The sequence below is a fragment of the Nostoc sp. genome, from assembly GCF_036917155.1.
In the GTDB taxonomy this organism is placed as follows: domain Bacteria; phylum Cyanobacteriota; class Cyanobacteriia; order Cyanobacteriales; family Nostocaceae; genus Nostoc.
Genome location: NZ_JBALDZ010000031.1, coordinates 115,343 through 160,917 on the forward strand (window position 1 = coordinate 115,343; position 45,575 = coordinate 160,917).

Annotated in this window: 45 protein-coding genes (1 of these 45 cut by a window edge); 24 read left to right on the plus strand and 21 right to left on the minus strand. The window is 41.9% G+C overall.

Annotated elements, in window-relative coordinates; genetic code table 11:
• From V7K67_RS05580 to V7K67_RS05590, 3 genes are all read right to left on the minus strand, one after another.
• Window positions 1–525 carry the 5' portion of a CHAT domain-containing protein gene (locus V7K67_RS05580; RefSeq protein WP_442943762.1) on the minus strand. The gene continues 2,130 nt to the left of window position 1, outside the view, so 525 of the gene's 2,655 nt are visible here — the first part of the coding sequence; its start codon is at window positions 523–525; the stop codon falls past the left edge of the window.
• A 159-nt stretch (window positions 526–684) separates the two neighbouring features.
• On the minus strand, window positions 685–1,446 hold the full coding sequence (locus V7K67_RS05585) for a transposase (protein WP_335165551.1): 762 nt from the start codon (window positions 1,444–1,446) through the stop codon (window positions 685–687).
• A gap of 97 nt (window positions 1,447–1,543) precedes the next feature.
• The gene (locus V7K67_RS05590; RefSeq protein ID WP_334732620.1) at window positions 1,544–2,197 is read right to left on the minus strand and encodes a sigma-70 family RNA polymerase sigma factor; all 654 of its coding nucleotides are present in this window, start codon (window positions 2,195–2,197) and stop codon (window positions 1,544–1,546) included.
• Window positions 2,198–2,840: 643 nt separating this feature from the next.
• On the opposite strand from V7K67_RS05590, the gene V7K67_RS05595 reads away from it, so the two are divergent.
• On the plus strand, window positions 2,841–4,418 hold the full coding sequence (locus V7K67_RS05595; protein WP_334732619.1) for an ArnT family glycosyltransferase: 1,578 nt from the start codon (window positions 2,841–2,843) through the stop codon (window positions 4,416–4,418).
• A 58-nt stretch (window positions 4,419–4,476) separates the two neighbouring features.
• On the opposite strand, the gene V7K67_RS05600 is transcribed toward V7K67_RS05595, so the two are convergent.
• The 4 genes from V7K67_RS05600 to V7K67_RS05615 form a co-directional block, all read right to left on the minus strand.
• Window positions 4,477–5,859, minus strand: coding sequence for a DUF2079 domain-containing protein (locus V7K67_RS05600; protein ID WP_334732618.1), 1,383 nt, complete (start codon window positions 5,857–5,859; stop codon window positions 4,477–4,479).
• Between the two features lie 41 nt (window positions 5,860–5,900).
• Entirely contained in the window at window positions 5,901–7,109 is a 1,209-nt protein-coding gene (locus tag V7K67_RS05605) for a hypothetical protein (protein ID WP_335165553.1), read from the minus strand.
• Between the two features lie 153 nt (window positions 7,110–7,262).
• Window positions 7,263–9,212, minus strand: a complete 1,950-nt coding sequence (locus V7K67_RS05610; protein WP_334732616.1) for a DMT family transporter — start codon at window positions 9,210–9,212, stop codon at window positions 7,263–7,265.
• A gap of 40 nt (window positions 9,213–9,252) precedes the next feature.
• Entirely contained in the window at window positions 9,253–10,560 is a 1,308-nt protein-coding gene (locus V7K67_RS05615) for a mannosyltransferase family protein (RefSeq protein WP_335165581.1), read from the minus strand.
• Window positions 10,561–10,975: 415 nt separating this feature from the next.
• On the opposite strand from V7K67_RS05615, the gene dxr reads away from it, so the two are divergent.
• Complete coding sequence (dxr, locus tag V7K67_RS05620) at window positions 10,976–12,172, plus strand: 1-deoxy-D-xylulose-5-phosphate reductoisomerase (protein WP_335165555.1); 1,197 nt, start codon at window positions 10,976–10,978, stop codon at window positions 12,170–12,172.
• A 396-nt stretch (window positions 12,173–12,568) separates the two neighbouring features.
• The gene (locus tag V7K67_RS05625) at window positions 12,569–12,766 is read left to right on the plus strand and encodes a hypothetical protein (RefSeq protein ID WP_334732614.1); all 198 of its coding nucleotides are present in this window, start codon (window positions 12,569–12,571) and stop codon (window positions 12,764–12,766) included.
• 4 nt (window positions 12,767–12,770) lie between these two features.
• Here the strand turns inward: V7K67_RS05625 and V7K67_RS05630 are convergent, their stop codons facing one another.
• The gene (locus tag V7K67_RS05630; protein WP_335165557.1) at window positions 12,771–13,274 is read right to left on the minus strand and encodes an acyl-CoA thioesterase; all 504 of its coding nucleotides are present in this window, start codon (window positions 13,272–13,274) and stop codon (window positions 12,771–12,773) included.
• Window positions 13,275–13,772: 498 nt separating this feature from the next.
• On the opposite strand from V7K67_RS05630, the gene V7K67_RS05635 reads away from it, so the two are divergent.
• The 5 genes from V7K67_RS05635 (at window position 13,773) to V7K67_RS05655 (ending at window position 16,248) form a co-directional block, all read left to right on the plus strand.
• A complete protein-coding gene (locus V7K67_RS05635; RefSeq protein WP_335165559.1) occupies window positions 13,773–13,970 on the plus strand; it encodes a DUF2281 domain-containing protein in 198 nt (65 codons plus the stop codon).
• On the plus strand, window positions 13,967–14,227 hold the full coding sequence (locus V7K67_RS05640) for a type II toxin-antitoxin system RelE family toxin (RefSeq protein WP_334732610.1): 261 nt from the start codon (window positions 13,967–13,969) through the stop codon (window positions 14,225–14,227). The genes V7K67_RS05635 and V7K67_RS05640 overlap by 4 nt, the downstream gene beginning before the upstream one ends.
• Before the next feature lie 361 nt (window positions 14,228–14,588).
• Window positions 14,589–14,858: a hypothetical protein gene (locus V7K67_RS05645; protein ID WP_334708902.1), complete on the plus strand. Its 270-nt coding sequence runs from the start codon at window positions 14,589–14,591 to the stop codon at window positions 14,856–14,858.
• Window positions 14,858–15,139 carry a type II toxin-antitoxin system RelE/ParE family toxin gene (locus V7K67_RS05650; protein WP_334732608.1) on the plus strand — a complete coding sequence of 94 codons (282 nt, stop codon included), beginning with the start codon at window positions 14,858–14,860 and terminating at the stop codon, window positions 15,137–15,139. Before V7K67_RS05645 ends, V7K67_RS05650 begins: the two co-directional genes overlap by 1 nt.
• 74 nt (window positions 15,140–15,213) lie before the next feature.
• Window positions 15,214–16,248: an isochorismatase gene (locus V7K67_RS05655; protein ID WP_334732607.1), complete on the plus strand. Its 1,035-nt coding sequence runs from the start codon at window positions 15,214–15,216 to the stop codon at window positions 16,246–16,248.
• Between the two features lie 98 nt (window positions 16,249–16,346).
• Here the strand turns inward: V7K67_RS05655 and V7K67_RS05660 are convergent, their stop codons facing one another.
• Window positions 16,347–17,240 (minus strand): LysM peptidoglycan-binding domain-containing M23 family metallopeptidase, encoded by an 894-nt coding sequence (locus tag V7K67_RS05660; protein ID WP_334732606.1) that lies wholly within the window; start codon window positions 17,238–17,240, stop codon window positions 16,347–16,349.
• Window positions 17,241–17,470: 230 nt separating this feature from the next.
• On the opposite strand from V7K67_RS05660, the gene V7K67_RS05665 reads away from it, so the two are divergent.
• Window positions 17,471–18,679 (plus strand): HhoA/HhoB/HtrA family serine endopeptidase, encoded by a 1,209-nt coding sequence (locus V7K67_RS05665; protein WP_335165562.1) that lies wholly within the window; start codon window positions 17,471–17,473, stop codon window positions 18,677–18,679.
• A gap of 43 nt (window positions 18,680–18,722) precedes the next feature.
• Here V7K67_RS05665 and V7K67_RS05670 read toward each other — a convergent pair whose 3' ends face one another.
• The 9 genes from V7K67_RS05670 to V7K67_RS05710 form a co-directional block, all read right to left on the minus strand.
• Window positions 18,723–19,070, minus strand: coding sequence for a DUF760 domain-containing protein (locus tag V7K67_RS05670; protein ID WP_094347414.1), 348 nt, complete (start codon window positions 19,068–19,070; stop codon window positions 18,723–18,725).
• A gap of 181 nt (window positions 19,071–19,251) precedes the next feature.
• Window positions 19,252–20,073, minus strand: a complete 822-nt coding sequence (locus V7K67_RS05675; protein ID WP_334708897.1) for a prepilin peptidase — start codon at window positions 20,071–20,073, stop codon at window positions 19,252–19,254.
• 109 nt (window positions 20,074–20,182) lie between these two features.
• Complete coding sequence (locus V7K67_RS05680; RefSeq protein WP_179065938.1) at window positions 20,183–20,443, minus strand: hypothetical protein; 261 nt, start codon at window positions 20,441–20,443, stop codon at window positions 20,183–20,185.
• A gap of 250 nt (window positions 20,444–20,693) precedes the next feature.
• Window positions 20,694–21,782 carry a 3-isopropylmalate dehydrogenase gene (leuB, locus tag V7K67_RS05685; RefSeq protein ID WP_179065939.1) on the minus strand — a complete coding sequence of 363 codons (1,089 nt, stop codon included), beginning with the start codon at window positions 21,780–21,782 and terminating at the stop codon, window positions 20,694–20,696.
• Window positions 21,783–22,073: 291 nt separating this feature from the next.
• Window positions 22,074–22,757 (minus strand): Crp/Fnr family transcriptional regulator, encoded by a 684-nt coding sequence (locus V7K67_RS05690; RefSeq protein WP_334697795.1) that lies wholly within the window; start codon window positions 22,755–22,757, stop codon window positions 22,074–22,076.
• 187 nt (window positions 22,758–22,944) lie between these two features.
• Window positions 22,945–24,195 (minus strand): pilus assembly protein PilB, encoded by a 1,251-nt coding sequence (locus V7K67_RS05695; RefSeq protein WP_335165565.1) that lies wholly within the window; start codon window positions 24,193–24,195, stop codon window positions 22,945–22,947.
• 256 nt (window positions 24,196–24,451) lie between these two features.
• On the minus strand, window positions 24,452–25,639 hold the full coding sequence (locus V7K67_RS05700; protein ID WP_334708894.1) for a HetZ-related protein 2: 1,188 nt from the start codon (window positions 25,637–25,639) through the stop codon (window positions 24,452–24,454).
• 1,217 nt (window positions 25,640–26,856) lie between these two features.
• Window positions 26,857–27,204, minus strand: coding sequence for a carbon dioxide-concentrating mechanism protein CcmK (locus V7K67_RS05705; RefSeq protein WP_179065944.1), 348 nt, complete (start codon window positions 27,202–27,204; stop codon window positions 26,857–26,859).
• Window positions 27,205–27,289: 85 nt separating this feature from the next.
• Complete coding sequence (locus V7K67_RS05710) at window positions 27,290–27,601, minus strand: BMC domain-containing protein (RefSeq protein WP_179065945.1); 312 nt, start codon at window positions 27,599–27,601, stop codon at window positions 27,290–27,292.
• Between the two features lie 284 nt (window positions 27,602–27,885).
• Here V7K67_RS05710 and V7K67_RS05715 point away from each other — a divergent pair, with 284 nt between their 5' ends.
• Window positions 27,886–28,779 carry an alpha/beta fold hydrolase gene (locus tag V7K67_RS05715; RefSeq protein ID WP_334732601.1) on the plus strand — a complete coding sequence of 298 codons (894 nt, stop codon included), beginning with the start codon at window positions 27,886–27,888 and terminating at the stop codon, window positions 28,777–28,779.
• On the opposite strand, the gene V7K67_RS05720 is transcribed toward V7K67_RS05715, so the two are convergent.
• Window positions 28,710–28,952 carry a hypothetical protein gene (locus V7K67_RS05720; RefSeq protein WP_334732600.1) on the minus strand — a complete coding sequence of 81 codons (243 nt, stop codon included), beginning with the start codon at window positions 28,950–28,952 and terminating at the stop codon, window positions 28,710–28,712. The two genes, V7K67_RS05715 and V7K67_RS05720, sit on opposite strands and share 70 nt — an antisense overlap.
• A gap of 335 nt (window positions 28,953–29,287) precedes the next feature.
• Between V7K67_RS05720 and V7K67_RS05725 the strand changes: the two genes are divergently transcribed.
• From V7K67_RS05725 to V7K67_RS05745, 5 genes are all read left to right on the plus strand, one after another.
• Window positions 29,288–29,533 (plus strand): type II toxin-antitoxin system HicB family antitoxin, encoded by a 246-nt coding sequence (locus V7K67_RS05725; protein ID WP_334708891.1) that lies wholly within the window; start codon window positions 29,288–29,290, stop codon window positions 29,531–29,533.
• Window positions 29,526–29,756, plus strand: a complete 231-nt coding sequence (locus tag V7K67_RS05730; protein WP_335165568.1) for a type II toxin-antitoxin system HicA family toxin — start codon at window positions 29,526–29,528, stop codon at window positions 29,754–29,756. The genes V7K67_RS05725 and V7K67_RS05730 overlap by 8 nt, the downstream gene beginning before the upstream one ends.
• A 71-nt stretch (window positions 29,757–29,827) precedes the next feature.
• Complete coding sequence (locus V7K67_RS05735) at window positions 29,828–30,424, plus strand: hypothetical protein (RefSeq protein ID WP_334732597.1); 597 nt, start codon at window positions 29,828–29,830, stop codon at window positions 30,422–30,424.
• A gap of 119 nt (window positions 30,425–30,543) precedes the next feature.
• Window positions 30,544–30,771 (plus strand): type II toxin-antitoxin system HicB family antitoxin, encoded by a 228-nt coding sequence (locus V7K67_RS05740; RefSeq protein WP_334732596.1) that lies wholly within the window; start codon window positions 30,544–30,546, stop codon window positions 30,769–30,771.
• Window positions 30,764–30,988: a type II toxin-antitoxin system HicA family toxin gene (locus tag V7K67_RS05745; protein ID WP_334708887.1), complete on the plus strand. Its 225-nt coding sequence runs from the start codon at window positions 30,764–30,766 to the stop codon at window positions 30,986–30,988. Before V7K67_RS05740 ends, V7K67_RS05745 begins: the two co-directional genes overlap by 8 nt.
• 149 nt (window positions 30,989–31,137) lie before the next feature.
• Here V7K67_RS05745 and hemB read toward each other — a convergent pair whose 3' ends face one another.
• Window positions 31,138–32,118 carry a porphobilinogen synthase gene (hemB, locus tag V7K67_RS05750; RefSeq protein ID WP_335165571.1) on the minus strand — a complete coding sequence of 327 codons (981 nt, stop codon included), beginning with the start codon at window positions 32,116–32,118 and terminating at the stop codon, window positions 31,138–31,140.
• 420 nt (window positions 32,119–32,538) lie between these two features.
• Window positions 32,539–32,898, minus strand: coding sequence for a DUF4870 domain-containing protein (locus tag V7K67_RS05755; protein WP_334708886.1), 360 nt, complete (start codon window positions 32,896–32,898; stop codon window positions 32,539–32,541).
• A gap of 120 nt (window positions 32,899–33,018) precedes the next feature.
• On the opposite strand from V7K67_RS05755, the gene prfC reads away from it, so the two are divergent.
• From prfC to V7K67_RS05800, 9 genes are all read left to right on the plus strand, one after another.
• Complete coding sequence (gene prfC, locus V7K67_RS05760) at window positions 33,019–34,668, plus strand: peptide chain release factor 3 (protein WP_334708885.1); 1,650 nt, start codon at window positions 33,019–33,021, stop codon at window positions 34,666–34,668.
• A 268-nt stretch (window positions 34,669–34,936) separates the two neighbouring features.
• On the plus strand, window positions 34,937–37,234 hold the full coding sequence (locus V7K67_RS05765) for a M48 family metalloprotease (RefSeq protein WP_335165573.1): 2,298 nt from the start codon (window positions 34,937–34,939) through the stop codon (window positions 37,232–37,234).
• 652 nt (window positions 37,235–37,886) lie between these two features.
• Complete coding sequence (locus V7K67_RS05770; protein ID WP_334708883.1) at window positions 37,887–38,393, plus strand: RNA recognition motif domain-containing protein; 507 nt, start codon at window positions 37,887–37,889, stop codon at window positions 38,391–38,393.
• A 470-nt stretch (window positions 38,394–38,863) separates the two neighbouring features.
• Window positions 38,864–39,304: a SufE family protein gene (locus V7K67_RS05775; RefSeq protein WP_334732594.1), complete on the plus strand. Its 441-nt coding sequence runs from the start codon at window positions 38,864–38,866 to the stop codon at window positions 39,302–39,304.
• A gap of 198 nt (window positions 39,305–39,502) precedes the next feature.
• Window positions 39,503–40,414: an alpha/beta fold hydrolase gene (locus V7K67_RS05780; protein ID WP_334732593.1), complete on the plus strand. Its 912-nt coding sequence runs from the start codon at window positions 39,503–39,505 to the stop codon at window positions 40,412–40,414.
• A 459-nt stretch (window positions 40,415–40,873) separates the two neighbouring features.
• Window positions 40,874–41,845: a CobW family GTP-binding protein gene (locus V7K67_RS05785; protein ID WP_334708880.1), complete on the plus strand. Its 972-nt coding sequence runs from the start codon at window positions 40,874–40,876 to the stop codon at window positions 41,843–41,845.
• 85 nt (window positions 41,846–41,930) lie between these two features.
• The gene (locus V7K67_RS05790) at window positions 41,931–42,992 is read left to right on the plus strand and encodes a WD40 repeat domain-containing protein (RefSeq protein ID WP_334732592.1); all 1,062 of its coding nucleotides are present in this window, start codon (window positions 41,931–41,933) and stop codon (window positions 42,990–42,992) included.
• 78 nt (window positions 42,993–43,070) lie between these two features.
• The gene (locus tag V7K67_RS05795; protein ID WP_334708878.1) at window positions 43,071–43,343 is read left to right on the plus strand and encodes a hypothetical protein; all 273 of its coding nucleotides are present in this window, start codon (window positions 43,071–43,073) and stop codon (window positions 43,341–43,343) included.
• A gap of 465 nt (window positions 43,344–43,808) precedes the next feature.
• Window positions 43,809–45,413, plus strand: a complete 1,605-nt coding sequence (locus tag V7K67_RS05800) for an NAD(P)H-quinone oxidoreductase subunit N (protein WP_335165576.1) — start codon at window positions 43,809–43,811, stop codon at window positions 45,411–45,413.
• Window positions 45,414–45,575 lie beyond the last annotated feature (162 nt).

A 45,575-nucleotide genomic window follows, 5' to 3' on the forward strand; every position in this document is an offset into this window, starting at 1 on the left:
CTCTACTTGCTTGTAAATTTCTTCCGTCTGCTGCCAAGTTGCTAAAGCTGCCTCGGACTGTCCCATTGCCAGTTGTAGACGGCCCTGAATATCTAATGATTGGGCAAATATTTGCAGATTTTGGTTTTTATTCTGTCCTTTCAGCAAATCTAAGCTCTCTGTAATTGCCTGCTGCGCTTGACTCCATGCACCGAGTTGCTGATAAGCTAAGGAAAGATTACTCAGTGTCGCTGCTAGTTTGAGATTATCCCCTTGCTGTTTATATGCTTGGACAGCTTCTTGCAATACTTCTACAGCTTTAGCAAAGTTACCAGCACTGTATAAAATTTTGCCCTGTTGTAATAAGGAAGCGGGATCGGTGGTGACAGCTAGCGATATCAGCCTGTTAATTGACAGTTGCGATGATGAATTGATTGAACTAGGAACTTTTGCTAGCACCGGTGAACCGATAATGCATAGTAAAGCGATCAGGAAGTAGAAAGGCAAAGATAAAAAGTGAGCCAGTGCAGTTTTTTTGGTTTCCAAAATGAGTGATTGGCCAACTCTGAAGGGGTAAAAAATCCTGCAACATAGGGAAAATACGCGACGCCCCAGCCCCTTTTGCCTTTTAGCTTTTACAGAATTAGCGCCAAAAATCCTAGTTGTTTTAGCCATAACCACGACAAGAGGTAGATGTTGAAATACTCACCGTCCTAAAGGAGCGGTGATTCTTGACGCTTCAATGGATTCTGCTACCAAGATAGTCTTACAATTCCTCTGCGTCCGTTTAGAGTCGTGGCGATTCCCCATCCCGACTTGTTCTATATTTTTAGCGGCATTCTCGTCTCGGTCGTTTTCAGTATTGCAACTTAAGCAAAGTATTGAACGAATAGACAGATCAAGCTTGCCCCATTTGTATCCACAATCAGAACAAATTTGGCTAGTAGGTTCCCAACAACTAATTACTTGAAAGCTTCTGCCATATTTTTCAGACTTCGCCTCGCAAAATGTTCTAAATTCACGCCATCCTTGTAAACTAATTGCCTTTGCAAGCTTGCGGTTTTTAACCAGACGTGATACGTTTAAATCTTCCAATACGATAGTTTCGTTTTCAGTAACGACTTTGGTAGATAGCTTGTGCAAGAAGTCTTTACGAGTATCAGAAATTTGGTTGTGCAGTTTAGCAATTCTTACGCGAGTTACATTTCTTCGTCTTGAATCTTTAGATTGTCGTGCTAACTTTTTTTGAAGTTTGCGAACTTTGCGGTCAAGTTTTGAATAGTCAGGACAAACAAATTTTTCACCATTGCTCATTACTGCAAATACCTTGCTTTCACGACTTATGCGTTCTAGAAAAACTTCTTTTGAGGCGCTACTAACGACCCTCTGTCTATGGAGCCTGCACTTCGCCTGTGGCACGTTTATCAAACGCCAGTCTAAGCTGGAAGGGTTATCCTCTGACGGCACGGTTGTTAACCGTTACTAATGCTGATAAGTCTAACATATTTTCTCCAATACCTACTCAAAATTGACTAGTTATGAAGAGAGATGTGTAGGAATTATGTTACAATTTCCAGCCCTCCAATTCTGCGAATTTACGCAAACGCGGTAGACATTGGCGTTGATAAAAACTGCTTAATGTTGGAATTGACAGCCCAAATTCTTCAGATAATTCTCTCCAGCTAACTTCCGGGGGTAAGCGTTTGAGAATTAACACCTGACAATTCACATCTGGACGCCCTTTAATGTAAATACCGCGCAGTTCTCCATTAGAATCTGTCTGCGCCCACATCTCCAAATCTTCCAGAATTGGAGGTGCTTGGGGACTAGCCGGGAGGTTATCTATAGGATCAATGGCTTCACTTATTCCACCTGATGTAGACTGACGAATTCTCTGAGGGACTGTTGTGGCCTGTTCCCGATTCTGGTTAAGGTAAAAGTCTTGTAGTCTCCTTCTTAGGTAGGCATTCAGCCAAGTGATGACACTGCCATAATTGGGATCGTAGATTTGACCTGTCAAACCTTCACAAACATTGCGACAGAAATATAACCAAGTTTGTTGTAGTGCATCTTGATAGTAGGGAGTAGTTTCTCTCCAGAGTCTACTTGCTGTCAAGCGAATAACTTGCGTGAGCAACTTCTGACGCTGAGGGCTTCCAGGTTTGTGTCCACAGGCTTCTGTAACTAAGCGGCGTAGCTGTTCATCGAATAGAACCATGACAATCTTGGCGAAGAAAGCAAGAATATCTTAGTATTGCGTATAACAACGCGCTAAAGAATTACCTTTCGTCAAGATGGGATATCTTTTTCAAAGGGAGTATCGCATCTTGTCTCCTAGCTGAACTGGAATGAAGAAGAATTCAGGAGTCAGAATGGGCTACGCCCCGCTGCGCTAACAGGAGTCAGAATAAAGATGCGACGCCCGAATACTCGGTATCACAGACTCGCTCTAAGCGGAGTTATACCATTCGCGTTAGCGTCTCTGAAAGAGAAGGCTTTACACTGCGCTATTTGCCACTTGTACAGAATACCCAACTGAATTCTGACGACTGGCTCCTGAATTCTGTTGCGATAAAAAGTTATCCAAAAGCTGCTGCATCCAAACAAAATTAAGGCCCTCACGCCAATTATCCAACCAAGATAACCCAATACAGTTCAGAATGAGCAACAAAACACTTGTAGAGACGGCGATTTATCGCGTCTCAAAATCCCAAAATTGTTGCCAGTAGCCCTTAACTAAACCGTATTGCAAGATAACCAAGCTGATTCAATTTTTTCCTCATACCCAGCAAAAAAGTTTTCACTGTGAGTATTTTAGATGCATAATTAGCAATATTATTTACTACGATTATTAGCCCTAAATGTATCGCACAAATATTGTAAAGCTATTCACAAAAAGAAAGATCGTATTCCGAGAACAAGAATGGTTATTTAGCCTACTGGTAATATCTCTAGTTCTCTGGCTGATATTTTTAGGAAACTCCCCTTTGCGAGATTGGGATGAAGGTACTTACGCTCTAGTTGCCAGAGAAATTTACCGTACTGGTAACTGGCTTTATCCCACTATTCAAGGAGAACCATTTTTATTAAAACCGCCTTTGATGCAATGGTTAATTGCTTGCTGCTACCACTTAGGAGGAGTACAAGAATTCACCACACGCTTACCTGGTGCAGTTTTAACTGCCTTGGGAGTGCCTTTGCTTTACTTGGTAGGGCGTTTGGCTTTTAAGCAAAGTTTACCAGCTCTATTTGCTGCTTTAGTTTACTTGACAATGTTGCCTGTGGTGCGTCATGGAAGACTAGCAATGTTAGATGGGATGACCATTTCTTTTTTCTTGCTGTTGTTATTTTGTCTTTTGAAGGCACGTCAGAACCGAAAATATGCTCTAGGTGTAGGATTTTGTCTGGGGTTAATTATTCTGACAAAAGGGATGATAGTTTTACTGTTGGGGGCGATCGCCTGTTTATTTTTGCTTGCAGATCGACAATTAGCTTTGTTAAAAAGTCCCTATCTCTGGGTGGGAATTTTGTTAGGAAATGCCCCGGCGATCGCTTGGTACATTGCTCAATGGCAACGTTATGGTAATACCTTCTTAGAAGTGCATTTTCAAGCACAAGCTTTTGACCGCCTGGTACAATCTGTTGAAGGGAATAGCGGGCCTGTTTGGTACTATTTATTAGAATTACTCAAATATGGTTTTCCCTGGCTGTTATTTTTGCCTGGAGGGCTTTATCTCGCTTGGAAAAAACGTCATAATACTTGGGGATCTCTAGTTCTTTTGGGCACAATTGTTTACTTAGGAACTATTTCTTTGATGAGAACTAAACTACCCTGGTATGTCATGCCTGTATATCCATTTTTAGCTTTGGCAATTGGTGCTAATTTGAGCGAAGTTTGGCATAATCGTCATTTTCGAGTGCGAGGTTGGACAATATTTCTAGCTATTATTTCTATTGCTGGTTTAGGAGGTTGTGTTTACTTTTATCTGAAAAAACAGCCTATTTTGATAGTCATGAGCATTATTTTGACAATAAGTATGGGTATCACAGTATGGCTAATTAAAAAGCGCGAGCGTAATTTTATTCCAGTGTTATTTACAGGGATGTATTTAGTTTTAACGCTGTTGGTAAGCTCGCAATCTTGGATTTGGGAATTAAAAGAAGCTTTTCCAGTTAAACCAGTAGCAGACTTAATTCGGGCAAATGTTTCACCAGAAGCAATAATTTATACCTCATTTCCTTATAGTCGTCCTAGTTTAAATTTTTATAGCGATCGTAAAGTAGTTTCTGCTTCTGTTGCTGTTTTAAAACAACAAATGTTATCTAATAAATCTTATTTACTGCTAGATGATGCGACTTTGAAGCAAATAAATTTATTTGAACATCAGGTTCTAGGCACTGCTGATAAATTTACTCTTATTTCACCATCAATTAAATAGCACATGATAGCGATTTCTGGGGAAAATGTCAAAGATAGTTATATTTATGAATATGATTTTAACTAATATTTTTTTCAAAAAGATATACATCGTCTTGTTGATATTCTAAGTTAAATTTAGACTGATTTTTCAAAATATTTACTAAGCTTGAAAGAGATTCTGAACTTGCAGCCCAACCTGGATGGCGGATATTGAGCAAGATATAGTGAAACTTATTCAATTCAGCAATGTCTTGAGAAGGATTATATTTAAAGCTAATCAACTGTCTATGAGTTAAATGTGGAGTAATTATATCTGTAGTCAGAACACTATCTTTAGTTTTAACTAGAGCGATCGCCTCTTTTGTGGCTGGCAAATTATCTAGATGATGGAGATATCTTGAGCTAAAGAACCCATATTTACCTAAAATCAAAAACCAAACTAAAGACCACAAAACAATTGCTCGTCTTTTTGGTAGCCATGCTTTACCTGCTGCTAGGCTGGCAATTCCGACTAAAACAAGAAATGGAATTGCTGGTAAAGAGTAATGCAAAACTAGGTTTTTTTGCGAAGGATGATCGGCAAGTAAATTTAGTGCTACACAAGGAAGTATACTTATCAAAGGTACGATATATTGTGGTCTTAAAGCCCAAATAACAGGTAATAATAAAAAACATAAATATTCTAGATTCAGAATTGAAAAAAGGTTGTTAAAAATGATTTTTGGTTGGAATAGTAAGATTTGTAGCATTTCGGAAAAGGAGTTTCCCAAATAGCTATAGCGATAAAGATGACGGTTAAGTAACGCCGCTTCACCACCAAAATGAGGGATGATAATCCAGTTAGCAATCAAAAACCATATTGTCCCACTAATAATAGCGATCGCACCATACAAACGCCGCTTTTCAAACAAGAGTAGCCAAATTCCCATAGCCACTACAGTCAGGGATAATACGGCCTTACAACCCAATACCAAAAGAATACTAACGCCAAACCAAACTAGTTTTCTGGTTCTAGCAGCCAAAACAGCCATCAAAAGTGCCGGGACTGCGATCGGATCTGGGTGAAAATCACATAGATTGCTATTGTAGACCACCGGATACATTAGATATACAGCCACCATTGCGATCGCTAAATTTTCTTTTAAACCTGCTTGCAGCGCCAGAAGATATGTAGGTAAAGCACCTAATGCTAAAGCAATAGACTGTACTGCAAACAGCCAATAAACGCTAGGGTAAATTTTGTATAGTAAAGCCAAAGGATATAAAATCCAAGCAGCATGATCGGCTAAAACATGAAAGCCAATTACAGAAGAAACTGGCACTTGTCCTTGACTAATTAGGTAAATACCTTGGTCAAAAAATGCTAAATCCCCAGAAGAATTAAATAATTCGTGTCGGAAACTGCTGGAGATAAATAAAATTAAGGTACTAATGCCGATAAATGCTCTGATCTTATTCATTTTTGGCAGTTGTTCTGTTACTAAAATCCTGCTTGCACTTACTACCAATTTTTATTGATATTTGAGGACAATTCAGCTTGTAATTTCGGATAAATTACATCAGACTTTCGCACAACAAACCAGAGGGCAAAACCTAAAGGTATTGAAAACAACTGGATAAAGATGGGAGTTCCCAAATAGCCAAAAAATGATGCCATTGGCACTATTATCCCTACCCAAAAATATCGGGGAAAATAAAAGGCAAAGATAATCGAAAGTATATCAGCAGGATAAAAATATCTTTCGTGCATTTTGGGTAGGATATATGGCATAAACAAAACTGATATGGTGGCTAAGTGTATCAGCCTATCTTGAGTAATTTCTAGTCTACTTTTATAAACAATATATGCAAATAAAAATATTGCAGATATCGTTAACGTTAAAGCTATAGGTACAACAATATTATAAAAATTGTTAGGAATCCATTGATAAAGATTAGGTGCGCCTTTAGCTAATTCCTTATATTTATTAGCTTGATTAAAATAGACTAATAGCAATTCTTGTATTGGTCTTCCCATAAACCAAGGTGGTAAAACTGTAATGATATATACCGCCGGTATTAATGGTAGATAATACCAATGAATTCTTTTTTTGAGCAAAAGAGCTAATAATAAAGGTGCTAAAAACATAGCTTGCAACTTAAAAGAAAGTGCCACACCAAAACTGAGTAAGGCTGGAATTTCTTTTTGAATAGATAAAAAGTAAAGACAGGCAATCAATCCTGTTGTATAGATAACGTCACATTGACCCCAGAGGGCACTATTATATATAACAACAGGACTCAAGATAATTGCCAAAAAAGCAAAGATGGGTTTCCTGCCCTGTGGATATTTGAGTCGGACAATTTTGTAAGTTAAAAATGCACAAAGAAAATCAACAGTCATAGCAAAAAGCTTGATTGCTAAAATTTTTGGCAATCCAGATAGCAAGGTAGCAGCAATTAAAATCCAGTAGAGATAAGAAGGTGTGTAATCGGCAAAACTATATTTGAGAGCGCTGAAACCGCCATGAGATGCAATGAAATCATACCAAGGCGCTAAAAAATATTTATAATCCACCGATTTATTTGGAACACAGGCTAATCGAATCAGCACTGCTAATATTATGCCAATAGCTACGTATCCAGGAACGGGTAATGGGAGAGAGTTTAAGAGCCTATTGAACGGAGATTTCACTAATTTTAATAATGTCTTGTCAGAAGTTTTCATCATAAATTGTATCAGTCAAGTTGGCGGTGTCCAAATAATAAATCAAGAATAATAAAACTAGCCCTGGCGACTAGAAGTCGCGGCCACACGAGACTTTAACAAGAGAGGCAGTCTTGCTGGAGAAATGCCTCCTGCCTTCTTCACAACTGCCACTTTCTAGCTACCTGTTATAGTGCTACATCCTTCGTTCGTTACTTGAACAGTGGATTGACTAGATTGGGCGAGATAGATACCTACTAGAACTACGGCAAAAGTTGCCCAGTCAAACAAACCGACTTGTTCTGAAAAAATGAACCAAGCAAAAATGGAAGCTAGAACTGGTTCTAGAAGAAGCGTGACGGCGACAACTCCTGAAGAGATTCTGCTGAGGCTATAAGCCAAAAGTCCCTGACCCAAAACTTGGCAGAAGAGAGCTTGGAAAATGATGAAAAACCAACCCGTCCAGGAATAGGGTAATAGCCTGTCTTCCAGAAATGGGAGGACGGGTAGTAGAAACATTGTTGTCACTCCACAGCGCCACAGCATGATAGTTGCAGTGCTAAATCGGGTTCGGAGTCGTTCTATCAGCAGCATACACGTGGCCATGAAAACCGCAGTTAGCAATGCTAAGGTATCACCCAATATTTGATCAGTTGCAAATTGTACCTTATTGAGTTCAAACGCGATCGCTCCCCCCAAGGCGATGACCAGACCAATCACGAATCTGTGATCGAAACGCCGACCGAATAACAGATAACCAGCCAAAGCAACAAATAAGGAGTTCAAATTAGACAGTAAAGCCACATTAGCAACACTAGTTTGACTCAGCGCCCAAGCCCACAAGAGGAGGTAGGTTCCAGCAGAGGTTCCCATTGCCAACAATAGCCACACTTCTTGTTTGGTAAAAGGTTTCTGTTCTATAGATTGGTTATCAGACTGTTGGTAACGGTAAGCCTCAAGTCCATTCCACAGACCAAAGACAAGTGTAGCAATCCAACTGCGATGAAATACTACAGCATTTGCACCAATTTCTTGTTGACACAATTTGGTCAGAGATGGTGCTAAAGATATGGGAATTAGGGCAAATAATAATGAGACAGTCCCTAATAAAGCTGGTGTTTCGGAGAATTGTTGCTTTAGTAATGACAGTTTGAGCGTCATACTTTTAACGAAAGTGTTAACTATATTTTTGACTGATTCCTGAAGCGGGTAATTAACAGTAGCTTGGCTAGATACGGCTAAGTATAAACCGATTAAAACTACGGCGAACCCTACCCAATTTGATAAAGTTAATGTTTCCGAAAATATTACAAGAGCAAAAATGCCGCTAAATACTGGCTCTAACAGATGCACCAAGGACACAACCACAGAGGAAAACTTAGCAAGGCTATAGGTCAAAAGCCCATGACCTAAAACTTGGCAGATCAGGGCTAGGGAAATCACCCAAAGCCACCCACTAACTGTAGAGGGGAAAAGTTGATCTTGAGTGAGCAAAAGTATGGGGAAGAGTACTAAAGCTGCGATCGCACAAATCCACAACTGAATTGTGGACGGAGAAAATTTGGTGCGTAATTTTTCTACGATTAGCAGGTATGCACTCAGGAAAATCGCCGAAACGATGGCAGCCAAGCCTCCTTGAACTTCATCTGTGGCTATTTGCAGTTCCTCAAATTCAATAGCGATCGCTCCCCCAAGGGCGACGACCAGCCCAATCAGGAATTGGTTTTCAAAACGCTTACGAAATAACAGCCACACCCCTAAACTAGTAAAGATGGGGGCGAGATTATGCAACACACTAGAGATTGCAACGCTAGTTTGAGTTAGTGACCAAGCCAACAAAACTAAAGTGGCAGCCCAAAGAATACCAGCACCTAGCAATAGCAATAGATCCTGACTGGTGTAGGGCTGCTGTTCTACAGGTTTGTCTACGGAAAATCGCTGTCGTATTGCCTTGTATCCATGCCAGAGTAAGAAGACCACACTAGCAAGCCAAAAGCGATTAAATACAGTGGCACTGGGGCTGAGTTCCATTTCGCTCAATTTCAGAAAAATAGAGCCAAAAGATATGGCACCTACACCTAGAAATAATGAAGCGATCGCGATCTTCGTTTGATTAAATAAATTCATTAGAAAATTTCAATGCAACTCATCTATATGGATCAACCCTCTAACCAACCCAGCGCTCTTGGGCAAATCCTACAGCTATTTTGGCTAGTAGTGTCATAAAAGCCCCCAATATTAAATATCCCTGACGAGGATGGCGAGATAACAGTACACCAATGGCTATGTTCAAAGGCACAATACCATAAGCGAGACGGCTCAAGGAGATGGTGCCTCCAGAAGCCAATAGCAAACCAATACCACAAAAGCCATAAATAACTGTAACCGGTGTCAGTTGCGTGTGTAAGTGCCACAATATATAGCCACCACCCAAGACCATGAACAAGTTGAGCAAGTTATTAATCCACTGTTCGCTTGCTAGAATCAACAAAAGTAAGGCTAAAGCATAAAAGCCATAGAATAATTTTACAGAACTAAAACGTTGACGGAAACGCCATAAAAGATAGCTACTGGCAACACTCAAGCCAAACAAGAAGAGATACCAAGGGTCTTGAATCCCGCCAGAGGGGTTTTGAACCCAACCATTGTGCCAATTTTCTCTGCCGACTACAATTTGCATGAACATATTTAACCAACCCTGCCAATCAAAGCCCAGAGTTGGTCGCCATCCTTTTTGTGCTTCGATAAAAGCTAAAGGGTTGCCAAAATAAATCGCACAATACAAACTGAATAAAAGTATGCCAATAGCGGTAGTCAAACCAGCTATATAGGCAATAGGTGGTCGGCGTTCTTTCCAGGCTGCGATCGCCAATGCTGGAATTAATGCCATACCTGTAGGACGTGTTGCTGTGGCCATCGCACCCCAAAGGGCAGTCCAGCCATACTGTTTCTGATCAAAGGCCTGCAAAGTTGCCGTACTCAAAAACAAATACAGCCCCTCTGTGTAAATCACTCCCGTAAACATAGAAGACGGATACAAAGAAACCACAGATGTTACCCAATGCGCTGCATTGATGCCATAATGCCCTTTGACCCAAAAGTATAAACAGTAAAGCGCTGCAAAAAATGCCAAGTTGTTGACTAACGTCCCTGCTAATTCAAACGGTAAGCCCAACTTCATCAAAACCCAGATGCTTAAGGGAAATAGAGGAAAGAAGGCTAGATTATGCTGTTTGCCGTCATTGGCAAATTCATAGCCAGAAGTTGCGATCGCTCGATAATGCATACTATCCCAAGCATCAAAAATCCCCCAACCAAAATGGGGCAAAAAGTCTTCTGCTGGTAATGGTAGCTTTGGCGCAATCAGCAACATAGCAGTCCAGATGAATATTCGACTGGCAAACCATATTGCCGCTGGAAACAGGAAATCATTTTTCCATAAAACTTTTTTTATAACTATCTGAACTTTGACCATAAGCTTGAGTGCTTTCACAAACTCCTTTCTGAATCCTTTTACATATAGCTGTAACACAGCAATTTATGAGTAACATCTTGCACCAACATAATTAACAAACTGGACAAATTAGCAATTAATTGAAATTATTTCCTATTTGGTTACTTTTGCCAATTATCTCGGAGTTTATCTGTAAAAAGATAGTATTTATAAATACATATTTTGTCTAGTTACATTTTTTGAGATTTATCTGTTGTAAAACTTTGAAATTAACAAATTGGGGCTGGCGCAGGGACGAGTAAAAGAGGACATAGAGACACGCGGGCACTTTCTTTCTTCCCCTCCTCCTCGGCAATGTATCGATTATGGTGATTGCTGTGATTAAAGAGTCCCCAGCAATTTATAGTGGGAGTTGTCTGTAAATCCTTAAGCAATTGTGAAAGCGATTACTCTTGTTGGTTCCACTGGTTCTATTGGTACTCAGACTTTAGATATTGTCACTCAGTACCCAGATCAATTTCAGATTGTGGGATTGGCAGCTGGGCGTAATGTGGAAATGTTGGCTGCTCAAATTCGGCAATTTCGACCGAAAATAGCAGCCATTTGCTCAGAAGAGCAATTACCAGCCCTTAAAGAAGCAATCATTGACCTCGATCCCCAACCGATTCTACTGGCGGGTGACGCCGGAGTGATAGAAGTCGCCCGTTACGGTGATGCCCAAACTGTTGTTACGGGGATTGTTGGTTGTGCTGGTTTGCTACCCACGATCGCAGCGATAGAAGCTGGTAAAGATATTGCCTTAGCGAACAAAGAAACCCTGATTGCCGGGGCACCTGTGGTTCTACCCCTAGTTGAAAAACATGGTGTCAAATTACTCCCAGCCGATTCCGAACATTCCGCAATCTTTCAATGCCTCCAAGGCGTGCCAAAGGCAGGCTTGCGGAAAATTTTGCTGACTGCCTCTGGTGGGGCTTTCCGAGACTGGGATGTAGAAAAATTAGCAGATGTAACCGTAGCTGATGCCCTCAAGCATCCGAATTGGTCGATGGGGCGGAAAATCACAGTAGACTCTGCTACTTTGATGAATAAAGGGCTAGAAGTAATTGAGGCTCACTTTCTGTTTGGGTTGGATTATGACAATATCGAAATTGTCATTCATCCCCAAAGCATCATTCACTCGCTGATTGAATTGCAAGATACTTCAGTTTTAGCCCAACTCGGTTGGCCGGATATGCGCTTACCCTTACTCTATGCCCTATCTTGGCCCGATCGCATTTACACCAACTGGGAACGACTAGATTTAGTCAAAGCTGGAAATTTAACCTTCCGGGAACCAGATCATCAGAAGTATCCTTGTATGCAGTTAGCTTATGCTGTGGGTAAAGCTGGTGGTTCCATGCCTGCTGTGTTGAATGCTGCAAATGAGCAGGCTGTGGCTTTATTTTTAGACGAAAAAATTCGCTTTTTAGATATTCCTCGGTGTATCGAATGGGTGTGCGATCGCCATCAAAATGATAACCGTACAAATCCCTCTTTAGATGACATTTTGACAGCAGATAAATGGGCAAGACAAGAAGTTTTAATAGCGACTGAAAAGTTAGAAACCCAACCGCAGATAATTTCTCTGCGATAAAAACCTTAAATCGAACCAAAAGATCCCCGACTTCTTGAAGAAGTCGGGGATCTGAGCCTCTAGGTTATTGTGTTCTATCTGTTCTCACTTCAGACTAAAGCCTCATTGCTGCCTAAAATATATTTAGTGGCTTCCTGCTCACTTATTGTTTTTATACATATCTACAAATAAATAAACAGATTTTCCGGAAGTTTGCCAAATTGCCAAATAATTTACCTGACATCCAAATTATCGTCTGATTCTCGTGTAAAATATTTTTGGAACATTTACGCAAAAAAAACAGTTTTAGTAAACACTATTAATTAGCTGTAATAGCTAGATAATTTTCCCTTTCTGAATAAACACACTCTCAGACAAGGGCAATTAATAAGGAATTATATATAAAGGAATTAATATATGATTGCGACGCTGATTGTAGCTTGGATAGTCTTCATAATATTATGGAAGTTGCTGAAAGCAACCCTAAAGAGTGCATTGACTATTGCCGCAATCCTAATCTTATTAAATATCAGTTTTGGCATTACCCCGCAAGATATCTGGTATCACGTAACGCAGTTTGCTCAAACTATCTCCCAGATACAAAGTGGCAAATAGAAAATTAAAAATTGTTATTTAATGCCGAAATCTTGGCTAATGCATCCTTAACACTCGCTGGCAACTGACGCATAATCTTGCCTCTTTCGCGATCTAAAGCTACTAAAGTCACCTTGGCGGTGACGTACAATTGTTGTCCATCAGTTGATACAATGGCATAATCCCAATTGATTCGCACACCAGTCACCTCAGCCATACGCGTTTTTACCATCACTGTTAGACCTAATTGAATTGAGTGATGATAGCGCACCGACAGTTCTACAACTGGTAAATCGCAGCCGATAGTGACTAAATCAGCAAATTCAATCCCGATAGATCGCAAGCATTCAATCCGCGCTTCTTCCATCCAAGCTATATAGGAACCGTGCCAGACAATGCCGGCATAGTCAGTGTGGTGGGGTTGCACTCTCACAGGATATTCAAACCAATTCCCAAATTCATGACTGGATGGATTGTCAAGGGCGCTGGTTGGTGGTAGTTTTGCTTGGTTGGGTTTTTCTTCTGACATCTTCAAATTTCTCAGCACCTATAAATTTTCCAAATCAATAAAAATTAATTGCGTTGCCGGACTTCTTGATTTAGTATTTACCTTCCTGGAATAGGGAGTATTTTATTATGCAGGTTAATCTTAAGTATGTTAATACTGTTGCTTTGACTCTACTTAGTTTACTAGGTTTTGGGATGGCGTACCCAGACAATAATCAGGTAAGCACAAATGCAAGGTTGAGGTACAAATCTGGAGAAAAAGCTCAAGCTTTACCCATGAATAATCGTAAGCGTTCAGGGGGTATCTGCTCTAAATGATTGACTAAGCAGAGTGCGATCGCTTTCCCATTCTCATACACGATCAACTGCGTCAGCCTTTCTCACTACCCACAGTGCGATGTCCTGCATGATGAAGTGCGTTGGCGCAGCCCGCCACAGGCATCGCAGTTTCTTACTTGAGTTAGCAAGACTTCAATAACCATCATCTTATAATAGAGTCAACCAGCATAAAGCGGAATTTATGAATGCCAAACAGAAAATAATTGAAGAGATAGAAAATGTACCAGAAGAAATTATATACGAGGTTCTGGACTTTTTACTTTTTTTGAAAGCCAAAGAAGATAAAGAGGATTTAAAAGATGCAAAAGCTGCATTAAAAGAAGCACAAGAGGTTGGTACGATTTCCTTGGGTGAACTCAAAAGGGAATTAGGTTTGTGAGTTACGAAGTAGAAATTGCTCCGGCTGCAAAAAGACAGATAAAAAAATTACCCTATGATGTTCAACAAAAAGTGGTTGCTAAATTGGAAGAACTTGCTTTTGAGCCTCGTCCTGATGGTATGAAAAAATTAGAAGGTTCTGATAATTTATATAGAGTCAGATTGGGAAAATATCGAATTATTTACGAAATACAAGATGGTTTATTATTAGTCACGGTGGTCAAAGTAAAGCATCGTAGTGATGTTTATAGATTGTGAACAACTAAAAATCGGGAGCATCCCAAATGTACAAAAACGCCTTACCTGATATCTTGCACCAGGCGACTGGAAGTCGCGGCTACACAGGCAAAACCCGCCTGCGCGGGTTGAAAACCTTGATTTTGCATTAGTCCGCGTAGGCGGACTTTATTTGTATAGCCGCGATTTCTAATCGCCAGGGCTAGGTGCAAGATATGAGCCTCCAACTAGCGGACTACGCCACTAGCAACAAATAAAAGAAACACAGTATTGGGAGCGTTAAGGTCAATAAATATTACACTCTTATTGGTGTCATGACAGTTACAACCGTGTTAACAAGTGCGATCGCTAAATCTATATAAAATAAACAAAAGAAAAGCGATTGCCCCTACCACCAGCTAAATTAGACTTATCACTAAATTCTTTGACGCTCATGCTAGAAAAAACATCTACATTTCAGAAAGCCATAGAAGCGGTAGAAGCATTAGATCCAGAAGCTCAGGCTATTCTTGTAGATATTATCCAAAAGCGCCTCAAGCAACAGCGACGGGATGACTTATTAAAGGCGGTTGCAGAAGCTCGTGAAGCTTATGCTAAAGGGGAAGTACGTAGTGGAACTGTTGCTGATTTAATGGCGGAGTTGGATGATTGATGCAGCTGCTATGGAGTGCAAGATTTATTCGAGACTTTAAGCGTTTAGCCCGTCGAAATCCCGAATTACGCTCTGTAGTTGAGCAAAGATTACAACAACTTGCTGAAGATGCGTTTTACCCTAGCTTGCGTACTCATAAACTTAAAGGGGATTTATTGGGTACATGGGCTTGTTCCATAGACTACAGCAATCGTATTCTATTTGAGTTTGTTCCTCATCCCGATTCAGGGGAATTAGTAATTTCTTTGTTGACCTTGGGTTCTCATGATGATGTTTACTAAGGTGACACTAGACTTGAGAAATATTTGGGGATTGAAATCATAGATGTTATTACAGAATAAAAGCGGCTGTAATTATGAACACCCAAACAACACCCCAACTGCCAATTCCTCCGTACTTTAACTCAGAAAAAGTCGGCGAAGTCTGGCGCGTACCTTACCAAGAACGTGCCGCCAAAGCTGAAATCTGGGCAAAACAACACGATATTAAACCAGCATCTTTAGATAAAACCCGTATTTGCCTACTGTTAATTGATGTACAAAATACCTTCTGCATTCCCGGATTTGAATTATTTGTAGGTGGAGAATCCGGGAATGCGGCGGTGGATGATAATGTCAGGTTATGTGAGTTTATCTATCGCAACTTGGGAGTAATTACAAAAATTGTACCAACTCTAGATACTCACACAGCAACGCAAATATTCCATCCAATCTTTTGGGTGAACGCTGCGGGAGAACATCCTACTCCAGCAGCGACTAGCATCACACCAGCAGATATTGAACAAGGTATTTGGAAAGTTAACCCAGCAGTTGCCGACAGCGTTACTAATGGGGATTATGAATTATTAGAAAAACACGCTTACCATTACCTTAAAAAACTCAGTCAAGACGGTAAATATCCCCTTACTGTTTGGCCTTATCATTCTATGTTGGGCGGCATCGGTCATGCTCTAGTTTCATCGGTTGAGGAAGCGGTATTTTTCCACAGCATTGCGCGTCAGAGTCAAACACAATTTGAAATCAAAGGCGAAAATCCTTTAACAGAAAACTATTCTATCTTACGTCCAGAGGTGTTAGAAGATTTTGAACAACGTCCACTTGCTCAAAAGAACACACGCCTGATTAAACAACTTTTAGAATTTGATGTTGTCATTATTGGTGGTCAAGCTAAAAGTCATTGCGTTGCCTGGACAATTGACGATTTATTAACAGAAATTAAACAGGTAGATGCCACCCTGACGAAAAAAGTTTATCTGCTAGAAGATTGCACTTCTCCTGTTGTTGTCCCTGGTGTTGTGGACTACACAGAACAGGCAGATGCAGCATTTACAAGGTTTGCAGAGGCAGGAATGCACATCCTAAAATCTAGCGAATCCATAGCATTTTTTTAACGCAAAGGATTCGCAAAGGGAAACGCAACGGAACACAGAGATTTCCTCCGCGTTCCGTTGCGTTTCCCTTTGCGTCCCTCTGCGTTTTAAAACAAGCCTCATTTCTTCAAATAACCCTTTGGATCTTCTGCTACCCAACCCAGAGATGAGCTAGAACGCACTTCAAAATGAAGATGCGGTTGAATGGAACTTGGTTTTCCAGTAGTGCCTACTGTTCCTAGTAAGTCTCCTTTTTTCACTTGCTGACCGACAGTAACTTTGATACTGTCAAGCTGGGCATAGCGGCTTTGGAGTCCGCCACTGTGGTTAATAATGACCAACTTGCCATAAGAACCTTGATCGCTGGCAAAGGCTACGGTTCCAGGGGCGATCGCTAACACATCTGTACCAACTGGTGCTAATAAGTCAACACCACTGTGGAAGAAAACTTCACCTGTCGCAGGATTAATTTGCCAGCCGTAAGCTAATCCCACAGTCGCCACTTGTGCCAAGGGATATCCAGATAGCGATGCACGATTTGGTGTACCTGCATCAGTGGGTAAAGGGGACTTAGTTACAACACCATTGGGCGACCAGTTTACCCCCGGAACAAATACGATTCTGGGGTCTGGTTGGCAGCCATTCACCTCAAAAAGGCTATCAGCACGAACTTTGTATTGTGCTGCCACTTGTCGCCAAGTTTCACCGCGAGGTACTTCGACTACAATCCCATTGTAGGGAGGAATTTGAAGCACACTACCAACGGCTGCAATCCCACCATTCTGCAAAGCTGGATTCATGCCGATAATAGTTGTAGGAATGAGATTGTAGCGCTGCGCTATGCTCTCCAAAGTTTCGCCACGAACAACTTTATGGCGTTGGAAGCGAGATAAGGCTGGAATTGGGCAACCACCTACAGCAGCGTTAGCACTGTTCGAGTATGGCAGTATGCTTACTAAGCCTAAGGCGCTAACTAAGCTACAGAGAAACAGTTGACGAAAGAGTAAAGTCATGTATAAAGGTCAAGAGCGCATTAACTTTAGATTTTAGATGGGAAGAGTGGGGAGTGGGGAGATGAGGGAGCAGGGGGATATGAGGGAGCAGGGGGAGATGAGGAAGAATAACCATGCCCAATTCCCAATGCCCAATTCCCAATTTCCCGTAAATTGATCTGTCCACTTGCCGTTAGCTTGACTACACTTAGAAATTAGCAACTGCATTGCTGTCCTTAAGTAAAAAGATTATGAAGTTATCCTTAAAGCAATTGGCGGTTTATGTGTTTTTACTGGTGATTGGCGGTGGTGCAGGTTTGTTTGGCAGTCACTATCTCTCGCCACAAAATCGCTCGTTCCAACAATTAAAAAATGTAACAATGTCTTCGCCTCCAGAATCGGTAGTTCCGAATTCTCCGAATGGAGCAACTGGGGCTACAGGAGGTAATAGTGTGAATTTTATTGCGACGGCAGTGCAAAAAGTTGGCCCGGCTGTGGTGCGAATTAATGCTACTCGCAAAGTAGCCAATCCCATCTCTGATGCTTTGAAAAATCCCCTCTTGCGACGATTTTTTGGAGAGGATGACCAACCAATTCCTCAAGAACGTATTGAGCGTGGTACAGGATCAGGATTTATTTTAAGCGAAGATGGAGAATTAATCACCAATGCTCATGTGGTAGCAGATACAGATACAGTACAAGTAACTCTCAAGGATGGTCGGAGTCTAGAGGGAAAGGTGGTAGGAGTTGACTCTGTGACAGATGTGGCGGTGGTGAAAATACAAGCGAATAATTTGCCGACGGTGAAACTGGGTAATTCGCAAAATCTGGTGCCGGGAGAATGGGCGATCGCAATTGGCAATCCTCTGGGTTTAGATAATACTGTCACTATGGGCATTATCAGTGCTACCGATCGCACCAGTACTCAAGTTGGTGTCCCAGATAAGCGAGTTAGCTTTATCCAAACTGATGCCGCGATTAACCCTGGTAATTCTGGTGGCCCCTTGTTAAACGCCCAAGGCGAAGTCATTGGTATTAATACTGCCATCCGCGCTGATGCTCAAGGACTCGGTTTCGCCATCCCCATTGAAACAGCCGCCCGTGTTGCCAATGAGCTTTTTACCAAAGGGCATGTGGAACATCCCTTTTTGGGTATTGAAATGGCAGACCTTTCTCCCATCAGAAGACAGCAGATTAATCAAGAAAATCAACTGAACATTCAGCAGGATGCGGGGATTGTCATTAAAGGCGTAACAGACGATTCCCCAGCCAAGCGTGGAGCATTGCTTCCTGGAGACGTGATTCAAAAAGTTAACGGTAAACCAGTCAAAACCTCAGCCCAAGTTCAGAGGCTAGTAGAGTCCAGCAAAGTTGGAGACATGATAGCGCTCGAAGTCAACCGCAGCGGTAAAATTCAAACCTTGAAAGTAAAATTAGGAGCTTATCCTGAAAGGAAATAATCAATAGTCAATAGTCCCAGAATGTTTGACTATTGACTATTGATTATTGACCATTAGACAAATGCTCTAACTGCATTCTTTGTTCCATCTGGCGCAGAAAATACCCTGTCATCATTGCCGACGCTAGAAGTCCAGCTAAGTTCTCCCGATCTGTTGTGATTTGCACGTTAAAATTTTCTGCCGGGAGCATTCCCACTAGCCCTTGAACATTTTGCGAGATGATTTGTTTAATTTCGGGGCTGGCAGACTGAGCAACCCTAGCTAAAACATCAGGAGACTGATGCTGTAGATACTTGAGTAACTGATTGGGGTATTCCTCAGAGTGGTCGGAAAGAAGTTGATTAGGGTGTTCCTCGGAGTTGTCATTCAAAAAGTCAGGATTAAACACCATTGGCAGTTTTATTTAGCTTAATTGCTAACTCTACTCTAAACCATAGTACAAGAGTAGCGCATTCACCACGGGTATAAGTCAATAGGAATGGGGAATTGGGCATTGGGCATTGGGCATTGAAAAGATGCAGAGGGGCAGGGTGCGGGGGGCGGAGGGGAAAATTCTTCTCCCTGCTCCCTCTTCAAGATGCTGGAAAAAATAACCGCAGGTAGCTAGACAAAATGGCTTCGCCAACAAACAGAGTAATTACAGATCCTAAAGCCAGAAAAGGCCCAAAAGGCATCTTTTGTCCTAACCTTTGTCGCGATCGCATCATAGCACCGCTACCAATTAACGCTCCTAGCACGCAGGCAATAAAACTAGCCAAGAGCAAATATTTCCAGCCTAACCAGGCTCCCATCATGGCTGCTAATTTGGCGTCACCTGCCCCCATTGCAGTTTTACCAAAGGCAATTGAACCCAATAGGGCGATCGCATCAAACAGCCATAAGCCCAATACTGCACCAAATATCGCCATCATCAGGTGATTTACCAATGCCACAAAACTAGCCTCTGGTAAAAAACCAACTACCATTTGAAACAAAATTCCTACCACCAAACCCGACTGAGTAAGTGCATTAGGTAGGGTCATTGTATCTAGGTCGATGAGCGATAGCGCCAATAACCAACTGCAAAAAGCCCAATAGCCTATTGTTAAAGTCGATACTTTAAATACCAAAAAAATCAGTAAAAAAATTATGCCCGTTACCCCTTCTACCACGGGATAACGGACAGAAATTTTGCTTTTGCAATATCGACACCGCCCTTTTAAGTATATCCAGCCGAACACTGGTACATTGTCGTAAGCTTTTAGCTGGTTTAAGCACTTAGGACAACGGGAAGGCGGCCAAAGAATTGACAACCCAGCAGGTAGCCGATAAACAATAACATTGAGAAAACTACCAATAGATGCACCTAAAGCAAAGACCATTACACTCGCCGGAATGGCGAACAAAATGTCCATACAGTCATTTGTCCTTTGTCATTTGTCCTCTGTCATTTGTCGTTTATCTTTCGTCCTTTGTCCAGAACCAATGATTAATGACCAATGACCAATGACTAATGACCAATGACTAATACATGTGCGATTCAATTTGACTCAAGGGCACAAAACATTCTTGAGGTAATAGAACTGGTTGGTTAGTAAAAATAACCTTACCTCGATGAGTCATGCGATTAATTGCTACACCGGAAGGTTGCCCAGCTATTTCGGGATGTACTTCACAGTGAGTGTAGTAAATCTGCCCAGCGGCTCTGATTACGGCGGGATCAATCAAAGGTGACTGGTTCTTTGGGGCGGTAAAAGTTGCTTGTCCTTGTCGTAATGCGTACACTATCGACTGTTATTTGATTGCTAGATTTCCCTCTAGTCTACCCGAAACTTTTAGCAAAGGTTGCCAAATTGCCCAGGTTGCACTTTAAAATTCGCAATTCGTAATTCGTAATTCCCTAACGAAGGGGGATTTAGCCATAAAACCTGAGCGCAGGAAACCTCTGTAGAAGTTCTGCGTTGAGTCAGTCGCAGTCTTGGCAAAAGTGAAAAACTTTTGCCTACTGCCTGGCATTTATCTTCACCCAACAACTTTAAGGTTGGTCGAGTACTTTAATCAACGCATCGCCCATAGCGCGGCAACCTAAAAGATTTTTTCCTGGGGAAATTATATCTCCCGTGCGATCGCCTTGTTCTAAAACTTGCAATACGGCTTGTTCGATGCTATCTGCTGCTTTTGGTTGGTCTAAACCGTAGCGTAACATCATCGCCGCACTCAACACTTGTGCTAGAGGATTTGCCTTATCAAGTCCGGCAATATCTGGGGCGGAACCATGAACTGGTTCAAATACCCCAGGTCCAGAAGCGCCTAAACTAGCTGACGGTAACATCCCAATACTACCTGTGAGCATGGCAGCAGCATCAGAAAGAATATCGCCAAACAAATTGCCTGTGACGATGGTATCGAACTGCTTGGGAGCGCGTACTAGTTGCATGGCAGCATTATCTACATATAAATGAGAGAGTTCGATATCTGGATATTCCTGAGAAAGTTGAGTGATGCGATCGCGCCACAACTGAGATACTTCTAATACGTTCGCCTTATCCACCGAACAAAGTTTTCCACCGCGTTTTTTAGCTGCCTCAAAAGCCACCCGTCCAATGCGTTCAATTTCCGATTCGGTATAAACCATTGTATTTACACCGCGTTTTTCACCAGTTTCCGTAGCAAAAATCCCTTTGGGTTTACCAAAGTAAATCCCGCCAGTGAGTTCACGCACCACCATAATATCCACGCCTTCGACAATTTCGCGTTTCAAAGTCGAGGCATCAATTAGCTGGGGCAAAATTTTCGCTGGGCGTAAATTGGCAAATAATCCTAAACCTGCACGTAGTCCTAACAAACCTGCTTCTGGGCGTAAATTAGATGGCAGTGAATCCCACTTATAACCACCAATGGCGGCGAGTAACACAGCATCACTATTACGGCAAGTTTCTAGAGTGGCAGATGGTAAGGGTTCTCCTGTGGCATCAATTGCTGCACCACCAATGAGGGCTTCTTGGAATTCAAACTGAATATCAAATTGCTTCCCTACGACTTTCAGCACATCTACCGCCACTGCCATAATTTCAGGGCCAATGCCATCGCCGGGAAGTAAAGTAATGCGGTAGTTATGTGTCATAGCTGGTTATTACTAGGTAAATGCTTGCAGATTAAATATCATACCGAGCAAGATGTACAGATGGAGTTTTTAATTTATTTAGATGTTTGTTGTCTGAATCGCCCTTTTGATGACCAGACACCTTGTGTTGGATATTCCTATGGAGTTTGAAATTAAACTGACGGCGAATAAATTCGCCTACGCCTTGCCCCCATGCTTGAAAGCACTTGCTCTCCACGGCGAGAGGTCTTTGGTGAGTAAGATGTTCTACCTAAAATTACAAAGATGAAAATGCTAGACGGGATAAAGCAATCAAACTTTGCCCGCCAAGTTCATCAACTGTTTGAAGTTCACAAGATAATTGATGTTGTTGGCACTATCAATCTTTATCCACCCTTTTTCATGCAGCTTTTCCATAATTTTGGTGGTTTCTTCAACACCGATTTCTGTCACCTCTGCTAAATCTTTAAAGGGAACGTTAAAAATTTCTCTTCCTAAATCTGATTCTTGACCATAGCTTTCGCCTAAAGTCACTAGGGTATGGGCGAGTTTGACTGCTGGTGGTGAAGACCGCATTTGTAAGCGCAGGTTAATTTGCCGCAATCGCCGCACCATCAGTTGCAACATCCGATGATGTAACTGCGGGTCTTTAAACAATATTTGAATAAAACGCTCTCTGGAGATACTAAGCAACTTCACGGGTGAAAGGGCAATGACATCGGTTGAGCGTGGAGATTCATCTAAAATTGCCATTTCTCCAAAAAAATCGCCACGACCAAAAATTGCCAGAGCGACTGAATCTTCCCCGACGGTACGCCGGACTTTGACCCAACCAGAAACCACGAAGTAAACTGCATTACCCCAGGCATCTTCCATCACAACGGCTCGCCCAGATGGATATTCATGTTCAATTGCAACGTTGAGCAGCCATTCCAAAGTCTGTGGATTGGCTGTACTCATTAAGGGGAAAAGTTCACTAAAAACCTCAGTTAGCATGAAATATTTGCAACAAATTGATTTAAGGGCGGGAAACTAACTTTGCTACTATAAGTTTTTTTAAACCGTAATCTTACTCAGAATACGATCGCAAAATTTGTATTTATTGAAGATGAATCTCTAAGCTCGATCGGTCTAGGATTCCATTACAACATAACAATTATGTATGCGATCGAAATCAGCGTTTTCACTTACAGACCGATGATTTACTGTTTGTTGCTAGATTGCTATCTAGTGCCAGTATTTTGATCTGCTGGTCTAAATTTTTCACTAACTGATTCAGGGCAACTAAAGCCTCTAATTGCTGAGAATCAAGGACGGGATTCAGCAAAAGCCGTTCTTGTAGTTCGTGTAACTTGAAGCTTAGTTGCTGAGAAATTCCTAAGGCATCGCGGCCCAGACGCGTCAACTGTTGTTGTTGATAGAATTTTAAGGCTGCTCCCCGCAATACTTGGAGTGTTGCCTCTTCGCCGTAGATTCCCGGCATGACTCGCAAGCGTAATAATAAGCGGTTTTTTTGATATACGTATTCCTTTTCTACCTGTTTTGGTTCTGCAACCGTTGTGACAGGTAGGGAAGCAAACCGCTTTAATTCATTCAGTACTCCTTGGAAAACCGAGAGCGGCAGTTGGTCTAATACAGACTGTAAAATTCCATTGTCACTCCACAGTATCCTACCTTCATACGCTTGTCTTTCTAAGTACAGCCGACCAATTCCCCCAACCAAGATTCGTCCCAGTAATTCTTCTAGTAATTTTTTGGGTGGCAGTGTTGGTAGCAACTCAATCGGACTCAGTAGTTCGGAAGCCTGTGTGGGCAAAATAGGTAAATTGTTTGGTGATGCAGCTTCGGAAGTCTCTTCCTGCTGAGTTCTGGAAATAGGAGTCGAGAACGTCGTAGTTTCAGATGATTGGTCTAGCTCTGGGATAGGAGGCAAGTCTACCCGCTGCCCAGAATGTTGACGCTTTGGTGTCTGAAATACCATCAATACTGGTTGCTGATTTGATTCTGAGGTGTCAGTGTCAGCAATGCTCGCTGGGCTATGTGTTGGAGAAGATTCTGCTGTTAGCTGATGCACAAGTTTGGCATCTAGCTGAGATGTATTCTTATGGTTGAGGTAGGCTGATAGGATTCTGCGGTGAGCGTCGGCTGCGATCGCTTCAATCACCATTGTGCAATTGATAGAAGACAAAATGCGACCAACGTAATCTAGTGCCTCGCTATCTTGTGGATAAACCATACCTAGCAAGAGGTTTTTGCCTTCTAATCCAAAGGGTAAAAGTTGGTGATAGAGGCAAGCTTCAAAGGATAAAAGACTATCAATTAGTTGGAATATTTGCTCGCGATCGCCTTTTTCTTCCCACTTCATTTGAGTGGCAGTTAGCAGTTGCCGTCCATTTGCTGCGGTATCATTTAGTTCACCCTTTGAAGACAACATAGATTTGATGCGTTGGTGTTTAATTATATTTTGCCTCGAATTTAGTAGGTAGTTAATAAAGATACTTTGTTGGATTGTTAAAATTTCAATTATATATACTTAAGTAAACGTAAGTAGAGTATGAATTTTAGATTATAGACTGGGGATAATACTGAGGGTTGGGCATTGGGCATGGGGAATTGGGCATTGTATTATCCCCCATCTCCCCCATCTCCCCCATCTCCCCCAGTCCCCAATCCCCATCTTCCACTACAGCTTACTCTTGAGTTCTTAAACCTTGGGCTGCAAGATAGATTTTTGTCCATTCGCCTAGCACTTGATGGGTTTTGAGTTTTAATTGTTCGGCTATTGCTTCTATTGAGTTACCCGCTTTCCGCAAATCTAGAATCTGCCGCCCTAGAGGGGTCAATTTTTCATCAAGTTGCTGCCATTGGTTTTGCGTTAATCCTAAGTTATGTTCTTGTAAGGAAATTGAGAGCCAACTGTCTACGAGTTCTGGTTTCCCTTTGAGGGCAAAAACACGGACAGCGTGGTAACTAATTTTTTCTCGCAGACGGTAAACTTCTTTAGTCTGCTTATTCAGTTTTTGGGCGATCTCTTCTTGGGACTTACCTTGCAGATAGAGTCGTAACCATTCCACTGCATCTGTTCCCAGATTTTCTTGTAAATAATTTTCAAATTCTTTTTGGACTGACTGGCGTAGCCCCTGTTGTTCTTCTAGTTGTTGTGCTTCTTGATATTCTGCGATCGCTTGACTATCGACTAAGTTAACTCGATTATCACTGTCGTCTGTAAGAACTTCTTCTGAAACTAGTCTAATCAAGTCACGGCCAGGCACTTGGGTTAGACCACCGCGCTGAGTGCGACGCAAGTAATTCACAAATCGGTAAGCTAATAGGGGTTGATTGCGTACTGGCCGCAGAGAATATTCTTCTAAACTGGCAAACAGCAGAGCATCCCCTAATCGTCTATCGGTTGTATATTTGGCAATATCAGCCATTTGCTGTTGCATCTGGCTATCGCTTTGGAGTAATTCTTGGAGTACTTCTTGTAACACATCGATCACACTGCGCTGGCGATCGCGGCTAAGGGAAACCCAAGTCTGAATCTTATTCCGTAATGTTATTAAACTCCCCAATCGGGTGATCAAGTTGCGATAAGCACGTTCTCGCCCCAGCCCCAAGTAGCGTTGACGTAAAATCCTCCAGCGATATTCCATCGCTTGCTTGGCGATATCGAGTTCTTTCGGGTTAAACAAATCAAACCGTTTTGAGTCAGATCCCAATAACCAAAGAATAATGCTTTGTCTAGCAGCTTCATTTTGGTCTGGACATTCCACAGCCAAACGCTTTTGCCAATCTATAGCCAGTTTTTCCACATCCATTGTCATAGTGAGATTGCATTCCTCGAAACTCAATTTTGAAGTTTGCATCACAACCCCCATTCGTCCCACTTAATTATTTAACTGGCAGCTGCCCCTGATTTCATGAGTTTCATGAAAATAGCTCAGTGATTCTACTTTTATTACGTCTTAGTTCACTGAAATTATGCAGAAATTTCTACATTGACGTTTTATTTTCAATTCACAATATCCAAGACCATTGTGTATTAAGCATTTGGGTTGATTTTGCCAATTTAAACTTTTTGTAAAGTTATATTTTTTCACTGAGAACAGAAATCTGCCTAGAGTGTTGAAGATACAACCTTTGCCTGAGATGGGTCAGGTAAATCTGACATTTTGTAACAGATACAAGGAACGAATCTAATCTAACTCAATGTCAGACGTTATTTCACCCGTATAAGTTTCAACCTTCTCCAATTCATTACGTAGTAAAATACTTAGTTAGATATCAGTATAATTAATGTTAATTGAGGTATGGACTCAGTAAATCCCCCAACCAGCCTGAGAAATTGGCTTATTCCCTTCTTTTGAAGTAAGATTGAGCCTTAACGAACTTAGGGGGTTTAGGTTTAAGTCCCCTGCTTCTATCAAGCAGCGCGTTTTGTGTTGCGGTCTAAATCCCCGTCACAAAACTTAATTACGAATTACGAATTACGAATTATTTTAACTCTGACTTTTCCTGGTATCTACGAAGATATCTCACTTACCATCACTCTTCGCGTTACCCCACCCCGGTTTTGGCTTTAGACAAAACCGCCCCTCCCCGATGCTTTGGGGTGGGGTTGAGATGGGGTAAAACACTTGTGGGGTAGGCATTTGAGCTTAAGTTGACACCTATGAGCATTGCTGTGTCCCTACAGCGTGGTCTATTTACCTGAAAATAGCTGTAAACTAGTACAACACGGCGTAAATAAACCACCCATTTAAAATAGCCAGAAAGCTTACAAAATAAGCATTCTTTCTTTTTACTTTTGCCTTCTTGTACTAGCTTTATTTACAACTACGCCTCTAATCATTGGCAAGTTATTCTTAAAACTTTTATATTCCTAAGAATGAATAGTCAACAGTCAATATTGATTTTGACTATTGACTCTGACTGTTGCTTTCCCTCTGCTTCAAAATTCAACTTATGCAAAATCTAAAAACATAAAAGTTTGCAACGCTCTAAAGTTTTGATGGTCAGAAGCCTTACAATAAACTTCTCTTTAAATTTATTTATGGGCATTCTTCGTTTTGAATTTACCCACAGGGGATTAAATCTATCGATTGTTTGATCTAACAATGGGATTTTCTACAGATTCTCGATACTGTTGGACTTGTTCTGTGTAACCAATTGGCAGAACAGCTTCAACGTTTTCATGGGGACGAGGAATAATCACCCAGGATTCTAGGGTACCGCCATAAACATTTTCTGCGGCTTCAACACCAGCAGCCATCGCGGCTTTTACTTCAGAAACATCGCCACGAATATTAACTGTAAAGCGAGCGCTACCTACTCTGATATAACCAACGAGGGTGACTCGACCAGCTTTTACCATAGCATCTGCTGCTGCTAGCACCGCAGGAAAACCTTTCGTTTCAAGTGCTCCAACTGCCTGTAATGACATTATTAATCTCCTGTATAAACAAACGATATGGTGGCTACAAGTTAATTGTACGAAGCTTCGCTACAGATTTTGATAGCAAAATTGCTTAGAACATACGGAAAGGTTCTGATTCCTCGGTGAAATGGATTGGTAATATGGTTTCCACATTTTCCGGGGGATTAGGAACAATGTAGTAGGTAATTACTGTACCAGCCTTGACTTGCTCTCCCGCGACGATTCCGGCTTCAACAGCTCTATTTACTTCCGAAACGTGTCCCCGAACGGCGACTAACAAGCGAGCGCTTTCCGCTTGACCATAATACACAATTGTGACTGCGGCAGCTTTGACCATTGCATCTGCTGCTGCTAAGACACTAGGAAAACCTAAAGTTTCAATTACGCCAACCGCCATTGGCATGGCATTAGCTCCTGGATTAAGGGATAAGCGATTTTAATTGTACGTGGCTTTTGTCCCAATTTTGACATTTTGGAAAACTTTCTTGGATCTAGAAATTTCGGGGGAGTGGGTAGAGACACGATTGATCGCGTCTGTACAGGAGTTGGGAGTTAAAATATTTTGATCGCAGGTGGTTTATGTTTTATATATTAAAAATAATACTTGAGCATATTAGTTTTTGTAATTTTGTTGTTGAACAAAATCACCTATATCTGGAAGTAAGCTAATACGATAAACTAAAATTTATGTTTCCGAATTTTCTTCCTACAGCAGTCAAGCAACTAACAGAACCTACTTCGATCGCACTAGCTCGGAGTATTCAAACCACTGCGATCGCTACTCCTTTAACTAATCAACCAGTTACTACAACGTTTGTCAAGCAAGGGTGCGGTGGAACTCCGATTTTATTAATTCACGGTTTTGACAGTTCTGTATTGGAATTTCGACGGCTTTTGCCACTACTTTCTGAAGATAATGAAACGTGGGCAGTGGATCTGTTGGGTTTTGGGTTTACAGATAGACTCTCAGGAATTGCCTATAGCCCAACTGCAATTAAAACCCATCTTTATTATTTCTGGAAAAGCCTAATTAACCAACCTGTAATTTTAGTGGGTGCTTCGATGGGGGGTGCGACAGCGATTGATTTTACGCTGACATACCCGGAAGTAGTAAAAAAGCTAGTGTTAATTGATAGTGCAGGGTTAGCGGGTGGTTCACCATTGATCAAATTCATGTTTCCCCCGTTGGACTATTTCGCAACTCAGTTTTTGAGTAATCTGAAAGTACGCGATCGCGTTTCCCGCATTGGATATAAAAATCAAAGTCTCGCCTCTGTCGATGCACTGTGTTGTGGTGCATTGCACCTACAAAGTCCGAGTTGGAATCAAGCTTTGATTGCTTTCACTAAAAGTGGTGGTTATAGTGCTTTTAGACTTGAAATCTTATCACAAATTATGCAACAAACGCTAATTTTGTGGGGTGATTCTGATAAAATTTTGGGTACTAAGGATGCCACAAAGTTTCAAAAGGCAATTCCACACAGTATTCTCACCTGGATTCAAGATTGCGGTCATCTCCCACACCTGGAACAACCACAAATCACCGCACAACATATTTTAAACTTTTGTGGTTCGGTTTGAATTGTGGCTTCTATTTGGGTCAGTGCAGCGTTAAGATTATCTCGATCGCATTCTGTAACTGCAATATTGTAAAGCGTTTCAGCTTCCTTAGTGCGATCGCCCAAGGTTTGCCACAATGCTAATTGTTGATTGTAAGTTGCGATCGCCCGTTTAACGCACGAGTAATAGCGCATAGAACTTACGCTTTGTACATCAGCACTACAGCAATTTGGATATTTCAGCCATATTTAGCAGCTAGCGATGTCTACGACGGGCTGGCTACACCTAGGCTTTCTATGGGAGTCAATCAGGGTTATAGTAAGCGTCTGAAACGACTAAATACTATAATTCACATTATGCTTAATTTGTACAGTGCGTAAGTCATAGTGAAATTTTTGGACAAGAATTCCTATTTTCTCTGTGTTCTCTGCGCCTCTGTGGTTAGATAAATTACTTTTAAACCGCAGAGGCACGAGAGATAAAAGAGATTTTACGAGTCACATTGAAAGGGCGAGTCCTAAGTTATTAAATGAGCAAAGGTAACTTTGATATGTCGTATAAAGTTAGCATCGTTATCGAAAAAGACGAACATGGATATTATGCCTATTGCCCTGAACTACCTGGTTGTCAATCTCAAGGTGATTCCCTAGAAGAAGTACAGGCGAATATTAAAGAAGCAGTTGAACTTTATATAGAAACCTTGTCAAATTCAGAAAAACAGGCACTTCATAACAAGGAAATATTCACAATAACCTTGGAGGTGAAAGTTGCCTAAACTGCCACGTATCACAGCAATAGAAGCTGAAAAGCTCTTATTAGATGCAGGCTTTATTCAAATTAGAAGCAAAGGAAGTCACAGGATTTATTTTCGAGAAGAAGTGAGAGTGGTGATTCCTTTTCATTCAGGAAAAATATTGCACCCAAAAATAGTAAAACAGGTTCTACAAGCCATTGATATTTCTGAGGATGAAACTACAGCAGAAATAAGTAGTAACTAAGGTAGATGAATAAGAATCCCACCCTGCTAAGAGGCAGTTAGTTTTGTGTCTTCCCACCAACATATACTGATATGGCATATAGTGATTTTACTTTAGAGAAAGTCAAACAAAGCTTTCAAATAAATACTATTGAGAGAACTGATATTTTTGCTAATATACCTGATATAGAATGTAGTGAGTTATTAAAAGAAGTTCTTCAATATAATTTACCTATAGCTATTGCCAGCAATAGTGAAAAAGCTCGCTCTGAGATGATTATTTCTCCAATTTTGCTAGATTTGAGACGACAATTAAATGACCAAATAAATTTGTTCTCTGGTGTTGAATTCAATGTTGATACAGCACAAGGTTTAAATGGAATCTGTGATTTTCTAATTACCCGTTCTCCAGAAAGACTAATTATCACAGCACCAGTCATTATTATTGTGGAAGCTAAAAAAGAAAACATTCCTGCTGGTTTAGGACAATGTGTAGCCGAAATGCTAGCAGCAAGAATATTTAACGAACGAGCAGGTAATGAAAATTTGATAATTTATGGAACCGTCACCACTGGAAGTATTTGGCAATTTTTAAAATTAGAAGGGCAATCTATCCAGATAGACTTAAGTGAATATTATCTTAAAGATGTCAATAAAATTTTAGGAATCTTAGCTAGTGGTATACGCTGAAAAAATTATAGTTAAGTAGCGATCGCATCCCTAAAACACCCGTTTAAAAGGCTTTTGACATATACTATCTAAAGTAACTTACTATCAAGATTGATATATCTACTGGACTAAAGACAAAAATGAAGCAAACAACACAATTCACTGCTATCATTGAGCGCGAAAAGGATGGCTATGTATCACTCTGTCCCGAACTCGATATCGCCAGCCAAGGTGACACAATTGAAGAGGCACGGAATAACCTAATTGAGGCATTAGAATTATTTTTTGAGACAGCAGATCCTTCTGAAATTAAGCAAAGGTTGCACACAGAAGTTTTTGTTACACGCCTAGAGGTAAATATTGGCTAAACTGCGCGTTCTTTCTGCTAGAGGAGTTTGCCGCATTCTGGAAGAGAACGGCTTTGTACAAGTGCGCCAGCGTGGTAGTCACATAATCATGCAGATGCAAACCGAAGACTCAACAATTACAGTTCCTATCCCCAATTACGAAGAATTACGCATCGGTACTTTGCGATCTATAATTCGTCAGTCAGGATTACCTCGTGTTTTATTTGAAGTTAATTAAACTTTAATTATTGAACTTGCGTAGGCATAGCCCAACCCAGGCATCGCAATAACTAAAATCCAAAAATCTCACGCCCAAACACTAAAATACTATTCTGCATCTTGGCGCCTCTGCGTGAGATTTCTTAAACTCTCACTCAATCGCCCACCCTACTTTAACCATCGCGCCGCATCTTTGGCATGATAAGTCAAAATCAAATCTGCACCAGCACGTTTAAAGCCAGTTAAAGTTTCCATAACCACCCGCTCTTCATCAATCCAACCATTGAGAGCCGCAGCTTTCACCATCGCATACTCACCAGAAACATTGTAGGCTGCAACTGGTAAGTTACTCGCTTCCTTCACCCGCCAAATAATATCCATATATGCCAAGGCTGGTTTAACCATCAGCATATCAGCACCTTCAGCGATATCCAATTCAATCTCTTTAATCGCTTCGCGGGCGTTACCTGGGTCCATTTGGTAAGTTCTTCTGTCCCCAAATTGCGGCGTCGAGTCTGCTGCATCCCGAAATGGGCCATAATAACCCGAAGCATACTTAGCAGCATAAGACAAAATCGGCGTATCTTGAAATCCGGCTTCATCTAAACCCTGACGAATTGCTTGCACAAACCCATCCATCATCCCCGAAGGCGCGATGATATCGGCACCAGCTTTTGCTTGAGAAACTGCTGTTTTCTTTAACAATTCCAGAGTTGGGTCATTTAAAACTCGTCCTGTTAAATCACCAACTTGCAAATAACCACAATGACCGTGGTTTGTATACTCACATAAACAAGTATCAGCAATTACAATCAAATCTGGCACTGCTGCTTTTACCGCCGTCGCCGCTTTCTGGACGATACCGCAATCATGCCAAGCGCCAGTGGCATCTACATCTTTATCAGCCGGAATCCCAAATAAAATAATCGAGGGAATTCCTAAGTCATAAACTTCTTTTGCTTCTTCAACAATTTTATCTACCGAAAGTTGGTAGACACCGGGCATGGATTTCACCTCATTAGCGATTCCTTCACCTGGTACGGCAAATAATGGGTAGATTAAATCGTTTGTTGTTAAAACAGTTTCACGAACCATCCGGCGCAGTTGGGGATGAGTACGCAGACGACGGGGGCGATGTGTAGGAAACATAAAATTTTATGAAGAAAAACAACGCAAATGGACACAAAACAAAGCGTCACAAAAGCAGGCTAAAATTTTCCTGCCGTCGGACAGACTACAAACAGTGCTTAACTGTCCTTTGCCCTACTCTTAATCAAGTTGTGGGGCAATTTTGTATTCTACAGCTTGGTTGCACCTATCCGACGGACTGGAAAAAAAACAACATCATGAAGAAATTCAAAATTTAAGACTGTTTGTTGGGAAAATTGTGGTGCATTGAGGGGTGAAATTTAAACGCATAGGCGCTTCGCCTTCCCGTAGGGTAGGGGCACAGAGGTAAACGCAGAGGCACGCAGAGAATTTGCTACTAATTTAATGAAATGTTGTACTTGGTAGCAAATAGCTGACAATTATCAATGCCCAATGCCCAATGCCCAATGATAATTTGTGTTAAAAAACCCGGAAAATATAAGGATAACGGAAGGGTATATCAGGATTGCTGAAAACTCCGATGAGTGCCCAAATTGTTAATCCCCAGTGCAATAGGTATCCTAGACCGGCTAGCGGCCCCAGCAATAATAGAGGTAAGACTAACCAACCGAATAGAAAAAACAACGCTCCTAGAATCCCTCCATAAAGCCAGACATTAAAGTGGAAATTGATGGATTCTCTGGCATTTTCTTTAACAACAGGATCATCAGATACGAGCAGTATGGCAATAGGTATACTTACTGATACCAAAGTTGTACTGAAAAAAATCGCTCCATGAGACAAGGCAGATAGAAGCTTTCGCTTGTCTGTGTCGTACATCGGTTTCTCCTATTTAGTCAGATTGTTAATTACACTACGACCCTATCACGAGCATCGTTGTCTTAAGATTAAAAGACTTACCAGAGTCAAAAAAAATTAAGTTAGCTAACAAATACATTTATGTCTACTGAACTTCAGTCTGAACTTATTCAAGCAGTTGAACTTCGCCGCAACTTTGCAATTATATCTCACCCCGATGCGGGTAAGACTACACTAACTGAAAAGCTACTTCTGTACGGAGGGGCAATTCACGAAGCTGGGGCGGTTAAGGCGCGACGGGCACAGCGTAAGGCTACATCTGACTGGATGGCGATGGAACAACAACGGGGTATTTCCATTACTTCCACGGTGTTGCAATTTGAATACCGGAACTGTCAGATAAATTTATTAGACACTCCCGGACACCAAGATTTCAGTGAAGATACTTACCGTACCCTCGCCGCCGCTGATAATGCCGTGATGCTGATTGATGCTGCAAAAGGTTTGGAACCCCAAACCCGTAAATTGTTTGAAGTGTGTAAGTTGCGGGGTATCCCGATTTTTACATTTATCAACAAGCTCGATCGCCCAGGCAGAGAACCTCTGGAATTGTTGGATGAAATTGAGCAAGAATTGGGATTGCAAACCTATGCGGTAAATTGGCCGATTGGTATGGGCGATCGCTTTAAAGGTGTTTTTGATCGGCACAAGCAACAAATTCACCTCTTTGAACGCAGTGCCCACGGCAGCCGAGAAGCCCGTGATACCATAGTCGAATTAGGCGATCCGAGAATAGAAGAACAGCTAGAACAAAGTCTGTACCACCAACTGAAAAATGATCTAGAACTTTTAGAAGGAGTTGGGCCAGAGTTAGATTTACAGTTGGTACACGAAGGCAAAATGACGCCTGTGTTCTTTGGTAGCGCCATGACTAACTTTGGGGTAGAGTTATTCCTCAAGTATTTCCTCGACTATGCCCTCAAACCCGGTTCTCATTACAGCAGTCTTGGCGAAGTTCCCCCTACATACCCAGAATTTTCGGGGTTTGTCTTTAAGTTGCAAGCGAACATGGACCCGAAACACCGCGATCGCGTCGCATTTATCCGGGTTTGCACTGGTAAGTTTGAAAAAGATATGATGGTGAATCACGCCCGCATTGGTAAACTCATCCGTCTGTCTCGCCCGCAAAAACTCTTTGCTCAAGAGCGAGAATCGATTGATGTGGCTTATCCTGGCGATGTGATCGGTTTGAACAATCCCGGTGTTTTTGCGATCGGGGATACAATTTACACGGGACAAAAGCTCGAATATGAGGGGATTCCGTATTTTTCGCCGGAACTGTTCGCTTCTCTGAGGAATCCCAACCCCTCGAAGTCTAAACAATTCCAAAAAGGCGTTGCGGAATTACGCGAAGAAGGTGCTGTGCAAATTATGTATTCAACTGATGAAGCCAAGCGCGATCCAATTTTGGCGGCGGTGGGTCAGTTGCAATTCGAGGTGGTGCAGTTTCGCTTACAAAATGAGTATGGTGTAGAAACCATCTTAGAGTTATTACCCTATAGTGTTGCCCGTTGGGTTGAGGGTGGTTGGGAAGCATTAGAAAAAGTGGGACGGATTTTCAATACCACTACAGTTAAAGATAGTATGGGACGCCCAGTGTTGCTATTCCGCAATGAATGGAATTGCCAACAGTTATTAGGCGACCATCCAGAGTTAAAATTAAGCGCGTTGGCAGAGCCCGCCGTAGGCATCGCTCCAGTATTTTCTAGTCAACAACCAGTGGAGGAATGATTCACTACGAATTTTAGATTTTAGATTTTAAATTTTAGATTTTTTTGTTCATGCCTTGCCCCTAGTGGGTAGAACAAATCTAAAATTCTTAATTTAAAATCCTTGAGCCAAGTAACCTTGTGGTCAGGGTCAATCTAAAATCCAAAATCCAAAATCCAAAATTGGTTGACAAGCAAAACTTGAGCGCGGTTGATTTCCACGGCATCCGAGGTTCGCGCTTTTGCACAAACGTGGATCACTTAGAAGAGATTGGAGTGCCAGAATTTGTATGCCTTCACATGCCAAACCGTCTTTGGAGGCTGGTTTAGTTGCCCTCAAGCAGGGAAATTACCAAACAGCGATCGCTCAACTAGAACCTATTGCTAGCAGCCAGAGTAATGGTACTGCTAGTCTACAAGCCCAGGTTGGTTTAGTGATGGCTTTTGCTCGCACTGGCGAAGTTCCCAAAGCGATCGCTATTTCCCAGAATCTCATTGAGAGTAACAACCCACAAGTTCAAGAGTGGGCAACACGCGCTCTCGAACACCTGACAAAACGTAAAAAACCTGAGCAAGAATCAACAAATGTCGAAACTGGATTTGTTGCCTTTGAGAATTCAAATCCAGATTCAACTCCAGATTCAACCCCAGATTCAAGCCCTGTTACTCCCCCAGAAACTCCTACATTAGAGGAAAAGCCAGACGATCGAGTAATCGAAACCAAGAGCAACGAAACCCCGCCGATGGTGCCACTACCTAAACTCAAAGCGACAGTGGCGACACCACCCCCACCACCCCCACCGGCTACACCCCTAAACGGCTTCATGGGTTCTGTAACCCGCACTCAAGCTAAACTATTCGGCGTTATTTATTGGCGACAAGCACAACGCGCCAGAGCATGGCAACCACTACGTAAATCGAAATTAATTCCCTTGCGGTTACTGTCAGCAGGAACATTCATCGCTCTGTTTTGGGTGATGCGGGAAATGCTCAAGTTAGCAATGGGATTCATCAACCAGACTTTAGTCAAACTTCCTTATTTGGAGCCGTTGCAGCTTTTATATCGCGACCCTACTAAGTTGTTGCTAATAGTATTGGTGATTTTGATCGGAGTATCACCTTGGTTACTGGATCTGCTATTGGCGAACTTGTATGGTCAGCGAGAATTCTCTAAAGATGTATTGAATGCTCATAGCCGTGAAGCCGTTCGGGTGCTACAACGTTGTTGCCAACAGCGGCACTGGCCGTTACCCAAACTGCGGATTTTACCAACGGCTGCACCAATTATTCTGACTTATGGTAGTTTACCACGTAATGCCAGGATTGTTGTGAGTCAAGGGCTATTAGAACAACTAGCAGATGATGAAATCGCCATTATTTACGCCACGCAGCTAGGGCATATTGCTCACTGGGATTTTGCTGTAATGTCTTTGTTGCTGCTGGTGACACTACCAATTCATCGGCTATATCAGCAAATGTCAGAGTTGGGCGACAAAATATCAGCGAAAATTTGGCGCTGGCCGGTGACAATTCTGGCAACTTTAATTTATGGAGTTTGGTGTTTGCTAACTGGAACTGCATTGTGGTTGTCGCGGTTGCGGCTTTATTATAGCGATCGCGTTGCCGCTGAAATTACTGGTAATCCCAATGCCCTAATTCGTGCTTTACTTAAAATTGCCATTGGCGTTGCCGCTGACATCCAAAAAGAAGAAGAGACAAGTTGGCAATTAGAAAGCTTAAATCTCCTGACACCAGTTAGCCACCAGCAGAGTTTATCTTTGGGCACTATTGCCAGCAATTTATCTTTTGAATCATTTTTGAAGTGGGATACTGCCAATCCCTATCGCCGATGGTTTACGATTAATAATAGCCACCCTTTAATGGGCGATCGTATTGAACGCCTCTGCCAAATAGCCCGTCACTGGCATCTAGACACCGAACTACATTTTGCAAGTGAGCCATCAAAGGTTAAGCGTCAGTCTTTCTTATTACAAATCGCTCCCTGGTTGGGAATTCCTCTAGGAGTTTTGTTTGCAGCTTTAGTCTGGCTAACTTGGCAACTAGCATTCGCACTTAAGTTTTTAAATCTAAAGTGGATCTATGAAGATTGGTCTTTCATTACAGGCTGCCTTCTGATTGGCTTTAGCATCGGTACAGTAGTGCGGATTAATTCTTTCTTCCCGGATATTAAACCTGCCACTGTGCAAACTGATGACAGCTTACCCAACCTGTTATCTGACCCTTCTGCCTTACCCATTGACAGCATCAGCGTGCGTCTGGTGGGCAAATTATTAGGTCGTCAAGGCACTAGCAACTCCCTAGCGCAAGATTTAATCTTCCAATCCAGCGCGGGTTTGGTGAAATTACACCACATTTCTTGGCTAGGACAGTCAGTCAATCACCAGGATCTAATTGGTAGGCAAATTATCGTCACAGGTTGGTTCCGGCGAGGAGCAACACCTTGGATTGATATCCAAACCCTACAAACTCAAAGTGGTAAAACCATTCATAGCCCTCATCCCATTTGGTCTACTTTTTTAGCAGTTGCAGCACAGGCTTGGGGCGCATACGTTTTTCTTACTGGTTAGTCATTGGGCATTAGTCATTGGTCATTAGCAAAGGACAAAGGACAAAGGACAAATTGGAATGTAAACAAAAGTTGCAGGTTTTCTTTACAAGTGTTACATTTATTCACACAAACAATAGCAGCCGATATAACTCAGCACTACTGCTTAGTTGTTAATTCGGATGCTTTTTCCCCTACTTCATACCTTTTATCCTCCCAACACAGCAGAAAATTAACCAGCCAATGGCTGGTTTTTGTCTCAAAATATGCTCTCTTGAATAAAAAAATGTGTTTCATGTTACGATGCAGTAATACTAATGACGGAAATATATGCGCTAAACTAGCTACGTAGAAAATACCGTGGTAATGTAGGGAATGGTATTTGATTCTGCGAAAAAGAGCATGGAAGAAAGCGTGTACTTTAGCAGGCACTAGGCTATTAAATTTACAATTCTTAGAATTAAGGTGTTATTAGCTCACCATAGTGTGAGCATTTTGATTAAACAAGCTTGATCCCGACGAAAAACTGTATTGTTGTATAGGTTGACAGTTTCGAGCAAAAAAATTGGTTGATGGCAGTCTTGGTCAATAGCATCTATTTAAAAGTTAAAAGCCTAAGCCAAGTGATTGTTTTCTCGCCTTGCCATGTTAATTTAACTCTGGAGGTATAGTTCATGTCCGTTCGCCTATATATAGGTAATCTGCCTAAAGATGAAATAGATCGTCAAGATCTGCAAGCAGTTTTTGCAGCAGAAGGTGATGCTGTAACTACTAAATTAATTAAAGACCGCAAAACTGGCAAATGCCGTGGTTTCGGTTTTCTGACAGTCAACAACGACGAACAAGCTGACGAAATCATTGAAAAATATAATGGTCAGCTGTTCAAAGACACTCCCATTAAGCTAGAGAAGGCATTACCTCGGACAAAGGGTGAAGAGGGCGAGGAGCAAGTTCCTAAACCAGTTACTCTTGCTAGTAGTAGTACCCCGACTCCTAGCCCCAGCAGAGAAGGTAGCCGCCGTGAGAAAAGTTCTAAGAAACCTCGTCGTGGCGGCGGTGGCGGCGGTTCTCGCGAAAGCAGCACCACAACTACCGATTCAGACGCTATTCGTCCAGATCCTCGTTGGGCTTCGGAATTAGAAAAGCTGAAGCAGATGCTAGCTGCACAAACTACGAATTAATCTGTCAGGGAGAGAAGTTAAAAATTAAAAATCAGAATTTTTTTTGATTTTTAATTTTTAATTGTCGATTATTATCTAGCTGCTTAGTTCAATCTACTTGCAGCTAATTTTATAATTGCGTACTGATAGGAGTTAGTAGCGTTAAAAATCTCAATCAAATCAAACGACATATAAATTTCACCCATTGATCATACTTACGTAATAAAAAAGTATATATTGATGCAACTATAGCTTTTGTAAGCTTGCTTATAAAAAAATTAAGTTTTTGTGATTAGATGCATTAAAAAATCTGAACGATGTGAATGCGATCGCAGTAATTGTCTGAATTTGACAAGTTATAGTCAATGATAATTGTGATAGCTAGCTGATATGGCGACGTGAACCGGAAGCGCGTAGGCGCAGCCCGCCCTAGGCATCGCTCTAAAGATAATTTAAACTCAAAGTGATACCGATCATTTGCTGCTTCTGTTATGTCCTCAACTCTAGATTCTTTGCCACCTGCGCTAGCTAAAATTGTCCAGCGCTTTCAACGCGCTTCTGAACCGAAGCGGCGCTACGAACAGCTAATCTGGTATGCTCAGAAGCTCAATGAGTTCCCAGAAGCCGATAAATTACCCGAAAATAAAGTTTCTGGTTGCGTGTCTCAAGTTTATATCACCGCAGCCTTGGATGATGGTAAGGTTGTATTTCAGGGCGATTCCGATTCCCAGTTAACTAAAGGATTAGTAGGGCTTCTGGTTGAAGGATTGCATGGACTAACACCAACTGAGATTGTCCAACTCACTCCAGATTTTATCCAAGAAACAGGTTTAAATATTAGCCTGACACCTTCCCGTGCTAATGGATTTTACAACATTTTTAAAACCATGCAAAAAAAAGCATTGGAATGTAAGTTAGATTTGCCTAACTAAACAGATAAGAAAAGCCCTGGCGACTAGAAGTCGCGGCTACACAGACAAAACCCACCTCCGTGGGTTAAAAACGCTTGATTCTTCATGCTTTCCACGGAGGTGGACAATGCTAGTGTAGTAGCGACTTCTAGTCGCCAGGGCTTTTCAAACATCCTACTAACTCTTAATTCCTAACTCCATAACAATAAATTTAGTCTTATGTCAACCAATCTATTGTCTACCTCTATTGCTATTGGCTTTGGTGGAGTAGTTCAAGAATATCTCTGGAACTGGGAAAATCAGCAATTACGCGTTGTTTATGAAACCCTTGGTAAAGGTTCACCGCTATTGCTACTACCAGCTTTCAGCAGTGTTTCGACGCGTTTGGAAATGGGTGAACTTGCCAAGTTACTAGCTCCCCATTTTCAAGTTGTAGCCATAGACTGGCCTGGATTTGGACAATCTTCTCGCCCTAGTTTGAATTATCGACCAGAAATATATCAGCACTTTCTGGAAGATTTTGTCAAAGCTGTTTTTAATACTCCGATTACCGTGGTGGCGGCTGGTCATGCTACTAGTTACGTTTTACAATTAGCTGTGAAATCGGCTGCTTTCTCAAAGATTGTATTGTTAGCTCCTACTTGGCGTGGGCCTTTGCCGACAATGGGAGCAAGTCAGCAAATAGCTGGCATTGTCAGAGAATTGGTGCGATCGCCTATACTTGGTCAAGCTCTCTACAAACTCAATACTGCCCCATCTTTATTAAGTTTTATGTACCGCCGTCATGTCTTTACTGACGCGGCTAAAATTACACCCAGTTTCATTGAGAAGAAATGGCAGACAACTCAACAACCAGGAGCGCGATTTGCTTCTGCTGCCTTTGTAACTGGTAATCTTGATGCTATACACGCACAATCAGATTTTCTGGAACTTGTGCAGTCTTTAACCGTACCGCTCATGGTAGTAATTGGGGAATCTAGCCCTCCCAAATCACGAGAAGAAATGAACGCTTTGGTAGCCTTACCAGGAGTGAGAAGTGTTGTTATCCCTGGTTCTTTGGGACTGCATGAAGAATACCCAGCAGTTGTTTTAGAAGCAATTCAAGATTTTTTGTTCTCTTCAGAAAATTAAATCCTCACGCCAAAATGCAAAGAATCATTTTGCACATTGGTGCGATATTAAGATTATAAGACTAGCCCTTTCAATACCTTTAAACCGCAGAGGCGCGGAGGACACAGAGAGAGAAGAAAGAGAAAGAAATGCGGTTACTCGCACTTTTTCTCTCTGCGCTTTCTGTGCCTTTGCAGTTCGTTCAAAAAAGGACTTTGACAAAGAGTGCTAACTTTAACCCAACCCTATTGACCGCAGGGTAGGTCAGCTTGTATACAATACTCCTAAGCTGCTACGCCTACGCCAACTTGTGAATATTTATGACTTATTACAGATGCATAAAAATAAAATGTTTCCTGATTAAATTATGTGATTATTTTGCTGAAACCCAAAATAACAGCAAGTTCGCACAAAAAAATAAAAACAATTATGATATGTGATAATGATTATCCATAAGGTGAGATAAGGGGAATTTAGAGTATGGTGGCTGACGTAATCAACAATTCAGTTCCCGTTACTGTTCTTACAGGCTATTTGGGAGCAGGTAAAACGACTCTACTCAATCACATCCTCACCTACGAACACGGCAAAAAAGTTGCTGTGATTGTTAATGAATTTGGGGAAGTGGGTATTGATAATCAATTGATTATCGATGCAGATGAAGAAATTTTTGAAATGAACAATGGCTGTATCTGTTGTACAGTGCGCGGCGATTTAATTCGCATCATTGGCAATTTGATGAAGCGGCGCGATAAATTTGACCATTTAGTAATTGAAACAACTGGATTAGCCGATCCAGCACCAGTGATTCAGACATTTTTCGTGGATGAAGATTTACAAAGTCAACTGTCTTTAGATGCGGTGGTGACAGTCGTAGATGCCAAGCATATTTGGCAGCACTGGGATGCCGACGAAGCCCAAGAACAGATTGCCTTTGCCGATGTAATTTTACTTAATAAAACAGATTTGGTAGCGCCAGGAGAATTGGATGAATTAGAAAAACGGATTCGGGCGATGAATGCGATCGCAAAAATCTACCGTACCCAAAATTCTGAACTAGGAATGGATGCTTTATTAGGTGTCAAAGCCTTTGATTTAGATCGTGCATTAGAAATTGATCCAGATTTCTTAGGTGAAGATGCCCACGTACACGATGAAACTGTCTTTTCAGTGGCTTTAGTAGAAGCGGGTGCAGTTGATGGAGAAAAATTAAACACTTGGCTTTCGGAGTTACTGCGTACCCAAGGGCCAGATATTTTTCGGATGAAAGGCATTTTAAATATTGCTGGAGAAGACAATCGATTTGTATTCCAAGGAGTACACATGATCTTTGATGGCAAACCCGATCGCCCCTGGAAACCAAGCGAAACCCCCAAAAACGAACTAGTCTTCATCGGCCGCAACCTTGATGCAGCCCAACTCAAGCAAGATTTTCTCGCCTGTCTTGCGTAAATAAAAAGTTAGGAGTTATGAGTGATGAGTTAAAAATTCCTAACTCCTAACTCCTAACTCCTAATTCCTAACTTCTGTAAAAAATATGAACACCACAACCAGCAAATCTAAGGAATTTGAACAACACTATTCGGGGACACTTTCAGATTATGTAACTGCGATCGCTTGGTCGCCACAAGGTAAAACTTTAGCAGCAACTTCCGCCGCCGGGGAAGTAGTTTTATGGAATGATGGCGAACTCACAACCTTACAAACTAGTAATGGTAAATCAGTGGACTGTCTCGCTTTTTCGACCGATGGCAAATTTTTAGCCGTTGGCGGACAAGATGGACAGGTGAAAATTTGGCGCGACACTGAATTAATCGCCACGCTGGAAAATGCCCCTGCATGGGTTGACAAGCTAGCTTGGAATTACACCAGCAACCAACTAGCTTTTAGTTTGGGGCGTTACGTCCAAGTCTGGGATGCAGATACTCATGAAATTGTTGTGACGCTGAATTTTGACAACTCTTCAGTATTGGGTATAGATTGGCGCATTGACGGACAATACTTAGCCATTAGTGGTTATAAGGGAGTCAAGATTTGGCATAGTCAAAACTGGGATGAAGAACCATACAACCTAGATATGACTACTGTCAGTGTAGCGATGGCTTGGTCGCCTGATGGCAAATTCCTGGCTTCTGGCAATATGGATCGCAGTATCACCGTTTTAGAGTGGAACAACCCCGACCCTTGGGTGATGCGTGGCTTCCCTGGTAAAATTCGCCAATTGGCATGGTCAGAAGCTACTACAAAAGTAGGTGCGCCAATACTGGCATCTTCTAGCGTTGAAGGTATTGTGGTGTGGGAAAAGCTAGAGGATGATACTTTAGGTTGGGAAGCACGAGTATTAACAAATCATGTAGGTGTGATCAATGCGATCGCCTTTGCACCGAAAAGCTTCCTTCTCGCTTCTGCTGCTGCTGACGGCTGGTTGTGTTTGTGGAACAAAGCCAAGGAAGTATCCCAAATTATTACAGGTGTCTCAGCAGGATTTTCTAGCCTAGCCTGGCATCCCCAAGGTAAGTTACTGGCCGCAGGCGGTGAACAGGGCGAATTAGTTATTTGGTCAAAGGTTTTGCGGGGTCAAGGATTCGGGCGTAGTTAAGCAGTACTTGGTAATTAAAATTGAAGCTGGGCAATTTATTAGCTATGCTGTATCAGCAAAGCTATCTTTGTGTAAATTATGAACATAGTCAAACTGATTTTACTTGCCTGTCCCGCATTTCTGATATCCATGCTGCTGATAGTCAATCCAGCAAACGCATCCAGCCTGAAATCTTTATACGCTACCCAAATTATGACGGTAGTATCTACACAACAAATTCCCGATCTGGCAACACCAAACTTGATTCAAACATCTCATCCGATTATTGATCAGCTTGGTTGCAATTGTGCCAACTGTGTTCAGTCTAAATTTCAGTCCCTACAAGGCAAGCTGCCATCTGTCGGTTTTTAAGAAAGTGAAAGGGCGGTTAGAAATCGCGTCTATACAAGCAAAACCCACTTCTGTGGGTTAAAAAATCTTAATTTTTCCTTAGTAAAAGGGCGGTTAGAAACCGCGTCTACACAAGCAAAACCCACCTTTGTGGGTTAAAAAACCTTAATTTTCTCTTAGTCCGCGGAGGCGGACGAGAGTTTGTGTAGCCGCGAATTCCATTCGGCCTGGATTCTTGGCGATCGCACTACTTGCAACATAATTAATGGTATTCGCAAAAGATAGCGCCTAAAAAACGAGGTAGGAAAGCTGTTAGGTGAATTCCTGGATACTGAAAAAGCTGCGGTAAGCCAGTGAAGTTAGTGCAATCGCCATCTGCACCCAAGCTGTTAAGCTCTTGTTAAAAGAGCTAGTCCGGGGATTAGAAAACTTGCTAGAGTGAACAGAGTTAGCCTTAATGTCTAATCGCCAAAACCTATACATCTCATGGATTTTGCTAATATTGCATCCCAGCTAAACGCTGGAACGATTTTGCCAGAGGGGATTGTTATTCTCACCCTCTTGGGGGTTTTGATAGTTGATTTGATTTTGGGGCGTACATCCGCGTGCTGGATTGGATATCTAGCGATCGCAGGTTTATTTGCTTCGATTATCGCCCTATACTTTCAATGGGACTCTCCTAATCCCATCGGTTTTACCGGTAGCTTTAACAGTGACGACCTGAGTATTGTCTTTCGCGGTATTATTGCCTTGTCTGCGATCGCTACTATACTGATGTCAATTCGCTACGTTGAGCAGAGTGGCACCGCTTTAGCCGAATTCATCGCTATTTTGCTGAGTGCTACTTTGGGAGGGATGTTTTTATCCGGGGCTAGTGAGTTGGTGATGATTTTCATCTCCCTAGAAACCCTGAGTATCTCCTCTTATTTGTTGACAGGTTATACCAAGCGTGACCCCCGCTCCAATGAAGCGGCGCTGAAATACTTGTTAATTGGAGCTTCCAGTACAGCAATATTTTTGTACGGTGTATCACTGCTGTATGGACTATCTGGAGGACAAACTGAACTAAGTGCGATCGCAAATGGCATTGCCACAGCAAAAGTGGGACAATCTTTAGGTTTAGTGATTGCCCTGGTTTTTGCGATCGCAGGTATTGGCTTCAAAATCTCCGCTGCACCCTTCCACCAGTGGACACCAGACGTTTACGAAGGCGCACCCACCCCAGTCATCGCCTTTTTATCTGTCGGTTCCAAAGCGGCTGGGTTTGCCCTAGCCATCCGCTTGCTAACAACAGCCTTCCCTCTCGTTGCTGATGAGTGGAGGTTTGTCTTCACTGCTCTAGCCGTTCTCAGCATGATCTTGGGTAACGTAGTCGCCTTAGCCCAAACCAGCATGAAACGGATGCTAGCTTATTCATCCATTGCCCAAGCCGGGTTTGTGATGATTGGCTTGATTGCTGGTACACAGGCGGGTTATGCCAGTATGATATTTTACCTACTGGTCTACCTATTCATGAACCTGTGCGGCTTTACCTGCATCATTCTGTTCTCACTACGCACGGGAACCGACCAGATTGCCGAATACTCTGGCTTATATCAAAAAGACCCACTCTTAACACTCGCCTTGAGTATCTCCCTGCTTTCCTTGGGTGGTATCCCACCATTAGCTGGGTTTTTCGGCAAGATTTACTTATTCTGGGCAGGTTGGCAAGCAGGACTTTATTGGTTAGTCTTGTTGGGCTTAGTTACCAGCGTCGTCTCCATCTACTACTACATTCGCGTAGTTAAAATGATGGTAGTCAAAGAACCCCATGAAATGTCCGACGCAGTGAAGAATTATCCACAAGTGCGTTGGGATTTACCTGGGCTAAGACCTTTGCAGGTCGGTTTGGTGGTAACATTAATTGCCACTACTGTAGCAGGGATTTTGTCAAATCCACTGTTTACATTGGCTAACAATTCCATCTCCCATACTCCATTTTTGCAAGCAACAATCAACAGTAATGTAAAAGCACAAAATCTAGTGCTTTTGCCAAAGTTAGATTCGGTTAGTCAGTCTCAACCCTCAGTTGATTCTACTGCTAAGATTTAACCGAGTCTCAACGAAACTTCGTACTCAAAGACACGCCTGTTTGCTAATTAGCAGACAGGTGTTTTTCAGTAACCGTTCACGGTGGAAATTAGGCTACCAGGAAAAATAAGTACAGAGAGATGGTAGATTAGAGGGCATGAAGAAAATCAGCCTCATCAGCCA

What these genes read in the sequence shown, in the direction of transcription:
- V7K67_RS05590 (WP_334732620.1), bottom strand. Translation starts at nt 2,197, where the DNA reads ATGGTTCTATTCGATGAACAGCTACGCCGCTTAGTTACAGAAGCCTGT.
- V7K67_RS05595 (WP_334732619.1), top strand. Translation starts at nt 2,841, where the DNA reads ATGTATCGCACAAATATTGTAAAGCTATTCACAAAAAGAAAGATCGTA.
- V7K67_RS05600 (WP_334732618.1), bottom strand. Translation starts at nt 5,859, where the DNA reads ATGAATAAGATCAGAGCATTTATCGGCATTAGTACCTTAATTTTATTT.
- V7K67_RS05605 (WP_335165553.1), bottom strand. Translation starts at nt 7,109, where the DNA reads ATGATGAAAACTTCTGACAAGACATTATTAAAATTAGTGAAATCTCCG.
- V7K67_RS05610 (WP_334732616.1), bottom strand. Translation starts at nt 9,212, where the DNA reads ATGAATTTATTTAATCAAACGAAGATCGCGATCGCTTCATTATTTCTA.
- V7K67_RS05615 (WP_335165581.1), bottom strand. Translation starts at nt 10,560, where the DNA reads ATGGTCAAAGTTCAGATAGTTATAAAAAAAGTTTTATGGAAAAATGAT.
- V7K67_RS05625 (WP_334732614.1), top strand. Translation starts at nt 12,569, where the DNA reads ATGATTGCGACGCTGATTGTAGCTTGGATAGTCTTCATAATATTATGG.
- V7K67_RS05630 (WP_335165557.1), bottom strand. Translation starts at nt 13,274, where the DNA reads ATGTCAGAAGAAAAACCCAACCAAGCAAAACTACCACCAACCAGCGCC.
- V7K67_RS05635 (WP_335165559.1), top strand. Translation starts at nt 13,773, where the DNA reads ATGAATGCCAAACAGAAAATAATTGAAGAGATAGAAAATGTACCAGAA.
- V7K67_RS05650 (WP_334732608.1), top strand. Translation starts at nt 14,858, where the DNA reads ATGCAGCTGCTATGGAGTGCAAGATTTATTCGAGACTTTAAGCGTTTA.
- V7K67_RS05655 (WP_334732607.1), top strand. Translation starts at nt 15,214, where the DNA reads ATGAACACCCAAACAACACCCCAACTGCCAATTCCTCCGTACTTTAAC.
- V7K67_RS05660 (WP_334732606.1), bottom strand. Translation starts at nt 17,240, where the DNA reads ATGACTTTACTCTTTCGTCAACTGTTTCTCTGTAGCTTAGTTAGCGCC.
- V7K67_RS05665 (WP_335165562.1), top strand. Translation starts at nt 17,471, where the DNA reads ATGAAGTTATCCTTAAAGCAATTGGCGGTTTATGTGTTTTTACTGGTG.
- V7K67_RS05670 (WP_094347414.1), bottom strand. Translation starts at nt 19,070, where the DNA reads ATGGTGTTTAATCCTGACTTTTTGAATGACAACTCCGAGGAACACCCT.
- V7K67_RS05675 (WP_334708897.1), bottom strand. Translation starts at nt 20,073, where the DNA reads ATGGACATTTTGTTCGCCATTCCGGCGAGTGTAATGGTCTTTGCTTTA.
- leuB (WP_179065939.1), bottom strand. Translation starts at nt 21,782, where the DNA reads ATGACACATAACTACCGCATTACTTTACTTCCCGGCGATGGCATTGGC.
- V7K67_RS05690 (WP_334697795.1), bottom strand. Translation starts at nt 22,757, where the DNA reads ATGCTAACTGAGGTTTTTAGTGAACTTTTCCCCTTAATGAGTACAGCC.
- V7K67_RS05695 (WP_335165565.1), bottom strand. Translation starts at nt 24,195, where the DNA reads ATGTTGTCTTCAAAGGGTGAACTAAATGATACCGCAGCAAATGGACGG.
- V7K67_RS05700 (WP_334708894.1), bottom strand. Translation starts at nt 25,639, where the DNA reads ATGGGGGTTGTGATGCAAACTTCAAAATTGAGTTTCGAGGAATGCAAT.
- V7K67_RS05705 (WP_179065944.1), bottom strand. Translation starts at nt 27,204, where the DNA reads ATGTCATTACAGGCAGTTGGAGCACTTGAAACGAAAGGTTTTCCTGCG.
- V7K67_RS05710 (WP_179065945.1), bottom strand. Translation starts at nt 27,601, where the DNA reads ATGCCAATGGCGGTTGGCGTAATTGAAACTTTAGGTTTTCCTAGTGTC.
- V7K67_RS05715 (WP_334732601.1), top strand. Translation starts at nt 27,886, where the DNA reads ATGTTTCCGAATTTTCTTCCTACAGCAGTCAAGCAACTAACAGAACCT.
- V7K67_RS05720 (WP_334732600.1), bottom strand. Translation starts at nt 28,952, where the DNA reads ATGCGCTATTACTCGTGCGTTAAACGGGCGATCGCAACTTACAATCAA.
- V7K67_RS05725 (WP_334708891.1), top strand. Translation starts at nt 29,288, where the DNA reads ATGAGCAAAGGTAACTTTGATATGTCGTATAAAGTTAGCATCGTTATC.
- V7K67_RS05735 (WP_334732597.1), top strand. Translation starts at nt 29,828, where the DNA reads ATGGCATATAGTGATTTTACTTTAGAGAAAGTCAAACAAAGCTTTCAA.
- V7K67_RS05740 (WP_334732596.1), top strand. Translation starts at nt 30,544, where the DNA reads ATGAAGCAAACAACACAATTCACTGCTATCATTGAGCGCGAAAAGGAT.
- hemB (WP_335165571.1), bottom strand. Translation starts at nt 32,118, where the DNA reads ATGTTTCCTACACATCGCCCCCGTCGTCTGCGTACTCATCCCCAACTG.
- V7K67_RS05755 (WP_334708886.1), bottom strand. Translation starts at nt 32,898, where the DNA reads ATGTACGACACAGACAAGCGAAAGCTTCTATCTGCCTTGTCTCATGGA.
- prfC (WP_334708885.1), top strand. Translation starts at nt 33,019, where the DNA reads ATGTCTACTGAACTTCAGTCTGAACTTATTCAAGCAGTTGAACTTCGC.
- V7K67_RS05765 (WP_335165573.1), top strand. Translation starts at nt 34,937, where the DNA reads ATGCCTTCACATGCCAAACCGTCTTTGGAGGCTGGTTTAGTTGCCCTC.
- V7K67_RS05770 (WP_334708883.1), top strand. Translation starts at nt 37,887, where the DNA reads ATGTCCGTTCGCCTATATATAGGTAATCTGCCTAAAGATGAAATAGAT.
- V7K67_RS05775 (WP_334732594.1), top strand. Translation starts at nt 38,864, where the DNA reads ATGTCCTCAACTCTAGATTCTTTGCCACCTGCGCTAGCTAAAATTGTC.
- V7K67_RS05780 (WP_334732593.1), top strand. Translation starts at nt 39,503, where the DNA reads ATGTCAACCAATCTATTGTCTACCTCTATTGCTATTGGCTTTGGTGGA.
- V7K67_RS05785 (WP_334708880.1), top strand. Translation starts at nt 40,874, where the DNA reads ATGGTGGCTGACGTAATCAACAATTCAGTTCCCGTTACTGTTCTTACA.
- V7K67_RS05790 (WP_334732592.1), top strand. Translation starts at nt 41,931, where the DNA reads ATGAACACCACAACCAGCAAATCTAAGGAATTTGAACAACACTATTCG.
- V7K67_RS05795 (WP_334708878.1), top strand. Translation starts at nt 43,071, where the DNA reads ATGAACATAGTCAAACTGATTTTACTTGCCTGTCCCGCATTTCTGATA.
- V7K67_RS05800 (WP_335165576.1), top strand. Translation starts at nt 43,809, where the DNA reads ATGGATTTTGCTAATATTGCATCCCAGCTAAACGCTGGAACGATTTTG.